47 protein-coding genes and 2 riboswitches are annotated in these 49,509 nt (G+C 70.2%); of the genes, 24 read left to right on the forward strand and 23 right to left on the reverse strand.

What is annotated here, in order from left to right; genetic code table 11:
• Window positions 1-429: PucR family transcriptional regulator ligand-binding domain-containing protein (locus tag Q0D57_RS07040; protein WP_291040352.1), on the reverse strand; the 429-nt coding region annotated here is incomplete at its 3' end.
• A 109-nt stretch (window positions 430-538) separates the two neighbouring features.
• On the opposite strand from Q0D57_RS07040, the gene gabT reads away from it, so the two are divergent.
• The 3 genes from gabT to Q0D57_RS07055 all read left to right on the forward strand — a co-directional run bounded on the left by gabT (window position 539) and on the right by Q0D57_RS07055 (window position 4,822).
• The gene (gene gabT / locus Q0D57_RS07045) at window positions 539-1,885 is read left to right on the forward strand and encodes a 4-aminobutyrate--2-oxoglutarate transaminase (protein WP_291040439.1); all 1,347 of its coding nucleotides are present in this window, start codon (window positions 539-541) and stop codon (window positions 1,883-1,885) included.
• Window positions 1,882-3,273: a Glu/Leu/Phe/Val dehydrogenase gene (locus Q0D57_RS07050; protein WP_291040354.1), complete on the forward strand. Its 1,392-nt coding sequence runs from the start codon at window positions 1,882-1,884 to the stop codon at window positions 3,271-3,273. The genes gabT and Q0D57_RS07050 overlap by 4 nt, the downstream gene beginning before the upstream one ends.
• 82 nt (window positions 3,274-3,355) lie before the next feature.
• Window positions 3,356-4,822: an NAD-dependent succinate-semialdehyde dehydrogenase gene (locus tag Q0D57_RS07055; protein ID WP_291040357.1), complete on the forward strand. Its 1,467-nt coding sequence runs from the start codon at window positions 3,356-3,358 to the stop codon at window positions 4,820-4,822.
• A gap of 71 nt (window positions 4,823-4,893) precedes the next feature.
• Here Q0D57_RS07055 and Q0D57_RS07060 read toward each other — a convergent pair whose 3' ends face one another.
• The 4 genes from Q0D57_RS07060 to Q0D57_RS07075 form a co-directional block, all read right to left on the reverse strand.
• Window positions 4,894-6,321, reverse strand: coding sequence for an ABC transporter permease (locus Q0D57_RS07060; protein ID WP_291040360.1), 1,428 nt, complete (start codon window positions 6,319-6,321; stop codon window positions 4,894-4,896).
• Entirely contained in the window at window positions 6,318-7,079 is a 762-nt protein-coding gene (locus tag Q0D57_RS07065) for an ABC transporter ATP-binding protein (RefSeq protein WP_291040362.1), read from the reverse strand. Before Q0D57_RS07065 ends, Q0D57_RS07060 begins: the two co-directional genes overlap by 4 nt.
• A gap of 88 nt (window positions 7,080-7,167) precedes the next feature.
• Window positions 7,168-7,851 (reverse strand): response regulator transcription factor, encoded by a 684-nt coding sequence (locus tag Q0D57_RS07070; RefSeq protein ID WP_291040364.1) that lies wholly within the window; start codon window positions 7,849-7,851, stop codon window positions 7,168-7,170.
• Window positions 7,848-9,062 (reverse strand): histidine kinase, encoded by a 1,215-nt coding sequence (locus Q0D57_RS07075; protein WP_291040367.1) that lies wholly within the window; start codon window positions 9,060-9,062, stop codon window positions 7,848-7,850. The genes Q0D57_RS07070 and Q0D57_RS07075 overlap by 4 nt, the downstream gene beginning before the upstream one ends.
• A gap of 61 nt (window positions 9,063-9,123) precedes the next feature.
• Between Q0D57_RS07075 and Q0D57_RS07080 the strand changes: the two genes are divergently transcribed.
• Genes Q0D57_RS07080 through Q0D57_RS07090 form a run of 3 tightly spaced genes read left to right on the forward strand, consistent with a single transcriptional unit; the run spans window position 9,124 to window position 11,179 of the window.
• Window positions 9,124-9,507 (forward strand): GntR family transcriptional regulator, encoded by a 384-nt coding sequence (locus Q0D57_RS07080; RefSeq protein ID WP_291040369.1) that lies wholly within the window; start codon window positions 9,124-9,126, stop codon window positions 9,505-9,507.
• Window positions 9,504-10,394, forward strand: a complete 891-nt coding sequence (locus Q0D57_RS07085; RefSeq protein ID WP_291040371.1) for an ABC transporter ATP-binding protein — start codon at window positions 9,504-9,506, stop codon at window positions 10,392-10,394. Before Q0D57_RS07080 ends, Q0D57_RS07085 begins: the two co-directional genes overlap by 4 nt.
• Window positions 10,391-11,179: a hypothetical protein gene (locus tag Q0D57_RS07090; protein ID WP_291040373.1), complete on the forward strand. Its 789-nt coding sequence runs from the start codon at window positions 10,391-10,393 to the stop codon at window positions 11,177-11,179. The genes Q0D57_RS07085 and Q0D57_RS07090 overlap by 4 nt, the downstream gene beginning before the upstream one ends.
• A gap of 17 nt (window positions 11,180-11,196) precedes the next feature.
• Here Q0D57_RS07090 and Q0D57_RS07095 read toward each other — a convergent pair whose 3' ends face one another.
• Together Q0D57_RS07095 and Q0D57_RS07100 are read right to left on the reverse strand one after the other, a co-directional pair.
• Window positions 11,197-13,134 (reverse strand): ABC transporter ATP-binding protein, encoded by a 1,938-nt coding sequence (locus Q0D57_RS07095; protein ID WP_291040375.1) that lies wholly within the window; start codon window positions 13,132-13,134, stop codon window positions 11,197-11,199.
• Between the two features lie 53 nt (window positions 13,135-13,187).
• Window positions 13,188-14,531: an MFS transporter gene (locus Q0D57_RS07100; RefSeq protein WP_291040377.1), complete on the reverse strand. Its 1,344-nt coding sequence runs from the start codon at window positions 14,529-14,531 to the stop codon at window positions 13,188-13,190.
• A 94-nt stretch (window positions 14,532-14,625) separates the two neighbouring features.
• Between Q0D57_RS07100 and Q0D57_RS07105 the strand changes: the two genes are divergently transcribed.
• A complete protein-coding gene (locus tag Q0D57_RS07105) occupies window positions 14,626-15,480 on the forward strand; it encodes a PfkB family carbohydrate kinase (RefSeq protein WP_291040380.1) in 855 nt (284 codons plus the stop codon).
• Between the two features lie 146 nt (window positions 15,481-15,626).
• Here Q0D57_RS07105 and ribH read toward each other — a convergent pair whose 3' ends face one another.
• The 5 genes from ribH to Q0D57_RS07130 all read right to left on the reverse strand — a co-directional run bounded on the left by ribH (window position 15,627) and on the right by Q0D57_RS07130 (window position 20,334).
• Window positions 15,627-16,103, reverse strand: coding sequence for a 6,7-dimethyl-8-ribityllumazine synthase (ribH, locus tag Q0D57_RS07110; RefSeq protein WP_291040382.1), 477 nt, complete (start codon window positions 16,101-16,103; stop codon window positions 15,627-15,629).
• Between the two features lie 42 nt (window positions 16,104-16,145).
• The gene (gene ribA / locus Q0D57_RS07115) at window positions 16,146-17,531 is read right to left on the reverse strand and encodes a GTP cyclohydrolase II (protein WP_291040384.1); all 1,386 of its coding nucleotides are present in this window, start codon (window positions 17,529-17,531) and stop codon (window positions 16,146-16,148) included.
• The gene (locus Q0D57_RS07120) at window positions 17,528-18,199 is read right to left on the reverse strand and encodes a riboflavin synthase (protein ID WP_291040386.1); all 672 of its coding nucleotides are present in this window, start codon (window positions 18,197-18,199) and stop codon (window positions 17,528-17,530) included. Before Q0D57_RS07120 ends, ribA begins: the two co-directional genes overlap by 4 nt.
• 3 nt (window positions 18,200-18,202) lie before the next feature.
• On the reverse strand, window positions 18,203-19,264 hold the full coding sequence (gene ribD / locus Q0D57_RS07125) for a bifunctional diaminohydroxyphosphoribosylaminopyrimidine deaminase/5-amino-6-(5-phosphoribosylamino)uracil reductase RibD (RefSeq protein WP_291040388.1): 1,062 nt from the start codon (window positions 19,262-19,264) through the stop codon (window positions 18,203-18,205).
• Window positions 19,265-19,335: 71 nt separating this feature from the next.
• Window positions 19,336-19,511: riboswitch (FMN riboswitch) on the reverse strand.
• 61 nt (window positions 19,512-19,572) lie between these two features.
• On the reverse strand, window positions 19,573-20,334 hold the full coding sequence (locus tag Q0D57_RS07130; protein WP_291040390.1) for a polyprenol monophosphomannose synthase: 762 nt from the start codon (window positions 20,332-20,334) through the stop codon (window positions 19,573-19,575).
• A 147-nt stretch (window positions 20,335-20,481) separates the two neighbouring features.
• On the opposite strand from Q0D57_RS07130, the gene Q0D57_RS07135 reads away from it, so the two are divergent.
• From Q0D57_RS07135 to Q0D57_RS07145, 3 genes are all read left to right on the forward strand, one after another.
• Window positions 20,482-20,994, forward strand: coding sequence for a GtrA family protein (locus tag Q0D57_RS07135; RefSeq protein ID WP_291040392.1), 513 nt, complete (start codon window positions 20,482-20,484; stop codon window positions 20,992-20,994).
• 32 nt (window positions 20,995-21,026) lie between these two features.
• A riboswitch (glycine riboswitch) is annotated at window positions 21,027-21,124 on the forward strand.
• 146 nt (window positions 21,125-21,270) lie between these two features.
• Window positions 21,271-22,725 carry an L-serine ammonia-lyase gene (locus tag Q0D57_RS07140; protein ID WP_291040394.1) on the forward strand — a complete coding sequence of 485 codons (1,455 nt, stop codon included), beginning with the start codon at window positions 21,271-21,273 and terminating at the stop codon, window positions 22,723-22,725.
• A 64-nt stretch (window positions 22,726-22,789) separates the two neighbouring features.
• The gene (locus tag Q0D57_RS07145) at window positions 22,790-23,914 is read left to right on the forward strand and encodes an FUSC family protein (protein WP_291040401.1); all 1,125 of its coding nucleotides are present in this window, start codon (window positions 22,790-22,792) and stop codon (window positions 23,912-23,914) included.
• A gap of 184 nt (window positions 23,915-24,098) precedes the next feature.
• Here the strand turns inward: Q0D57_RS07145 and trpS are convergent, their stop codons facing one another.
• From trpS to Q0D57_RS07190, 9 genes are all read right to left on the reverse strand, one after another.
• Window positions 24,099-25,112 carry a tryptophan--tRNA ligase gene (gene trpS / locus Q0D57_RS07150; RefSeq protein WP_291040403.1) on the reverse strand — a complete coding sequence of 338 codons (1,014 nt, stop codon included), beginning with the start codon at window positions 25,110-25,112 and terminating at the stop codon, window positions 24,099-24,101.
• Between the two features lie 17 nt (window positions 25,113-25,129).
• The gene (locus Q0D57_RS07155) at window positions 25,130-25,966 is read right to left on the reverse strand and encodes an exodeoxyribonuclease III (protein ID WP_291040406.1); all 837 of its coding nucleotides are present in this window, start codon (window positions 25,964-25,966) and stop codon (window positions 25,130-25,132) included.
• A gap of 100 nt (window positions 25,967-26,066) precedes the next feature.
• Window positions 26,067-27,281 (reverse strand): YihY/virulence factor BrkB family protein, encoded by a 1,215-nt coding sequence (locus tag Q0D57_RS07160; protein WP_291040408.1) that lies wholly within the window; start codon window positions 27,279-27,281, stop codon window positions 26,067-26,069.
• Window positions 27,282-27,329: 48 nt separating this feature from the next.
• Window positions 27,330-28,175, reverse strand: coding sequence for a hypothetical protein (locus Q0D57_RS07165; protein ID WP_291040410.1), 846 nt, complete (start codon window positions 28,173-28,175; stop codon window positions 27,330-27,332).
• A gap of 195 nt (window positions 28,176-28,370) precedes the next feature.
• Window positions 28,371-29,141, reverse strand: a complete 771-nt coding sequence (locus Q0D57_RS07170) for a succinate dehydrogenase iron-sulfur subunit (RefSeq protein WP_259526050.1) — start codon at window positions 29,139-29,141, stop codon at window positions 28,371-28,373.
• Entirely contained in the window at window positions 29,141-30,940 is a 1,800-nt protein-coding gene (gene sdhA / locus Q0D57_RS07175; RefSeq protein WP_259526052.1) for a succinate dehydrogenase flavoprotein subunit, read from the reverse strand. The genes Q0D57_RS07170 and sdhA overlap by 1 nt, the downstream gene beginning before the upstream one ends.
• 21 nt (window positions 30,941-30,961) lie before the next feature.
• Window positions 30,962-31,414 (reverse strand): succinate dehydrogenase hydrophobic membrane anchor subunit, encoded by a 453-nt coding sequence (locus Q0D57_RS07180; RefSeq protein WP_259526053.1) that lies wholly within the window; start codon window positions 31,412-31,414, stop codon window positions 30,962-30,964.
• Window positions 31,414-31,836 (reverse strand): succinate dehydrogenase, cytochrome b556 subunit, encoded by a 423-nt coding sequence (gene sdhC, locus Q0D57_RS07185; RefSeq protein ID WP_291040441.1) that lies wholly within the window; start codon window positions 31,834-31,836, stop codon window positions 31,414-31,416. Before sdhC ends, Q0D57_RS07180 begins: the two co-directional genes overlap by 1 nt.
• 198 nt (window positions 31,837-32,034) lie before the next feature.
• Window positions 32,035-33,186, reverse strand: coding sequence for a glycosyltransferase family 1 protein (locus tag Q0D57_RS07190; RefSeq protein ID WP_291040414.1), 1,152 nt, complete (start codon window positions 33,184-33,186; stop codon window positions 32,035-32,037).
• A gap of 162 nt (window positions 33,187-33,348) precedes the next feature.
• On the opposite strand from Q0D57_RS07190, the gene Q0D57_RS07195 reads away from it, so the two are divergent.
• From Q0D57_RS07195 to Q0D57_RS07235, 9 genes are all read left to right on the forward strand, one after another.
• On the forward strand, window positions 33,349-34,470 hold the full coding sequence (locus Q0D57_RS07195; protein WP_291040417.1) for a mannose-1-phosphate guanylyltransferase: 1,122 nt from the start codon (window positions 33,349-33,351) through the stop codon (window positions 34,468-34,470).
• 9 nt (window positions 34,471-34,479) lie between these two features.
• The gene (locus tag Q0D57_RS07200) at window positions 34,480-35,556 is read left to right on the forward strand and encodes a BMP family ABC transporter substrate-binding protein (protein WP_291040419.1); all 1,077 of its coding nucleotides are present in this window, start codon (window positions 34,480-34,482) and stop codon (window positions 35,554-35,556) included.
• Between the two features lie 168 nt (window positions 35,557-35,724).
• Entirely contained in the window at window positions 35,725-36,807 is a 1,083-nt protein-coding gene (locus tag Q0D57_RS07205; RefSeq protein ID WP_291040421.1) for a BMP family ABC transporter substrate-binding protein, read from the forward strand.
• Window positions 36,808-36,921: 114 nt separating this feature from the next.
• A complete protein-coding gene (locus tag Q0D57_RS07210) occupies window positions 36,922-38,451 on the forward strand; it encodes an ABC transporter ATP-binding protein (RefSeq protein WP_291040423.1) in 1,530 nt (509 codons plus the stop codon).
• A complete protein-coding gene (locus Q0D57_RS07215; protein WP_291040424.1) occupies window positions 38,448-39,713 on the forward strand; it encodes an ABC transporter permease in 1,266 nt (421 codons plus the stop codon). The genes Q0D57_RS07210 and Q0D57_RS07215 overlap by 4 nt, the downstream gene beginning before the upstream one ends.
• 98 nt (window positions 39,714-39,811) lie before the next feature.
• The gene (locus Q0D57_RS07220) at window positions 39,812-41,038 is read left to right on the forward strand and encodes an ABC transporter permease (protein WP_291040444.1); all 1,227 of its coding nucleotides are present in this window, start codon (window positions 39,812-39,814) and stop codon (window positions 41,036-41,038) included.
• A 2-nt stretch (window positions 41,039-41,040) separates the two neighbouring features.
• The gene (locus Q0D57_RS07225) at window positions 41,041-41,472 is read left to right on the forward strand and encodes a cytidine deaminase (RefSeq protein WP_291040446.1); all 432 of its coding nucleotides are present in this window, start codon (window positions 41,041-41,043) and stop codon (window positions 41,470-41,472) included.
• An 80-nt stretch (window positions 41,473-41,552) separates the two neighbouring features.
• Entirely contained in the window at window positions 41,553-42,845 is a 1,293-nt protein-coding gene (locus Q0D57_RS07230) for a thymidine phosphorylase (protein ID WP_291040426.1), read from the forward strand.
• Window positions 42,846-42,933: 88 nt separating this feature from the next.
• A complete protein-coding gene (locus Q0D57_RS07235; RefSeq protein ID WP_291040427.1) occupies window positions 42,934-43,452 on the forward strand; it encodes a DinB family protein in 519 nt (172 codons plus the stop codon).
• Between the two features lie 241 nt (window positions 43,453-43,693).
• On the opposite strand, the gene Q0D57_RS07240 is transcribed toward Q0D57_RS07235, so the two are convergent.
• Window positions 43,694-44,647 carry a nucleoside hydrolase gene (locus Q0D57_RS07240; protein WP_291040429.1) on the reverse strand — a complete coding sequence of 318 codons (954 nt, stop codon included), beginning with the start codon at window positions 44,645-44,647 and terminating at the stop codon, window positions 43,694-43,696.
• 100 nt (window positions 44,648-44,747) lie between these two features.
• On the opposite strand from Q0D57_RS07240, the gene Q0D57_RS07245 reads away from it, so the two are divergent.
• The 3 genes from Q0D57_RS07245 to Q0D57_RS07255 are packed head-to-tail and all read left to right on the forward strand — an operon-like array spanning window position 44,748 to window position 47,916.
• Entirely contained in the window at window positions 44,748-45,962 is a 1,215-nt protein-coding gene (locus Q0D57_RS07245; protein ID WP_291040430.1) for an adenosylhomocysteinase, read from the forward strand.
• A 2-nt stretch (window positions 45,963-45,964) separates the two neighbouring features.
• The gene (locus Q0D57_RS07250) at window positions 45,965-46,798 is read left to right on the forward strand and encodes a helix-turn-helix domain-containing protein (RefSeq protein WP_291040431.1); all 834 of its coding nucleotides are present in this window, start codon (window positions 45,965-45,967) and stop codon (window positions 46,796-46,798) included.
• Complete coding sequence (locus Q0D57_RS07255) at window positions 46,795-47,916, forward strand: adenosine deaminase (protein WP_291040432.1); 1,122 nt, start codon at window positions 46,795-46,797, stop codon at window positions 47,914-47,916. The genes Q0D57_RS07250 and Q0D57_RS07255 overlap by 4 nt, the downstream gene beginning before the upstream one ends.
• Before the next feature lie 50 nt (window positions 47,917-47,966).
• On the opposite strand, the gene Q0D57_RS07260 is transcribed toward Q0D57_RS07255, so the two are convergent.
• A complete protein-coding gene (locus Q0D57_RS07260; protein ID WP_291040435.1) occupies window positions 47,967-48,356 on the reverse strand; it encodes a VOC family protein in 390 nt (129 codons plus the stop codon).
• Between the two features lie 157 nt (window positions 48,357-48,513).
• Here Q0D57_RS07260 and Q0D57_RS07265 point away from each other — a divergent pair, with 157 nt between their 5' ends.
• Window positions 48,514-49,032 (forward strand): PTS sugar transporter subunit IIA, encoded by a 519-nt coding sequence (locus Q0D57_RS07265; RefSeq protein WP_291040436.1) that lies wholly within the window; start codon window positions 48,514-48,516, stop codon window positions 49,030-49,032.
• Window positions 49,033-49,036: 4 nt separating this feature from the next.
• The gene (locus Q0D57_RS07270; protein WP_291040438.1) at window positions 49,037-49,309 is read left to right on the forward strand and encodes a PTS ascorbate transporter subunit IIB; all 273 of its coding nucleotides are present in this window, start codon (window positions 49,037-49,039) and stop codon (window positions 49,307-49,309) included.
• The last annotated feature ends 200 nt before the right edge of the window (window positions 49,310-49,509 follow it).

Consider the following 49,509-nt stretch of genomic DNA (forward strand, 5'->3'; position numbering starts at 1 on the left):
GGCGTTCTGCGCCGCGAGGGCCCAGTCGACGCGCGCCCGCGCCGCCTGCGCCTCGTGCTCCGCGATGAACCGTGAGATCGCGATGAACGGGGTGTCGTAGGGGATCTCGACGAGAGGCAGACCCGCCTCGGCGCACGCCGCCACGAGCTCGGCCGGCGTGCCCTCGCGCACGACCTTGGTGCCGAAGCCGATCGCCACGACCCCCACCTCGGCGAGGCGTCGCACGTAGTCGCGGTAGTCGTCCGCGTCGTAGCCCACGAACTGGCGGCCCGTGGTGAGCAGGAGCTGCCCGGCGCCGAGGAACGGGGTGGGGTCGGGGAGGTCCGAGTTGTGCGCCCAGTCGACCGCGTAGTCGTGCAGGTCCTGCGGGGTCAGGAGGTCCATCGCGAAGTCCCGTTCGGCAAGGACGAGATCGAGGGTGATCGGCATGGGAGGAGCCTACCCGGACCGCCTGCCAGAATGTCAGTGTGCGGCGACCGGACTGCCGTAACGGCATGAGCCATCACGGTGCCGGCGACCTACAGTGGGTGCCATGACCATGACTCTCGACAGCACCCTCGGAGGCCCGACGCTCGAGCAGCGCCGCCACCTCGTCACCTCCATCCCCGGCCCCAAGTCGGCCGAGCTGCACGCCCGCAAGTCGGCTGCCGTGGCGAGCGGCGTGGGCGTCATGCTCCCGGTCTACGTGCAGGCGGCCGGCGGCGGTGTGATCGTCGACGTCGACGGCAACTCGCTCATCGACTTCGGATCCGGGGTCGCCGTGACGGGCGTGGGCAACGCGGCCCCCGCCGTCGTCGAGGCCGTCACCGCCCAGGTGGCGCAGTTCACCCACACCTGCTTCACCATCACGGGCTACGAGGGCTACATCGAGGTCGCCGAGGCCCTGAACGCGCTCACCCCCGGCAGCTTCGACAAGCGCAGCGCGCTGTTCAACTCGGGTGCCGAGGCCGTGGAGAACGCCATCAAGATCGCGCGCCACTTCACGAAGAAGCAGGCCGTCGTGGCCTTCGACCACGGCTACCACGGCCGTACCAACCTCACGATGGCCCTCACCGCCAAGTCGATGCCCTACAAGAGCGGCTTCGGCCCGTTCGCGCCGGAGGTCTACCGCGCGCCGATGTCGTACCCGTTCCGCGACAACGGCCTCACCGGCCCCGAGGCCGCGCGCCGCGCGATCACCCAGATCGAGAAGCAGATCGGCGCCGACAACCTCGCCGCCGTCATCATCGAGCCCATCCAGGGCGAGGGCGGCTTCATCGAGCCCGCTCCCGGATTCCTGCCGGCCATCGCCGCCTGGGCGACGGCCAACGGCGTCGTCTTCATCGCCGACGAGGTGCAGACCGGCTTCGCCCGCACGGGCCAGCTCTTCGCCTCCGAGCACGAGGGCCTCGAGCCCGACCTCATCGTGACCGCCAAGGGCATCGCCGGCGGCCTCCCGCTCTCGGCCGTCACCGGCCGCGCCGAGATCATGGACTCCGCCCACGCGGGCGGCCTCGGCGGCACCTACGGCGGCAACCCCATCGCCTGTGCGGCGGCGGTAGCGACCATCCGGAGCTTCCAGGAGGACGGCCTCATCGAGCGCGCCCGCAGCATCGGCACCCTCTTCCGGGGCCGCCTCAACGCTCTGCGGGCAGCGGATGCGCGCATCGGCGACGTCAGGGGCCGTGGCGCGATGATGGCGATCGAGATCGTCGACCCGGCCACAGGTGATCCGGATGCCGCCCTCACCGCGAAGATCGCCGCCTACGCTCACCAGAACGGCGTGGTGCTGCTCACCTGCGGCACCTACGGCAACGTGATCCGGTTCCTGCCCCCGCTGAGCATCTCGGACGAGCTGATCACCGACGGGCTCGACGTCATCCGCGACGCGTTCATCGCCGCATGAGCGCCGCCCGCACGGCCACCGACAGCGCCGTCGGAGCTATGGGAGCGGACCCCGCCCGTGCTCGGGTCACCACCGAACCGGCTCCCGTGACCGCCCCCATCCCCACGATCGCCCACGCGCACGCCGGCGCCTCGGCGCTCGCAGACGCCCGCGCCCAGCTCGCCGACGCCGTCGGTGAGCTCGGCTACGACGAGGGCACCTACGCCATGCTGGCCGCCGCGCGTCGCGAGCTCGCCGTGAGCATTCCGCTGCGGCGCGACGACGGCAGCACCCAGGTGCTCACGGGCTACCGCGTGCAGCACAACATCTCCCGCGGCCCCGCCAAGGGCGGTCTCCGCTATGCGCCCTCGGTGAACATCGACGAGGTGCGCGCGCTGGCGATGTGGATGACGTGGAAGTGCGCCCTGCTCGACGTGCCCTACGGCGGCGCGAAGGGCGGCATCGCGATCGACCCGCGACGCTACAGCACGCTCGAGCTCGAGCGGGTGACCCGACGGTTCACGAGCGAGATCCTGCCGATCATCGGCCCGCACCAGGACATCCCGGCGCCCGACCTCGGCACCGACGAGCAGACCATGGCGTGGATCCTCGACACCTACTCGGTGACGCAGGGGCACACGGTGCCCGGCGTCGTCACCGGCAAGCCGCTCAGCCTCGGCGGCTCGCTCGGCCGCGCGAGCGCCACGAGCCGCGGTGTGGTGCACGTGGCGAAGGCGGCGCTGGAGTCGGAGGGCATCGATCCGCGGGGCGCCACCGCCGCCGTGCAGGGCTTCGGCAAGGTCGGCCGCGACGCCGCGCGCTTCCTCGAGCAGGAGGGTGCCCGGGTGGTCGCCGTGAGCGACCAGTACGGCGCCGTGCAGGCCGGGCTCGACGGCGCCGGCGGCACGAAGGGCCTCGACATCGAGGCGCTGGCCGCGCACGTCGACGCCACGGGCTCCGTGGTGGGCTTCGCCGGCGGCGACGCCCTCCCGCCCGCCGACCTCCTGACCCTCGAGGTCGACCTGCTGGTGCCGGCCGCCGTGGAGGGAGTGATCCACGAGGACAACGCCCGCGACATCCGTGCGCGTCTCATCGTGGAGGGCGCCAACGGACCGACCACGCGGGAGGCCGACCGCATCCTGCGCGAGCGCGGGGTGGTCGTCGTGCCCGACATCCTCGCCAACGCCGGCGGCGTCATCGTCTCCTACTTCGAGTGGGTGCAGGCCAACCAGTCCTACCGCTGGGACGTGCGCGACGTCGAGCAGCGTCTGGCCGAGCGGATGATCGCGGCGTGGCACGGGGTCTCCCGGTATGCTCGCGACAGCGGGATGACCCTGCGCGCGGCAGCCACCACCCTGGCCGTCCAGCGGGTCACCGAGGCGCATCGCCTGCGCGGTCTGTACCCCTGATCCGCCCCGCCCGTGCGCCGGCCGAGCGCCGGCGCCTCTTCCTCCCCACGACCTCAGCAACCTCCTGACGAGAAGGACAGCAATGACCGCATCGACCGAGACCGACCTCCTCGCCGGAGTGCCCGACCGCCTCTTCATCGGCGGATCGTGGGTGCACGGCTCCACCGGCAAGACCTTCGACGTGATCGACCCCGCCACGGGCACCGTGATCAAGTCGATCGCCGACGCGACGCCGGAGGACGGAATGCGCGCCCTCGACGCCGCCGTGGCCGTGGCCGACGAGTGGGCGGCCACCGCACCACGCCAGCGCGGCGAGATCCTGCGCGGGGCGTTCGACCTGCTGCAGCAGCGCCGCGACGACATGGCTCTGCTCATGACGCTCGAGATGGGGAAGCCCCTCGCCGAGGCGCAGGGCGAGGTGACCTACGGCGGCGAGTTCCTCCGCTGGTTCAGCGAGGAGGCCGTGCGCATCTCGGGCCGTTACGGCTCGAACCCCGAGGGCACCGGCCAGATGGTCGTCTCCCAGCGCCCGGTGGGCCCCTGCTACCTCATCACCCCGTGGAACTTCCCGCTCGCCATGGCGACCCGCAAGATCGCACCCGCGCTCGCCGCCGGCTGCACCGTGGTGGTCAAGCCCGCCGCGCTCACGCCGCTCACCACGCTCTTCGTGACCCGCCTGCTCGAGGAGGCCGGCCTGCCTGCGGGCGTCGTGAACATCGTCACGAGCTCGCAGTCGCGCGCCATCTCCGAGCCGATCATCGCCGACCCGCGGCTGCGCAAACTCAGCTTCACCGGCTCCACCCCCGTGGGCCGCACGCTCATGAAGCAGGCAGCCGACAACGTGCTGCGCACCTCCATGGAGCTCGGCGGCAACGCCCCGTTCGTGGTGTTCGGCGACGCCGACCTCGACAAGGCGGTCGACGGCGCGATGGCGGCCAAGTTCCGCAACATCGGCCAGGCCTGCACGGCGGCCAACCGCTTCATCGTGCACTCGTCGGTGGCGAAGGAGTTCGCCGACCGCCTCGCCGCCAAGGTCGACTCGCTGCGCGTGGGCCGCGGCACCGAGGAGGGCGTGGGGATCGGGCCGCTGATCGACGACAAGGCCGTCGACAAGGCCGACGAGCTCGTGCAGGACGCCGTGAACCGCGGCGCCACGCTCGTCTCGGGCGGCAAGCGGATCGAGGGCCCCGGCAGCTTCTACGAGCCCACCGTGGTCTCGAACGTGCCGTTCGACAGCGAGATCCTCCGCGAGGAGATCTTCGGCCCCGTGGTGAGCATCGTGCAGTTCGACGACGAGGACGAGGGCGTGCGCCTCGCCAACGACACCGAGTACGGGCTCGTCTCCTACGTCTTCACCGAATCGCTCGCCCGCGGTCAGCGCATGATCCAGAAGCTCGACACGGGCATGATGGGCCTGAACGTCGGAGTCATCTCGAACGCCGCCGCACCCTTCGGCGGGGTGAAGCAGTCGGGCCTCGGGCGCGAAGGCGGCGCCGAGGGGATCCACGAGTACCTCTCGACGAAGTACACCCTCATCCCGAACAGCTGACCCACCTGGTCTGAGCCACCCGGCCTGAGCCCCTCGGCCCGAGCCACCCGGCCTGAGTCAGCCCGCCCGGCCTACTCCGAAGCGAGGGCGCGCACCGGCGAGACCCGGGTGGCGCGCCGCGAGGGCACCACGGTGGCGGCGAGCGTGAGCAGCGCCGCCGCCACCGCCGTGCCCAGCACGAGCTGCCACGGCACCACGGGCACGATGAACGCCGGCGCCCCCGGCATCGACGACAGCAGCGATTGGGCCCCCGCCCAGCCGTAGAAGATCCCCACCACGAGCCCCACGAGCACGGCGGCGGCGGTGAGTTGTGCGCTCTCGACCGAGATCATGCGCCGAAGCTGCGCGGCGGTGAAGCCGAGCGCCCTCAGCAGCCCGAGCTCGCGGGTGCGCTGCAGCACGCTGAGCGAGAGGCTGTTGACGAGCCCCACCGCAGCGATCAGCGCACTGAACCCCAGGAGCGCCGAGAAGATCGCCACGGTGGTGGTGATGACCGCGTCGAGCTGGGCCGCCATCTCCGGATCGTCGAAGGCCGAGCCGAGCACCTGGCGGTAGGTCGCGGCGGCGACCGCGAACATGCTCACGAGGCCCACCCCGATGACGAGCCCGATGGTGGTCCGGGTGCTGCGCTCGGGGTACCGAACGGCGTTGAGCGCGGCCAGGCGAGCCGCCGCACCTCCGCCGAGGAGCCGACTGCCGAGGATGCGCCCCACGGCCCGGAGGGCGGGAGGCATCACGCGTCCGGCCCCGAGCACGAGCCCGGAGAACGACAGCATGCCGCCGAGCACCGCGGGCAGGATGCCGATCGGGTTCAGGCTGCCGATGACGATCCCGGCTGCGAGCAGGAGCGCGCCGAGCACGAGCAGCACGAGAGCCGCGGCGTTCCGCCCGCGCCGGCCACGGAGCTCCTCGTGACGGAGCTCCGTCGACCCGCCCAGCGCCTGCAGCGGCGAGACGTCGAGCACCCGGCGCGATCCCACCCACGAGGCGAGCCAGGTGGTCAGGATCACGGCCACGATCGGCAGCGCGATCACCGGAGGAGCGAGGTCGTAGGGGAGCGCCGGTGCGTGACCGCCGGCCACGGCCACGGCCAGGAGCGCCGCGGACACGGCGGTGCCGAGGAGCGCTCCCAGCACACTGCCGACGACGCCCACGGCCAGGCCCTCCCTGGCGATCGCGCGGCGTCGGCTGCGTGCCGAGGCTCCGACGAGCCGCAGCAGCGCGATGGTGCGGGTGCGACCGGCCACGATGGTGGCGAACGTGTTCGAGGTCACGACGGCGCCCACGTAGACCGCGATGGCGATGAAGACGAAGCCGAGCACCGCGAGCACGAGCGCGACCATGCTGCTGGAGCCGGTGAGGTCGTCGGCGGCGATCACGGCGGCCAGCGCCCCCGTGATCTGCAGCAGCGACACACCGAAGGCCGCCGAGAGCGCGGCGACGAGGATGCTCGGGGCATGCTGTCGAGCTGAGGCCGCGACGCCCCTCGACCCGGTCATGCGGCACCCTCCATGCCGAGCATGTAGTCGCTGATCTCGGCGGCGCTCGAGGGTCCCCGGTCTTCCACCACGCGTCCGTCCGCCAGGAACACGATGCGGTCCGCGTAGCTCGCGGCCACGGGATCGTGAGTCACCATCGCGATGCTCTGGCCGTAGTCCCGGCACGCCGACCGCAGAAGGCCGAGAACCTCCCGGCCGCTCCGCGAGTCGAGGTTGCCGGTCGGCTCGTCGGCGAAGACCAGGTCGGGCCGGGTGCCGAGCGCGCGCACGATCGCGACGCGCTGCTGCTGCCCGCCCGAGAGCTCGTGCGGCCGGTGCCGCAGCCGCTCCCTGAGATCGAGGGCGTCGATGAGGCCGTCGATCCGGAGCCGGTCGTCGGGGGAGGGGCGGCGGCCGTCGAGCTCGAACGGCAGCAGGATGTTGCCCTGCACATCGAGCGTCGGCACGAGGTTGAACGACTGGAAGACGAAGCCCACCCGTCGCCGTCGCAGCTCCGTGAGGCGGGCGTCGCCGAGGGTCGTGATCTCGGTGTCGCCGAGCCAGACGCGGCCGCCGGAGGGCGAGTCGAGGCCGGCCATGATGTGCATGAGAGTCGACTTGCCCGATCCGCTCGGCCCCATCACGGCCGTGAACTCGTGGGGGCGGATGCCGATCGAGACGTCGTCGAGCGCCGTCACGGCGGTGTCGCCCCGGCCGTAGGACTTGCTGAGGTTCGCGACCCGGGCGACGAGGCCGAGGTCTGTCGTGGTGATCTCCATGCTCCGACGCTACGGTCGGCCCGCCGGAGGCCGCGTCGGACGACGGGACGACCCTCGTACATCTCGAGGATGACGTCGAGCGCGCTGGTCAGACCAGGCCGTGCTCGTGCGCGAACACCACGAGCTGCACGCGATCGCGCAGCTCGAGCTTTCCGAGCACGCGGCTGACGTGCGTCTTGACCGTGGCCTCGGAGAGGAACTCGGCCGAGGCGATCTCGGCGTTGCTGAGGCCCCGCGCGGCGAGGGCGAAGATCTCCTTCTCGCGCGCCGTGAGGGCGGCGAGGGCCCCGTGCGCCGCGGGTTCGGCCGACGCACGTCCCACGGATGCCGTGCCCACGTGCTCGAAGAGCTCCCGCACGGCGGACGCCGACACCACCGCATCGCCCGCGTGCACGGTGCGGATGGCCGAGAGCAGGAACTCCGGATCGGCGTCCTTGAGCACGAAACCGCTCGCGCCGGCCCGGATCGCCCGCGCGGCGGCCTCGTCGAAGTCGAAGGTGGTGAGCACGATCACGCGGGGCAGTGGCTCTGCCGCAGACGCCGGCCGGGCGAGGATGCGCCTGGTCGCCTCGATGCCGTCGACACCGGGCATGCGCAGGTCCATGAGCACCACGTCGGCGCGGTGCTCGAGCGCGACCGCGGCACCCGCGGCCCCGTCGTCGGCCTCCGCGACCACCTCGAGGTCGGGCTGCGAGTCGACGACCATGCGCACGCCCGCGCGGAAGAGAGGCTGGTCGTCGACGAGGACGACCCGGATCGCGGAGTCGCTCATGAGCCCCTCCTCCCGCCGGATTCCTGGGCGGCTCCGGCCCGATCGATCGGCACGGCGAACCGCACCACGAACCGGCCGCCCTCCCGCCCGGAGGTCAGGGACCCGCCGGCGAGCTGAGCCCGCTCCTGCATGCCGGTGATGCCGTAGCCTGGCGCATCCGGGGCCTGGGCCTGCGCCGGTGCCGGGGCCGGTGCCGGTGACGGCGCGGCGGTCGCGAGCGGGTTCGCGATGCTCACCGACAGCTCGGCCGCATCCCAGTCGATCCGCACCTCGGTCTCGGCCCCGTCGCCGTGCCGCAGCGCGTTGACGAGCGCCTCCTGCACGACGCGGTAGATCGCGAGCTGCTGGCCGGGCGGCAGCGGGGCGGATGCGCCGGACTCCTCGACGTGGACAGGCAGCCCGGCTGCGGTGAGCTGCGAGAACAGTGCGGGCAGTTCGGCGAGGGTGGGCTGCGGTCCGCGCTCGTCGTCGTCCCGCAGCTGGGCGAGCAGCCCTCGCACCTCGGAGAGGGCCTCCCGCGCGGTCGAGGAGATCGTGACGAGCGCGGTCTCGGCGGCAGCCGGATCCGCCCGGCCGGCGTAGCGGGCGCCATCGGCCTGCGCGATCACGACCGCGAGCGAGTGGGCCACCACGTCGTGCATGTCGCGGGCGATGCGGGTGCGCTGCTGCTGCACCCGCGTCTCGCGCTCGGCGATCGCCTGCCGCGCGCGGCTCTCCCGCGCCGTCGCCCAGGTCTTGGCGAGCAGCCCCAGTGTCCAGCTCAGCGCGAGCAGACCGGCGATCGATGCCGTGTAGATGACGAAGATCACCGAGAGCTGCGCACCTTCGGGAGCGGGCGCACCCGGCTGCCGGAGAGCCGGACCGAAGGCGAGGTACGCGCCGGCCACGAGTGCGCCGACGACGGCCGAGGCGAGTCCGGCCCACTTGACGATGCGTCCGCCGTAGCGGGCGGTGGCGTAGAGCATCGGGAGCACGGCGAGGTCGGACACGTCCGGGGGGAGCGACGCCACCATCTGCAGCCCGGTGGCCGCCCAGGCGATGGCGAGGGCGAGGGCCGGGCTGACGCGTCGCAGGGTGAGCACTGTGCCCAGCAGCACGAGGGCCACGAGACCCGCGGGCGGGAGGCCGCCGAGCACGAGCCGCAGCAGCACGCACGCGATCCCGATGCCGAGATCGAGGCCCCACTGCCAGGGCCGCACGGAGCGGAGCATGCCCACACGCTATCGCCTCTTGACATCCGGAACGGAAGCTGGTTGGTTAGTTACATGAGTAATGAACCAACCAGGGGTCGTCGTGGATGAGTCACGGCCGATCTTCGTTCAGATCGCGGAGCTGATCGAGAACGACATCATCTCGGGCGGCCTGCCCGAGGAGACCCAGGTTCCCTCCACCAACGAGTTCGCAGCGTTCCACCGCATCAACCCGGCCACGGCCGGAAAGGGTGTGAACCTGCTCGTCGATGAAGGGATCCTCTACAAGAAGAGGGGAATCGGCATGTTCGTCGCCACCGGGGCACGCGACCGACTGATCGGCCAGCGCCGCCAGAGGTTCGAGAACGACTACGTGGGCCCGCTCGTGGCGGAGGCCGACAAGCTCGGCATCACGCGCGGGCAGCTCGCCGAGATGATCAGATCAGGAGAGGGGAGCGCCGAATGAGCGCCGTCGTGGAGGTCAGGGGCCTCAGCAAGAACTACCGAACCGTCACCGCGGTCGACGAGGTGAGCTTCACCGTGGAGGAGAACACCATCTACGGGCTGCTCGGCCGGAACGGCGCGGGCAAGACCACGCTCATGCAGCTGCTCACCGGGCAGGAGTTCGCGAGCTCGGGCGAGATCCGGGTGTTCGGGGAGTCGCCGGTGGAGAACGCCGGCGTGCTCGAGCGCACGAGCTTCATCAAGGAGAGCCAGAAGTACCCGGACGACTTCCAGCCCAAGCACGTGTTCGCGAGCGCCCCGTGGTTCTTCCCGGACTGGGACGCGGGGTTCGCCGAGCGCCTGATCGCCGACTTCCGGGTGCCGCTGAAGCGGCGCATCAAGAAGCTCTCACGCGGCCAGCTGTCCTCCATCGGCGTGATCGTGGGGCTCGCCTCACGGGCGCCGCTCACGTTCTTCGACGAGCCCTACCTGGGGCTCGACGCCGTGGCGCGGCAGATCTTCTACGACCGCCTGCTCGAGGACTACGCGGAGCATCCGCGCACCGTCATCCTCTCCACGCACCTGATCGACGAGGTCTCGAACCTGCTCGAGCACGTGCTCGTGATCGACGAGGGGCGGATCATCGTCGACCAGGCCGCCGAGGAGCTCCGCGGCTCGGCCACCACGATCGTGGGAACGCGGGCGGGCGTCGACTCGTTCGTCGCCGGACGCGAGGTGCTGCACCGTGACCAGATCGGGGGCCTCGCCTCCGTGACCGTCGGGCGGCTCGACCCGCTCGAACGCCAGGAGGCCGCCGAGCTCGGCCTCGAACTGTCTCCCGTCTCGCTGCAGCAGCTGATCGTGCAGAAGACCAACGTCCCCGCCAAGGAATTCGAGGTGAAGTCATGACCGCCGTCCAGACCTCCACAGCCGCCGCCCGCCCGGCGGCTGGATCCGGGAGCCGTGTGATCCCCGTGGTGCGCCTGCACTTCGTGAACCGGTTCAGCATGCTCGTGCTGCCGTGGATCATCCTCGGCTTCATCTTCCTGGTGAACCTCGCGATCTGGTGGATCGTGATGAGCGCCGTGAGCCCCGACGCCGATCGGGCCGATGTGCAGGAGGGGCTGCAGTGGAGCGGCGCGTCGTTCTACATCTTCGTGTACATGATGGTGCTCGGGGTGCAGGCGATCGCCCTCACGTTCCCGTTCGCCCTCGGCTTCAGCGCCACCCGGCGCGACTTCTGGCTGGGCACCTCGCTCACCTTCGTGCTGCTCTCGGCGATCTACGCGGCGGGGATGACGGTGCTCGCGCTGATCGAGGTGGCGACGGGCGGCTGGGGCCTCGGCGGGCGCATGTTCACCGCGCTGTACTTCGGCGGCGACGCGACGCCGTGGTTCGCGCGGTTCTTCCTGTTCTTCGCCACGTTCCTGTTCTTCTTCTTCGTGGGAGCGCTCGCCGCGGTCATCTACCAGCGCTGGCGCGTGAACGGCATGCTGATCTTCTTCGGCGCCCTCACCGTGGCGCTCGTGGGAGGGGTGGCCCTGATCACCTTCAGTGAGTCGTGGCCCGCCGTCGGAGCCTGGTTCGTCGAGACGGGAGCGTCGGGGGTGGTGGCCTGGAGCCTCGTGCCCACGGGCCTGGCCGCCCTCGTCGGCTACGCCATCCTCCGCCGCACCACCCCGAAGAACACCTAGCCCCAGGGGCTCCTGCGCTAGACGAGGAGCTGGTGCTTGGCGAGGTCGCGGTAGAGCGGCGTCGAGAGCACCAGCTCCGAGTGCGTGCCTACGCCGACCACGCGGCCGTGGTCGACCACGACGATCTGGTCTGAGTCGACGACGGTCGACAGCCGGTGGGCGATCACGATGAGCGAGCGGTTCTCCGCCACCGCGTCGATGGCCTCGCGGAGCATCTGCTCGTTGAGGCCGTCGAGCGAGGAGGTCGACTCGTCGAGGAGCAGCACCGGGGGAGCGGCGAGCAGGGCGCGCGCGATGGCGAGGCGCTGGCGCTCGCCGCCCGAGAGCATCACGCCGTCCTCACCCACGGCGGCGTCGAGGCCCTCCTCCGAGCGCTCGAGCACCTCGCCGAGGTTCACGGCGTGCAGCACGCGCACGCACTCCTCGTCGGTGGCGTCGGGGGTGGCGAGCAGGAGGTTCTGGCGGAGTGTGCCCGCGAGCACCGGGGCGTCCTGCTCCACGTAGCCGATCTGCGAGCGCAGGTCGATGCGGTCGAGCTCCCGCACGTCCACGCCGCCGAAGCGCACCGAGCCCGAGGTGGGGTCGTAGAAGCGCTCGATCAGGGCGAGGATCGTGCTCTTGCCGGCGCCGGAGGGGCCCACGATGGCCGTGCGCTTGCCGCGGGCGGCCGCGAAGCTCACTCCGTGGAGCACGCCCTTGCCTGCTGTGGCCTCGGCGGCCGGAGCCTCTGCGGCGGAAGCCTCTGCGGCGGCAGCCTCTGGGAGGCCGGATGCCTCGGCCGTCACCGCCGCATCCGCCTCGTCCTGCACCTTCGCGGGCGTCTCGTAGGCGAAGTGCACGTCGACGAACTCGATCGCGGGCGCGCCGGCCGCAGCGGCGCCCACGGCTCCCGCAGCCGCAGCCTTCGCCGCGATCTCCCGGTCGTCCTGGCCCTCCACGGGGAGGTCGATCACCTCCTGGATGCGCCCGAGCGCACCGAGCGCCTGGTTCACCGAGTTGATCGCACCGAAGGCCTGGCCGAGCGGCATGATCATCATGAACAGAAACAGGATGAATGACACCAGGCTCGCGATCGTGATCGCACCGGATGCCACGCGGAAGCCGCCGACGCCGAGCACCACGAGGAACGACACCTGCAGGGCGATGCCCGCGATCGGCACGACGAGCGCCGAGATCTTCGCGACCTTGACGCCCATGTCGAAGGCGCCCCGCGCATCCGCTTCGATGGCGGCGGTCTCGCGCTCGGTGGCGTTCGACGCGCGCACGGTGCGGATGGCGCTGATGGAGCGCTCCACGGCGGCGGCGAGATCGCCGACCTTCTCCTGCTGCTTGCGGCTGACGACCCGCACGCGGCCGGAGATGAGCACGACCGTGACGACGGAGACGGCGATGACGAGCACGGTGAGCCCGAGGAGCACCGGATCGATGATGAGCATCGCGATCAGGGCGCCGACGAACACCAGGGAGCCGCCCACGGCATCCACGAGCCCCTGCGTGATGACCGCGTAGAGCATGGTGGTGTCCGAGCCGACGCGGGAGACGAGGTCTCCCGTGCGCCGGCGGTCGAACTGGCTGATGGGCAGGCGCAGGATGCGCTGCACGAGCTGCCGGCGCGCCGAGTAGACCACCGACGTGCCGGTGCGCTGCAGCAGGTAGTGCTGGTAGCCGCTGATGATCCCGGAGACGATGACGAGGCCGACGAGCGCCCAGACGAGCATGTCGAGCGGATCGCCGGCCTGCACGACCGTGATGACCTGGCTCACGAGCAGCGGCTGGGCGAGGCTCGCGGCGGCGCCCACGATGCTGAGGGCGACCACGAGCACGAGCACCTTCTTGTGCTCGAAGAGGAACGGCAGCAGCTGGCCGAACGTCGCGCGGGGGCCGTCGTCGGCGGTCTTGCGACCGCGCCCGAAGGGACTGCGCGAGCGCGGGGGAGTCGACGTGCTGGAGCTCATGGCTCCATTCTCTCAGGCGTCGACGCCCCCACCGCCCGTTCCTCGGAGCCTCGTCAGCTCACGTTGTCGGCGTAGTCGACGTCGCGGTTCTCCTTGCTGATGATGAGCGCGCCGAGGGTGATCAGCGCCATCAGCGAGAGGTAGTTGCCGACGAGGGCGGGGCTGCCGTCGGCCGCGGTCCAGAGCGCCACTGCGATGAAGGGGGCGACGGCGGCACCGAGGATCGACGCGACGTTGTAGCTGATCGCCGAGCCCGTGTAGCGCACGTTCGCCGGGAACAGCTCGGGGAGCTCCGAGCCCATCGGGCCGAAGGTGAGGCCCATCAGGGTGAAGCCGATGATGAGCAGCGACATGACGCCCACGGACCCGCCCGCGAACAGCGGCACGAAGAACAGGCCGAACGCGGTGATGCCGATCGTGGTCCAGATGAGGGTCATCCGGCGGCCGAAGCGCTCGGCGAGGGGGCCCGCCGCAAGCGTGAAGATGCCGAAGAACACGCAGCCGATGACGAGCATGATGAGGAACTCGTTGCGGTCGTAGCCGAGGCCGGCGACCGGCGCATCCGTGGCCGTGGTGCCGAAGGTGAGCGTGAACGTGGTCATCAGGTAGAAGAGCACGTAGGTGGCCAGCATGATGAACGTGCCGAGGATGAGCGGGCGCCAGCTGGTCTTGAACACGCGGGCGAGCGGGAGCTTGGCGACCTCGCCGCGCTCGACGACCTTGGTGAACGCGGGGGTCTCGACGAGCTTCAGGCGCACGTAGAGGCCCACGATCACGAGCACGGCGCTCGCGAGGAACGGCACGCGCCAGCCCCAGGCCAGGAAGTGCTCCGGGTCGAGGGTGGTGCTCAGCACGAGGAAGACGACGTTCGCGATGATGAAGCCGATGGGTGCGCCGAGCTGCGGGAAGGTGCCGTAGATGGAGCGCTTGCCCTTGGGCGCGTTCTCGGTGGCGAGGAGGGCTGCGCCCGACCACTCGCCGCCGAGCCCGAGGCCCTGGCAGAAGCGGAACAGCACGAGCAGACCGGGGGCGATGATCTCCCAGCCGGGGGTGAGGCCCGTGGGCAGGCAGCCGATCAGCACCGTGGCGATGCCCATGGTGAGAAGCGACGCCACGAGGGTCTGCTTGCGGCCGATCCGGTCACCGAAGTGGCCGAACAGGATGGAGCCGATGGGGCGGGCCACGAAGGCCACACCGAACACGGCGAACGACTGCAGCAGCGAGATGGTCGGGTCGCTGTTGGCGAAGAAGAGAGTGGGGAAGACGAGCACCGCGGCCGTGGCGTAGACGTAGAAGTCGTAGAACTCGATCGAGGTGCCGATGAGGCTGGCGAGGATGACGCGGCTGCGGGTGTTGACGGGCGCGTCGGGCTTGGCGTCTAGGACGGTGGAGGACATCTCGGCTTTCGGAGGGAGGTAGGGAGGTGGTGCACGCGGACGCGCTAGTTTACCCGCCGTTTAGGATGCTCTGAGACGTATGGAGGAGAAGCACTTGGGAACTGTCGTCGTGGTGGGCTCGCTGAACATCGATTCGGTGGTGGAGGTCGAGAGGCACCCGGCACCCGGGGAGACGCTGCTCGGCGGCGACCTCGTGAAGCACTTCGGGGGCAAGGGGGCGAACCAGGCCATCGCCGCGGCGCGCGCCGGGGCCCGCGTGGGGTTCGTCGGGCGCGTGGGCGACGACGCCGACGGCGACGCGTACCTGCGGCGGCTCGCGCAGTACGGCATCGACACGACGCACATCGCGCGCACGAAGGGCGTGGCCACGGGGCACGCGGCCATCGCGGTGGCGGCCGACGGGGAGAACACGATCATCGTGTCACCCGGAGCCAACGGCCGGGTGGGTGTCGGCGACCTGGCACCGCTGCAGTCGCTGCAGCCCGGTGACGTGCTGCTCGGCTCGCTCGAGGTCGACCTCGACGTGATCGCCGAGGCCGCGCGCATCGCAGCGGGGCGAGGGGCTCGCGTGGTGCTCAACCTGGCTCCGTACGCGGCGCTGCCGGCCGATGTGCTGGCGCTCGCCGATCCGGTGGTCGTGAACGAGCACGAGGACGAGCTGATGCGGGCGGGCCTCGGCGAGGGCTCCGGCGGCGGCGGTGCTGAAGGCGGGGCTCCGGATGCTCCGGGGTCGGTGCTCGTGACGCTCGGCTCGCGCGGCTCGCGCTGGGGCGGCATCGAGGTGCCCGCGGGAGCGGTGACCACGGTGGTCGACACCACGGGAGCCGGGGACTGCTACTGCGGCACGCTCGCGGCGGCGCTCGCCGCGGGGGCGACGGATGCGGACGCGATGCAGGCGGCCTCGACGGCGGCCGCCCAGTCGGTCTCCTGGGTGGGCGCGCAGCCCTGACCCCGGCGCTGGTCGCCCCTGTCGCCCGCGACTTGACACTAGATGTGCCTAAAGCCGCCGACTTGACACAAGATGTGCCAAGTCGGCGGCTTTAGGCGCGACTTCTGTCAAGTCGCAGCGCAGTCGAGCTGCGCGGAGCCGCGGGCTCAGGCGCGGAGGGCCCGGAGGGTGATCGCGGTGGCGACGGCGGCCTCGGCCGCCTCGCGGCCCTTGTCCTCCTTCGAGCCGGGGAGCCCGGCACGATCGAGCCCCTGCTGCTCCGTGTCGAGCGTCAGCACGCCGAAGCCGACCGGCTTGCCCGTCACGATGCTCACCTGCGTGAGGCCCGAGGTCGCGGCATCCGACACGTACTCGAAGTGCGGGGTGCCGCCCCGGATGATCACGCCCAGCGCGACCACGGCATCCGCCCCGGCCTCGAGTGCCGCCTTCGAGACCACGGGCAGCTCGAAGCTCCCGGCCACGCGCACGAGCGTGCTCGTGACGTGCGCCTCGTCGAGCGCCTTCTGCGCGCCGGCGATCAGCCCGTTCGTGATCACGTCGTGCCAGGTGCCGGCGACGATGGTGATGTTCAGGCCGGTGCCGTCGAGGTCGGCGTCGAGGCTGGGGGCTCCTGCTCCGCTCATAAGAGGGTCCTTTCGGTGAGGGTGGGTGCCGAGAGTGGCGGGTCAGTGGGCCGCAGGGAGCACGTGCCCCATGCGGTCGCGCTTGGTGTCGAGGTAGCGGCGGTTCTGCTCTGTCGCGCCCACCACGAGGCCCACGCGCTCGGCGACCTCGATGCCGCGCGCCTCGAGCTGGCTCACCTTCTCGGGGTTGTTGGTGAGCAGCCGGATGCGCCGGGCGCCGAGATCGTCGAGGATCGCCACGGCGGCGCCGTAGTCGCGGGCGTCGGCGGGGAGACCGAGAGCCACATTGGCGTCGAGGGTGTCGAGCCCGTCCTCTTGCAGCCGGTAGGCGCGCAGCTTGTTGACGAGGCCGATGCCGCGGCCCTCGTGCCCCCGGAGGTAGACCACCACGCCGCCGTTCTCGGCCACGAGGTCGAGCGCCGCGTCGAGCTGCGGGCCGCACTCGCACTTGAGCGAGCCGAATGCCTCGCCCGTCAGGCACTCGGAGTGCACGCGCACGAGCGGGGTCGTCGAGGCGAGGGCGTCCGGATCGCCGGAGACGATCGCCAGGTGGTCGGCGCCGGTCTCGAGGTCGCGGTAGGCGCGCATCCGGAGTGGCCCGTGCACGGTGGGCACGAGTGTCTCGACCTCGAAGTGCACGCGGTCAGCGCCCGAGCCTGGGAGCGATCCGGCGCCGGTTCCGATGCCGAGGCCCGTGCCGGCGTGACGGGTGGGCACCGGTGCGCCGTCGGCTGCGGCCACCGCCGCGTCGACGGTCGAGGGGTCGGCCGTGACGAGCGTCTCGGCGGCGGCCTCGGCCGCGACGTCGGGGGCGAGCCCGTCCTGCTCGTTGAGGTACTCGATCAGCAGCTCGATCGTGGTCACGGGCAGCCCGAAGCGCTCACCGGTGGCGAAGAGCTCGTCCATCTTCATGGCGGAGCCGTCTTCGGCGATCATCTCGCCGATCGCTCCCACGGGCTCGAGACCTGCAGCCTTCAGGAGGTCGACCGCGGCCTCGGTGTGGCCCGCGCGGTCGCGCACGCCGCCCGGCACCGCACGGAGCGGCACGATGTGACCGGGGCGGATGAGGCTCGCCGCGGTCGAGGACGGGTCGCCGAGCACACGCAGGGTCAGCGCCCGGTCGTGGGCGCTGATCCCCGTGGTCACGCCCTCGGCCGCGTCGACCGTGATCGTGTAGGCGGTGTGCCTGGTGTCCTCGCTGTCGACCACCATGGGCGGCAGGGCGAGCTCGTCGGCGCGCTCTCCCGACATCGGTGCGCACAGGTAGCCGGAGGTCCAGCGCACCATCCAGGCCACCCACTCGGTCGAGGCGAGGGCCGCCGAGATGATGGCGTCGCCCTCGTTCTCGCGGTCGGCGGCGTCGGAGACGAGCACGGGCTTGCCGGCACGCAGCGCCTCGAGCACCTCGGACATGGGGGCGAGCGTCATGATCCGCTCCTCGTGGTGAGGCCGAGCGAGACGAGTCGCTCGACGTGGCGGGCCAGGATGTCGGTCTCGATGTTCACGCGGTCGCCGGGGCGCAGGGCGCCGAGCGTGGTGGCGGTGAGGGTCTCGGGGATGAGCGACACCTCGAACCAGTGACCGCTCGCTGTCGCGCCGTCGGCGGCACCGTCACCGCCTGCAGCGCTCCCCGGAGCCTCCTGCCCGACCGACGACACGGTCAGCGAGACCCCCGACACCGAGATCGACCCCTTGTCGACCACGAGCGGCGCGAGCGAGTCGTCGAGCGAGAACCGCAGCACGCTCCAGGCCTCGCCGGGCGTGACCGAGATCACGGTGGAGGTGCCGTCGACGTGCCCCTGCACGATGTGGCCGCCGAGGCGGTCGCCCACCCGCGCGGCGCGCTCGAGGTTGACGCTGTCGCCGACGGAGAGCGATCCGATGGTCGACATCGCGAGGGTCTGCGCCATCACGTCGGCCCGGAAGGTGTCCGGGGTCTGATCGATGACGGTCAGGCAGACGCCCGAGACGGCGATCGAGTCGCCGTGCGCGGCGTCGCTCACCGCGAGGGGGGCGCGCACGGTGATGACGGCCGCGTCGGCGGTGCGCTCGAGGGCGAGGACCTCGCCGAGCTCTTCGATGATTCCGGTGAACACCGTCTACTCCTTCGTGGGCGCCGAGGCGTCCGGTCGCGCGATGAGGAGGACGTCGTCGCCCAGTCGTCGCAGGTCTGTGAAGACGAGCCGCCGCTGCTCGCCGATCGACTCCACACCGAGGTCGCCGACGGCGGTCATGGGCCCGCCGATGAGGGTCGGCGCGAGGTACACGAGCACCTCGTCGGCGAGCCCGGCGGCGAGGAACGCGCTCGCGAGCGTGGGGCCGCCCTCCACGAGCACCGAGCGCACCTCGGCGTCGAAGAGCTCCCGGAGCATCGCGTGCAGGTCGAGGCCGTCGAAGGTGCGAAGGGGCAGCGGATGCGCGTGCACGCGCGCCGTGGCCGGCACTTCGCGGCGGCCCACCACCACGGGTGCGGGCTGGTGCGCCAGGAGGCCGTCGGCGCCGCGGGCGGTGAGCTCGGGGTCGTCGGCGAGCAGGGTGCCGGTTCCCACGAGGATGGCGTCGGCGTCGGCGCGGCGTCGGTGCACGTCGGCGCGGGCGGCCGGGCCCGTGATCCAGCGGCTCGAACCGTCGGCCGCCGCAGCACGGCCGTCGAGGCTCGAGGCCCACTTCACGGTCACGAAGGGTCGGCCGAGCCGCATGGCGGTGAGCCACGGCCGGATGGTCTCGGCGGCCTCGTCGGCGAGGAGGCCCTGCTGCACGTCGAGGCCGGCCTCGCGCATCCGTTCGCCGCCATCGCCCGAGCGGACCCCGGGGTCGGGGATCGCGTAGACCACGCGGGAGACGCCGGCGTCGATGAGGGCCACGCTGCAGGGGCCGGTGCGGCCGTGGTGGTTGCAGGGTTCGAGGCTCACCACGGCGGTGGCACCGCGCGCGAGCTCGGGGCGAGGCAGCGCCTTGAGCGCGGCGACCTCGGCGTGGGGGGTGCCCGCGCCCTCGTGCCAGCCCTCGGCGAGCACGTCGCCCTCGGGGGAGAGCAGCACGCAGCCGACCTGCGGGTTCACGCCGTGACGGGGGCCGCGACCGGCCAGCTCGAGCGCCCGGGCCATGGCGTCACGCACGGGCGCGGTGATCGCGTCGGCCTCGCGTGGTGCTGTCGTCATCGGGTTCCTCGTCGTCGGACGAGCCCCGGGGGTGCGCTGAAGCGCTGACGGCTCCGCCCTCGGCAGAACCGCCCGTGCGCCTCTCATCCGGACTGAGGGAGGCCTGGGCCTCGCCAATACCGTCGGTTCTGGAATTGCACCAGATCAGCCTTCGTCTCGATCCGCACCGCCTGGGCGGTGCTTCTCTCGTCTCTGGCTCGCGGACTTTCACCGCCGGTTCAGAATCTCACTGACCCCGGAGCACGTATCGAATATCGTACACCTCAACATCCGGGCGCTATTTCTATTCCCGGGGCCGGGGGCGCGCGTCAGCGCGGGACGCCGCCCGCGGCCGGCAGCGCCAGCCGGTCGGGCGCGCGGCCGACCATGCTCGACAGTCCCCAGCCGGTGACCTTGGCGAGCGCCTCCACCACGATGCCGGTCGACATCTTCGAGGCGCCCTCGGCGCGCTCGACGAAGGTGATCGGGAACTCGCCGATCTGGGCGCCGCTGCGTTCGAAGAGCCACGCCATCTCGATCTGGAAGCAGTAGCCCTGCGAGTTGACCGTGGTGAGGTCGATGGTGCGGAGCGAGTCGGCCCGGAAGCCGCGGTAGCCGCTCGTGAGGTCGTGCAGCCTCGACTGCAGCAGCACGCGCGCGTACGCCGTTCCGGTGCGCGAGATGAACTTGCGGTAGGCGGGCCAGTTCACGATCACGCCACCCGGGATCCACCTCGTGCCGATCGCGAGGTCGTTGCCGGCCTCGAGCAGGGCGATCAGGCGGGGGAGCTCTTCGGGCTGGTGCGAGCCGTCGGCGTCCATCTCCACCACGAAGTCGTAGTCGCGGGCGAGGGCCCAACGGAAGCCGGCGCCGTAGGCGGCACCAAGGCCGTTCTTCTCCGTGCGGTGCAGCACCTGCACCCGGTCGTCGGCTGCAGCCAGGCGATCGGCGAGATCGCCGGTGCCGTCGGGGGAGCCGTCGTCGACCACGAGCACGTGGGCGGTGGGCTCCGTCGCGAGTACGCGCTCGATGACGCCCGCGATCGAACCGATCTCGTTGTAGGTCGGTATCACGACCACGGTCTTCGCCACGTGCTCCTCGTTCGATCAGGTCTGCTGTCTCCGCTCGAAAGCGTACTGACTACTCCCGTTCATTCTCGCCCGTTACGCTCAGCATTGACCTGGAAGATACGAAATGTTCGCTTCCTCTCTCTCTGTGCAGAAACGGCAGACCCTTACATGAGCAGTGCCCCGGCTCCCCGGTCGCGGTGGCGTGTCCTCTTCTCCGAGTTCATCAGGTTCGGCCTGGTGGGCGGCGTCGGCTTCGTGGTCGACGTGGGAGTGTTCAACCTCCTCCGACTCACGGTGATGAGTCCCGAGAACATGCACGAGGGGCCGGTGGTGGCCAAGCTCATCTCGACGGCGCTCGCCATCGTGGTGAACTGGCTCGGCAACCGGTTCTGGACCTTCCGCGAGCGCCGGCGGCACGACGTGCTCCGCGAGAGCCTCGAGTTCTTCGCGGTGAGCATCGCGGGCATGGGGATCGGGCTCGCCTGCCTGTGGTTCTCGCACTACGTGCTGGGCTTCACGTCCCTGCTCGCCGACAACATCGCCGGCAACGTCATCGGGCTGGCGCTCGGGGCGGCGTTCCGCTTCGTGCTGTACCGCGTGTGGGTGTTCGGCGACAAGCGCAAGCACAGCCGCAGCGCCGTCGAGATCGAGACCATGGGCAAGGCGTCACCGATCTCGTAGACTGACCGGCACGCACATCTGAACACGCCGTGACATCTGCGGCGGGAGAGTCCGGCCGCAGCCAGCGGCCGGCGCCGTAGGAGCAATCCCTCTCCGGGAAACTCTCAGGCCCCCGCACCGCCGCAGCGAGGCGACTCTGGAGAGCGAGGCACCGTCGCCACCCGCGCCGGCCGTCTCCACCGACGGGGCAAGCGGCCGAACGCCGCGGAATCTCTCAGGTACCACGACAGAGCGGAGAGGACTCGAGCGGCGCCTGCGCGCCGGAGACGGAGTCCCATGACGCTCAGCACCTTCGACCTCTTCTCGGTGGGGATCGGGCCGTCGTCGTCGCACACCGTGGGCCCCATGCGGGCGGCGTCCGCCTTCGCGTCCCTCCTCGCCGACGCCGGGCAGCTGCCGTCGGTCGCCTCCGTGCGCGTCGACCTCTACGGATCGCTTGCCGCGACCGGCCGCGGGCACGGCACGTTCGGCGCGGTGCTGCTGGGGCTCGAGGGGCACCGGCCCGAGGAGATCCTGCCCGAGACGGTGGAGGCGAGGCGCTCGGCCATCGCGGCGTCCGGATGCGTGCTGCTGGGCGGAGAGCGCCGGATCCCGCTCCGGGAGGACGACCTCGTGCTGCATCCGCTCACAGTGCTGCCCCGGCACAGCAACGGGCTTCGGTTCTCGGCGGTCGCCGCCGACGGCGGGGTGCTGGCCTCGGAGACGTACTACTCCGTGGGCGGCGGGTTCGTGGAGCGGGAGGGCGACGGGGGCGGTGGGGTGGCGGATTCCGGTGGTGGTGGTGGTGGTGCTGGCGGTTCTGATGGTGCCGGTGGTGGTCGCGTCGGTGCCGTGCCGCTCCCGTTCCGCACCGCCGCGGAGCTGCTGGGGCACTGCGCGGCATCGGGGCTCTCGGTCGCCGACGTGATGCTCCGCAACGAGGTCGTCGTGTCGAGCTGCGACGAGGCCGAGGTGCACCGTCGCCTCCTCGCCATCCGGGATGTGATGGATGAGTGCGTGGCGACGAGCCTCGGCCGCACCGGGCTGCTCCCGGGCGGGCTGTCGGTGCGGCGACGGGCCCCCGAGTGGCGGGCACGGCTCGAGTCGGCCGATCCGCTCGGTGCACCGGAGTACTGGCAGGAGTGGGTGAACCTCGTGGCGCTCGCCGTGAACGAGGAGAACGCCTCGGGCGGGCGGGTGGTGACCGCGCCCACGAACGGGGCCGCGGGCATCGTGCCCGCGGTGCTGCACTACGCGCGGCACTACCTGCGGCCCGGCGAGGGCGGGGTCGCGGGAGCGGCGCTCGGCGAGGACGACGTGTGCGTGCGGTTCCTGCTCGCGGCGGCCGCGGTGGGGGTGCTCTACAAGGAGCAGGCGTCGATCTCGGGGGCCGAGGTGGGGTGCCAGGGCGAGGTGGGCTCGGCGTCGTCGATGGCGGCGGCGGGGCTCGCCGAGGTGATGGGAGGTACACCCGCCCAGGTGGAGAACGCCGCCGAGATCGCGATGGAGCACAACCTCGGCCTGACCTGCGATCCGATCGGCGGTCTCGTGCAGATCCCGTGCATCGAGCGCAACGCGCTCGCCGCCGCGAAGGCCATCAACGCCGCGCGGATGGCGCTGTGGGGCGACGGCAGCCACCACGTGAGCCTCGACCAGGTGATCGCGACGATGCGCGAGACCGGGCGGGACATGAACTCGAAGTACAAGGAGACCTCACTCGGCGGGCTCGCCGTCAACGTGGTGGAGTGCTGAGGGGTGGAGTGCTGAGGGGTGGAGTGCTGAGTGGTGGCGTGCTGAGCGGGGATACGGTGGACGGGTGACCAGCCACGCCGCGAGCTCCGAGGGTAAGCCGGGTGCCGGCGCGCGCCTCGCCGCGGCGCTCCGCCGCACGCTCGCACCGGCCCGGGCGTTCCAGACCGCTCGCACGCCCCTGCTGCAGGTGCTGAAGACCGCGGCGGCCGCCGTGCTCGCCTGGATCGTGTGCTCGTTCGTGGCGCCGGGACAGGTGCCGGTCTTCGGTGCGATCGCCGCGATCATCGTGGTGCAGCCGAGCGTCAACCAGTCGCTGAGCCGCGGCATCGAGCGCTCCATCGGCGTGATCGTGGGCGTGGTGGTGGCGTATCTCTCGGCGCTCGTGCTCGGATCCGCCGGCTGGGTCATCCTCGTCGCCATCGCCGTGTCACTGCTCGTGGGCTGGGCGCTGCGGTTCCCGCAGTCCTCCACGGTGCAGATCCCGATCAGCGCCATGCTCGTGCTGGCGCTCGGGGCGCAGACCCCCGACTACGCGGTCGCCCGGATCATCGAGACCGTGCTGGGGGCGCTGATCGGCATCTTCATCAACTGGCTGATCGTGCCGCCCATCGCCCTGCAGCCCGCGCAGGAGGCGATCGCGGCGCTCGGGCGCGAGGTCGCGGCCACCATGGACGGCCTCGCCGCCGTGCTGAGCCGGCCCACGGATGAGGCCTACCGCTCGGGGCTGCTCGTGGAGGCACGGCTGCTCCGGCCCATGCAGGCGAAGGCCGACGCGGCCATCACCGCGGCGGTCGAGAGTCTCCGCTTCAATCCGCGGCGCTCGAACCACCGCGAGCAGATCAACTCCGACCGGGAGCTGCTCGCGATGCTCGTGATCGTGGTGACCCGCGTGCTCGGCATGGCCCGGGCGCTCAACGACCGCTTCGACGACACGCTGCACCGCGAGCCGACGGCGCGGGCCATCGGCGAGGAGCTCCGGCGGGCCGCCCATGACCTGCGGCTCGTGATGCAGCACTCGAACCTGCCGGTCGACGAGGAGGAGTCGCTCGGCGAGGACGAGCTCACCCTCACCGCGCCGCTGCAGACGATCGCCCCCGACCCGACCCACTGGATCCTGATCGGCTCGCTCCTGGAGGACCTCCGCCGAGTCCGCGAGGAGATCGTAGGAGCCTCGACCGACCTCCGCTGACCCCCCACCCGCCGCGTCCCCGCCCCTCCCACCCGCCGCGACTTGACACAAGATGTGCCAAGTCGGCGCTTTTAGGCGCAACTACTGTCAAGTCGGGGAACTCGGGGTGGGGCGCACCTGGGGTCGCGTGAGTGCCTGCGGTGCACCTGGGGCCGAGCGAACGTGGCGGGGCGGGCGGGCGGCGTCAGCGGTGGCGGGGGAGGAGGCCGACGCGGTCGTAGACCGTGGCGAGGGTCTTCTCCGCCACCTCGTTCGCACGATCGGCGTTCACCGCGAGCAGCCGGTCGAGCTCGGCCGGGTCATCCAGCAGTTCGAGGGTGCGGGCACGGATCGGGCCGAGCGTCTCGGCGATCACCTCGGCCAGCGCCTTCTTGAGCGTGCCGTAGCCGCCGCCCGCGAACTCGGCCACGACGTCGTCGACGCTCCGCCCCGAGAGCATGGAGAAGACCGTGAGCAGGTTGGCCAGCCCCGGCTTGGCCTCGCGGTCGAAGCGCACCTCGCCGTCGGCATCCGTGACCGCGCGCGTGATCTTCTTCGCGCTCACCGCGGGCTCGTCGAGCAGCCACACGATGCCGGCCGCCGACTCCGACGACTTCGACATCTTCGCCGTCGGGTTCTGCAGGTCGAAGATCTTGGCCGTCTCCTTGAGGATGTACGGCCGCGGGATGCGGAACGTCTCGCCGAAGCGGGAGTTGAAACGGTTCGCGAGGTCGCGGGTGAGCTCGATGTGCTGGCGCTGATCCTCACCCACCGGCACCTCGTGCGGCTGGTAGAGCAGGATGTCGGCGGCCTGCAGGATGGGGTAGGTGAACAGCCCCACCGAGGCGGCCTCCTGGCCCTGCTTCGCCGACTTGTCCTTGAACTGCGTCATGCGCGCGGCTTCACCGAATCCGGTGAGGGTGTTGAGCACCCAGGCCAGCTCGGCGTGGGCGGGCACGTGCGACTGCACGAACAGCGTGGAGGCCGACGGGTCGATGCCGGCAGCGATGTACTGCGCAGCGGTGCGGCGGGTGTTGGCGCGAAGGGCCTCCGGATCCTGCGGAACCGTGATGGCGTGCAGGTCGGCCAGGAAGAAGAAGGCGTCGTGGCTCTGCTGCAGCTCCTTCCAGCTGAGCAGGGCGCCGATGTAGTTGCCGAGGTGCAGGGAGTCGGCGGAGGGCTGCATGCCCGACAGCAGGCGGGGCTTCGGTTCGTTCATGGGGTGCGGTTCCTGGTTCAGAGTGCGTAGTCGACGACGACGGGGGCGTGATCGCTCCACCTGGTGTCCCACGCATCGGCCTTGTCGATGGTGTACGAGGTGGCGGTGGCGGCGAGTTCGGAGGTGGCGAGCTGGTAGTCGATGCGCCAGCCCGTGTCGGTGTCGAAGGCCTTGCCTCGCTGCGACCACCACGTGTACGGGCCCTCCACCTCGCCGGCGAAGCGGCGGCCGAGGTCGACCCAGCCGAGTCCGGCGCCGGCGTTGTAACCCTCGTCGCCTTCAGCACCCACGATCCTGTCGAAGTAGGCGCGCTCCTCGGGGAGGAAGCCGGCCTTCTTCTGGTTGCCCTTCCAGTTCTTGATGTCGAGGGTGCGGTGGCCGACGTTGAGGTCGCCCACCACGAGCGCGAGCGGGCTGTGGGCGTGCATGGCGGGAAGGCGCTCGAGCATCGCGTCGAGGAACTTCATCTTCTCGACCTGCTTGGGCGTGCCGACCTCACCCGAGTGCACGTAGGCCGACACCACGGTGACCACCTGACCCTCCCACTCGTAGTCGGCCTCGAGCCAGCGGCCGGCGCTGTCGAACTCGTCAGGGCCGAGCACCACTCGGTGGATCGATGCGGCGTCGCGGCTCGCGATGGCCACACCGGCGCGGCCCTTGGCGGTGGCGGGGTCGTGCAGGATGTTCCACTCGGGGCCGAGCAGGTTCTCCAGATCCTCCGTGGCGGCGCGCACCTCCTGCATCGCCAGGATGTCGACGTCGCGCTTCTCCAGCCACTCGCCCATGCCCTTCCGGAAGGCGGCACGGACGCCGTTGACGTTGACGGATGCGACTCTGAGGGGCTTGCGGGGCATACGCCAAGCTTACCGGCGGCCACCGACGCCCATCCGTCGCGAGGGCCGCTGCCCACTGCCCCGGCCGCTGCCCGTCGCGACTGTCGGTAGCGACGACCCCTCAGCGCTTCTTGGAGAGCTCCACCTTCTCGGCCCGGTCGAGGTCGTCGAGCTTCTCGAGCTTCTTGCGGAGCCGCCGGCGCTGCAGGCCGCTCGTCTTCGCCATCTGCTCCTGCAGGCGCTCCCGCTCGGCCGAGACCAGCACGTCCCTCGCCTCCGCCACCCGGCGCTCCCGCTCGTTCTCGATCTCCTCGGGGCTGAGCGAGCGCGGGTCGATCCCGGCGTCGTCCATGCCCACCGCGATCCAGGTCGCCGAGATCAGGATCACCCGGCAGACGAGGTTGAGGAAGATCATGATTCCGATGATCACCGCGAACGACGCGAGCAGCGGGTTCGAGGTCGCTCCGCCGAGAAGCTGCGTGCCGAGGATCTTCAGCACGCCGAGCGCGGCACCGCCGATGGCGGCACCGGCGAACAGGCGCTTCCTCGGGATCTTGACGCCCGAGAGCACCCGGAAGGCGCCCGCCAGCACGAGCGAGTCGAACACGAACACCACGAGCACACCCACGAGCCAGGCCACGAACAGGGCGAAGGTCGAGCGGGTGTCGATCCCGAGCAGCCCGAAGGCGAAGGAGAGCCCCTGGTTGCTCACGAGGCTCACGACCGCCGACAGCACGATGGCCACGCCGAACGCGAGGGCGAGACCGAAGTCCTTCAGCTTGAGCAGGATGAACAGGGTCTTCGGCGGTTCGAGCACGAACAGGCGCCGGATGCTGTCGCGCGTCGACGCGAGCCAGCCGATCGCGGTCATGATCAACCCGACGAGCGCGATGGCGCCGGTCCAGCCGAAGATCCTGGCCTCCATCAGGGCATCCGGATCGATCGCACCGCCCTCCCCGATGAGGCCCGGGATGGCGTTGCCGAGCTGCGCCACGATCGAGTCGAGCAGCGCCGGGTTGCCGGCGAGCACGATCCCGAAGATGGAGAAGCCCACCCAGATGCCCGCGAAGATGGCGAAGACGGCCTGGAACGACATCCCGGAGGCCATGATCTCGCCGCCGCTCGCGCCGAACCGCAGGAACACCCGCACAGGCTTGAGCTCCATGACCCAGGCGATCAGCTTCGCGATGCCGGTGGGCGGCTTCTCGGGCCCGTCGTCCTTCTTCTCCACCTCGATCGCCGGCGGCGCGCCGGCCGCGACCTTCGTGGTGGCCCTGTCGTCGTCGACCGCCGTGTTCCCGCTGCCGGAGCCCGACTTGCCACGCACCTCGCTCATGCTCCCACCCTGTCACGGACGCCCCCATCCCGCCCGCCCGGATGGACCTCACGACGCGGCCAGCGACGCTCGCACAGCGGCGAGGCACTCCGGCCACCTGAACAGCGTCTGCGCGTAGCTGAAGTGGAGCACACGCAGCCGGTGGGTGGCGAGCTCCGCAGCCCGCCGTCGATCCCGCTCGAACGCTGCAGCGTCGTCGTGGTGGGCCCGGCCGTCGATCTCGATCGCGACCCCGGGCAGCATGAGGTCGACCCGCCAGCGACCGACCGCGACTTGAGGGAGCGGCCTCAGCCCCGCATCCTCCAGCCGGATCCGCGCCACTGATTCCGCCCCTGACTCGGCTCGCGGATCCGCCCTCGAGAGCCAGGCCGCGAGCCTGCGACTGCGCCTGAAGGCATGCTCGAGCTCCCAGACGGTGGCCTTGCCGAGCCGCAGCACCGAGTCGATCGTGGCGATGCCGAACGCCGGGTCGAGGTCGGAGGGAAGGTGTCGAAGCGCCTCGCCCGGCGAGACCAGGTGGCCCGCGGTGCTCCCGCGTCGCGGTGCCGCGTCGAGCCAATGCAGCGCCACATCGGGTCGCGGACGGAAGGGCTCGCCGGTGTCGGGATCGCGAAGATCGTGGGCGTTGCGGGCGACGACTACGTGCAGCCTCGTGTCACAGGGAGGCTGCCACACCATGTGCACGCGCAGGGCCGAGAACGAGGTCAGCCTGCCGCCCAGGCGCACGGCGCGGACGACGTCGCGCGGCGCATCCGGTGTCGCGAAGTGGCCGCGGCGTACGCGCAGCAGCTGCCGCTCGGCGACGAGCCGCCGCACGAGACCCTCGGTGAGCCCGACGCGGCGCAGAGTGGCGCTCGAGCTGACGGCAGGGAGGGCGGCGAGCAGGGAGTCCATGCATCAGAGACTGCTGCCTGCAGACGGCAGCGGGGCCCCGGGACGCAGATCTGGGGACGAGCACGCCTTTGCAGACGTAGGTGCAGGAGTCGACAGCGGAGGAAGAAGCGCCCCGCACGCAGAAACGGAGGAACCTCAGGCCCGAACAGCCTGAGGTTCCTCCGTTGTCGACCCCGCAGAGCAAGCCCGCAGTGGCTACGGCTTGCCGCGCATGATCGCCTGCTTGACCTCGGCGATGGCCTGGGTCACCTGGATGCCGCGGGGGCAGGCATCCGTGCAGTTGAAGGTCGTGCGGCAGCGCCAGACGCCCTCCTTGTCGTTCAGGATGTCGAGGCGGGTCGAGGCCGCCTCGTCACGGGAGTCGAAGATGAAGCGGTGCGCGTTCACGATCGCGGCGGGCCCGAAGTACTGCCCGTCGGTCCAGAACACGGGGCACGACGAGGTGCACGCGGCGCAGAGGATGCACTTGGTGGTGTCGTCGAAGCGGGCGCGGTCGGCGACCGACTGGATGCGCTCCTTGTCCTTCGGCGGCGCCGTGTTGGACTGGAGGAACGGCTGCACCTCGCGGAACGACTCGAAGAACGGGTCCATGTCGACGATGAGGTCCTTCTCCAGCGGCAGGCCCTTGATGGCCTCCACGTAGATGGGCTTCGTGATGTCGAGGTCCTTGATGAGCGTCTTGCAGGCCAGGCGGTTGCGGCCGTTGATGCGCATCGCATCCGAGCCGCAGATGCCGTGGGCGCACGAGCGGCGGAAGGTCAGCGACCCGTCCTGCTCCCACTTGATCTTGTGCAGCGCGTCGAGGATGCGGTCGGTCGCGAACATCTGCACGTCGAAGTCCTGCCATCTCGGCTCGGAGTCCACGTCCGGGTCGAATCGGCGGATGATCAGCGTCACGGTGAACGCCTCGATGGGGGCTTCGGGAGCCGGGCCGCCCGCGGGGGCCTCGTCAACGACCAGGGTCATCAGTACTTCCTCTCCATCGGCTGGTAGCGCGTGATCACGACGGGCTTCCAGTCGAGCCGGATGTGATCGGCGGCGTCGCTCGAGTGAGGGTCACCCGAGAGGTACGCCATGGTGTGCTTCATGTACTTGTCGTCGTCGCGCTTCGGGAAGTCGTCGCGCATGTGACCGCCGCGCGACTCCTGACGGTTGCGCGCCGAGAAGACGACGACCTCGGCGAGGTCGAGCAGGAAGCCGAGCTCGATCGCCTCGAGCAGGTCGGTGTTGAACCGCTTGCCCTTGTCCTGCACCTGGATGTTGCGGTAGCGGTTGCGGAGGCCGTGGATGGTCTCGGTGACCCGGGCCAGCGACTCGTCGGTGCGGAACACCTGGGCGTTCTTGTCCATCTCGTCCTGCAGCTCCTTGCGGATCGCGGAGATGCGCTCGGTGCCGGTGCCTGCCCGCAGCGACGCCACGAGCGACACGATGGCGCCCGCGGGGTCGGGAGGCAGCGGCGTGAAGTCGACGGTCTGCACGTACTCGGCGGCGTTGTTGCCGCTGCGCTTGCCGAACACGTTGATGTCGAGCAGCGAGTTGGTGCCGAGACGGTTGGAGCCGTGCACCGACACGCAGGCGCACTCGCCGGCGGCGTAGAGGCCGGGGACCACGGTGTCGTTGTCCGAGAGGACCTCGGCCTTGATGTTCGTGGGGATGCCGCCCATGGCGTAGTGCGCGGTGGGCATCACGGGAACGGGCTCGACCACCGGGTCGACGCCCAGGTAGGTGCGGGCGAATTCGGTGATGTCGGGGAGCTTGGTCTCGAGAACCTCGGCACCGAGGTGCGTGCAGTCCAGCAGCACGTAGTCCTTGTGCGGGCCGGCGCCCCGGCCCTCCGCGACCTCCTGCACCATGCACCTGGCTACGATGTCGCGGGGCGCGAGGTCTTTGATGGTGGGGGCGTAGCGCTCCATGAAGCGCTCACCGGACGCGTTCCGGAGGATGGCGCCCTCGCCTCGCGCTCCCTCGGTGAGGAGGATGCCGAGGCCGGCGAGCCCGGTGGGGTGGAACTGGAAGAACTCCATGTCCTCGAGCGGCAGGCCCTTCCGCCAGATGATGCCGACGCCGTCGCCCGTGAGGGTGTGGGCGTTCGAGGTGGTCTTGTAGATCTTGCCGAAGCCGCCGGTCGCGAAGATCACGGCCTTGGCCTGGAAGACGTGGATCTCACCGGTCTTGAGCTCGAACGCGACGACACCGGAGGGCTTGTCGACCCCGTCGACCTTCGTCATCACGAGGTCGAGCACGTAGAACTCGTTGAAGAAGTTGATGCCGAGCTTGACGCAGTTCTGGAACAGCGTCTGCAGGATCATGTGGCCGGTGCGGTCGGCCGCGTAGCAGGCGCGGCGCACGGGCGCCTTGCCGTGGTCGCGGGTGTGGCCGCCGAAGCGCCGCTGGTCGATCTTGCCCTCGGGGGTGCGGTTGAACGGCAGGCCCATGTTCTCGAGGTCGATGACCGCGTCGATGGCCTCCTTGGCGAGGATCTCCGCCGCGTCCTGGTCGACGAGGTAGTCGCCGCCCTTGACCGTGTCGAAGGTGTGCCACTCCCAGTTGTCCTCCTCGACGTTGGCGAGGGCGGCTGCCATGCCGCCCTGCGCCGCGCCGGTGTGCGACCGGGTGGGGTAGAGCTTCGAGATGACGGCGGTCTTGGCCTTGGGGCCCGCCTCGATCGCCGCGCGCATGCCGGCGCCGCCGGCGCCGACGATCACGATGTCGAACTGGTGGTAGTGGACGCCGTCGACGACGGCACCATCTTCGTATTGGGTCACGGATTCACTCACGCTCGGGTACTACTGGTTGACGGGGCAGAACGACGGCAGAAGATCGGCCGGCGAGCCCGCGGGGCACGGGTCGAAGGTGAAGACCACGAGGGTTCCCAGGGTGATCAGGGTCACGGCCGAGACCGCGATGGCGCCGAGCAGGATCTTCCGCACGAGAGGACGTGTCGAGTAGTCGTTCACGATCGTGCGCATGCCGTTGGAGCCGTGGATGAGGGCGAGCCAAAGCATCAGCGTGTCCCACACCTGCCAGAACGGGTCGCTCCACTTGCCGCCCACGAAGGCGAAGTCGATGGCCTTGATGCCGTCGCCCACCATGAGGTTCACGAAGAGGTGCCCGAAGATCAGGATGAGGAGCACGACGCCAGAGGCGCGCATGTAGATCCAGCCCCACTTCTCCCAGTTCACACCGCGGTTGCGGCGAACGGAGTGAGGGGCGCGGGGGGTCTCGATCGTCGTCGCCATCACTGACCTGCTCCCGGGAGGTGGCTGAACACATTGATGAGGTGGCGCGGGGTGAACGCCAGCATCGTGACGACCCAGACGCCGATGACGATCCAGAACATCTGGCGCTGGTACTTCGCGCCCTTCGACCACAGGTCGATCAGGATGATCCGGATGCCGTTGAACGCGTGGAACGCGATCGCACCGACCAGGGCGACTTCGCCGAGGCCCATGATCGGGTTCTGATAGGTCGAGATGACCGCGTTGTAGGCCTCCGGCGCCACCCGCACCATCGCGGTGTCGAGGATGTGGACGAGTAGGAAGAAGAAGATCGCTACGCCGGTGATGCGGTGCAGGACCCAGGACCACATGCCTTCACGGCCGCGGTACAGAGTTCCGGCGGGCCGCCTCGGCGTCATCGTTCCTGCCGAATTCTCAGGCATGAACAACCCTCCTTGGCTTAGATAGAGCTCGCCATCGCCCCCACTGCGGATGGTGAGAACCCGATGCGCGACCATGGGCAGTCTATGTCGAGTTCGGCGAACCCGCTTGTAAGGCACGCCTAACTTGTATACAGCACCGCTGGGGCACCCCTCCCGCAGAAACACAAGCCGGGAAGGCTACCGCATACGGTCTTGTATTCAGACGTGTGAGCCGACCGGAGTGCGACGGCAGGCGGCCCGGGCCGCGATCACGGCGCGGTAGTGGCCGAGCAGTTCGTCGCACACCGACGACCACGACGTGCCGATGACGGTGCGCCGCCCCGCCTCGCCCATCCGCATCCGGAGCTCGGGATCGGCGACGAGCGTGCCCACGCGCGAGGCGAAGTCGCGGTCGTCGTCCGGATCGAAGAGGTAGCCGTTCTCGCCGTGCCGCACGAGGTCGATCGGGCCTCCCGCGGCGGGGGCGATCACCGGGAGGCCGGCGGCGTGCGCTTCCTGCAGCGTCTGGCCGAAGGTCTCCTCCGTGCCGGTGTGGGCGAACACGTCGAAGCTCGCGTAGGCATCCGCCAGCTGCTCGCCCGAGAGCCTGCCGAGGTAGGTCACGGGCATGCCGCGGAGGAGCTTCCGCACCGACGCGTCGGAGGGGCCGTCGCCCACGATGGCGAGGTGGATGCCGGGGATGCCGCGGAGGGCCGCGAACCGCTCGAGGCCCTTCTCGGGCGCGATGCGGCCGACGTAGCCGACCACGACGTCGCGGCCGTTCGAGGAGAGCAGGGAGCGCAGCGCCGCCGCCGCCGGGCGGGTGCGGTGGTTCGGGTGGTAGCGGTCGAGATCGACGCCGCGGCCCCACAGCTCGATCCGCTGCACGCCGGCGCCCTCGAGGTCGTTCCGCGAGGAGGTCGAGGGGGCGAGGGTGCGGTCCGCGCCGTCGTGGATCCAGCGCACGAAGCGCCAGGCGAGCTTCGAGGCCGAGCCGAGGCGGTTGCGGCGGGCGTAGCCCGCGACATCCGTCTGGAAGATCGCGACCGACGGGATGTCCAGACGGTTGGCGGCCGCGATGGCCTGCGCGCCGAGGAGGAAGGGGGAGGCCGCGTGCACGACATCGGGGCGGAAGCGCCCGATCAGTCGCGCCAGCTGCGCGTTCGGGATGCCCACCGGGAACTGGCGGTAGGCCACCGCGGGAACCTGGTGCACCGGGAAGCCCCGGTAGTGCGAGGGCGAGCCCGCGGCCGGGCAGATCACCATCGCCTCGTGGCCGTTGTCGGCGAGGTGGTCGAGCACCTTGCAGACACTGCCGGTGACTCCGTTGACGGTCGGTAGGAAACTCTCACTGACGATGGCAACACGCATGAAGCGCCTCCGGTGTGGGTGCGACCCTGTCGGCTCGGGCTGAGCCCGGTCACGGCTCCACCGTAGGAAGCACGGGTGCCCGGAGGGTGCACGGCGGGTGACGGGAGGGTTCTCGGCGGGCGAACGTCAGGGGGTTCAGACCCTCTGTATAGGCTGTGCCCCATGAAGACCACCCCCTCCGCGCTCGGCCGTCTCTACAGCGTCATCCCGGCGGGTGGGGTCGGATCGCGACTGTGGCCGCTCTCCCGGGCCGATGCCCCGAAGTTCCTGCACGACCTGAGCGGCTCGGGCCAGAGCCTGCTGCGCGACACCTGGGAGCGCCTCGCCCCGCTCTCCGGCGAGCAGCGGATCATGGTGGTCACCGGCCGCGCGCACCGCGCCGCCGTGGAGGAGCAGCTGCCGCACCTCGCCGACCTCAACGTCGTGCTGGAGTCGGAACCGCGCGACTCGACCGCCGCCATCGCGCTCGCCGCCGCCATCCTCGAACGCCGCGAGCCCGGGGTCATCATCGGCTCGTTCGCCGCCGACCACGTCATCGCCAACCCCGAGCGCTTCCGCTCCGCCGTGATGCAGGCCGTCGCCGTGGCCGACGAGGGCTACATCGCCACGATCGGCATCACGCCCACCGACCCCGCCGTGGGCTTCGGCTACATCCGCTGCGCCGAGCCGCTCACGATCGAGGGTGCGGCCGACGCGCTGCGCGTCGACAACTTCGTGGAGAAGCCGGACCTGGCGACGGCGCGCGACTACCTCACGGCCGGCAACTACCTCTGGAACGCGGGCATGTTCATCTCCCGCGCCGACCGCCTGCTCGAGCAGCTCGGCGCCTCAGAGCCCGAGCTGCTGGCCGGCGTGCTCGAGCTCGCCGAGGCCTGGGACACCCCGAAGCGCGGCGAGGTCGTCGACAAGGTGTGGCCCACGCTCAAGAAGATCGCCATCGACTACTCCGTCGCCGAGCCGGCCGCGGCCGCCGGCATCCTCGCCGTCATCCCGGGTGACTTCGACTGGGACGACGTGGGCGACTTCGCCTCCATCGCCAAGCTGCACAGCTCCGGCCGCGGCACCGATCTCGCCATCCTGGGCAAGAACGCGCGGGTTCTGGCCGACTCCTCCACCGGGATCGTCGTGTCGCACTCCAAGCGCGTGATCAGCCTCATCGGGGTCACCGACATCGTCGTGGTCGACACCCCGGATGCGCTCCTGGTCACGACCAGCGAGCACGCTCAGCGGGTCAAGTCGGTCGTCGACGCACTGCGTGCAGGCGGATCCGGAGATGTTCTCTAGAATTCGAGGATGAGAAGACGCATCCTCACTGCCGGGATCCTGTCCGGGGCCGTGGCCCTCGTGCTGGCGGGATGCGCTCCCGCTCCGTCGTCCGGGGGTGGCGGGTCGACCGCCGGGCCCGAGGCGGGCGGCGACTACTGCGCGCGGATGGTGACGAACTCAGGTGGGCTCGAGGACCGATCCTTCAACCAGTCCAGCTGGGCGGGGCTGCAGGAGGCCCAGGAGGAGTTCGGGATCGACGCGCAGGTGCTCGTCTCGACCGGCGAGACGGATCTCGCCCCCAACGTCACGCAGGCCGTCGACAGCGGGTGCACGTTCGTGCTCACCGTCGGCTACGAGCTCGCCGACGCCACCCTCGAGGAGGCCGGCAACTTCCCGGACACCCACTTCGCGATCGTCGACGAGACGGTCGACGCCCCCAACGTCAAGCCGATCGTCTTCGACACCGCGCAGGCCTCGTACCTCGCGGGCTACCTCGCCGCCGGCGTCTCCAAGACCGGCGTCGTGGCGACCTTCGGCGGCGGCAACCAGCCTCCCGTCACCCTGTTCATGGACGGCTTCGTCGACGGCGTCGCGAAGTACAACGAGGTGCACGGCACCCAGGTGCGCGCCCTCGGCTGGGACAAGGCGGCCCAGGACGGCGTGTTCACGGGCGACTTCGAGGACATCAACAAGGGCAAGACCGTCACCCAGGGCTTCCTCGACCAGGGCGCCGACGTCATCCTGCCCGTCGCCGGCCAGGTGGGGGAGGGCGCGGCCTCCGCGGTGCTCGAATCCGGATCGGCGTCGCTCATCTGGGTCGACAACGACGGCTACGAGACGCTGCCGGCCGAGTACCGCCCCATCGTGCTCACGAGCGTGCTGAAGAACACCGGCGACGCCGTGGTGCAGATCGTCGGCGACGACATCGACGGCGAGTTCTCGGCCGACCCCTTCATCGGCACCCTCGAGAACGAGGGCGTGGCGCTCGCACCCTTCCACGACCTCGAGGCCTCGGTGCCCGAGGAGCTCCGCGCCGAGATCGACGCCCTCCAGGCCGAGATCGTGGCGGGAACCGTCGTCGTGGACTCGCCGAGCGCTCCCTGACGTTTCATGTTCATGCGGTGGACATTTCGCGCAGATTACGACGTGATCGCTTCTTTGTAACGCTTGTGCGCCTGAGACCGATCACCCCTGTCCTGGGGCGTCACATTTAGTAACGTTGCTCCCACACAGCCCCTGCGCACCTTGCAGGGCAGCATCTTGGAGGACATCTTGAGCATCAACCTTCGCCGGGCCAGCGTGGCCGGCTTCGCCACCCTGGGTGTGGCAGCTCTTCTGGCCGGATGCGCGTCCGCGCCGTCGGACACCGCATCCACGAGCGGCGGAGAGGCCGCGAGCGACTTCATCCCCTGCATGGTCTCCGACTCGGGCGGATTCGACGACAAGTCGTTCAACCAGGCCGGCTTCGAGGGCCTCACCGAGGCCGCGGACGCGCTCGGCGTCGAGCCCGTCACGGTCGAGTCGGCTGCTGAGACCGACTTCGAGCCCAACATCGACAACCTGGTCTCGCAGAACTGCAACCTGATCATCTCGGTCGGCTTCCTCCTCGCCGACGCCACCAAGTCCGCCGCCGAGGCGAACCCCGACGTGAACTTCTCGATCATCGACGACTCGTCGATCGAGGCCGACAACGTCAAGCCGATCGTCTTCGACACCGCTCAGGCCGCGTTCCTGGCCGGCTACGCCGCGGCGAGCTACAGCAAGACGGGCACCGTGGGCACCTACGGCGGCATCCAGATCCCGTCGGTCACCATCTTCATGGACGGCTTCGTCGACGGCGTGAGCTACTACAACGAGCAGAAGGGCACCGACGTCAAGGCCATCGGCTGGGACGTCGCCGCTCAGACGGGTCAGTTCACGGGTGGCTTCGCCGCCGGTGTCGAGGCCAAGACCGTCGCGCAGGGCCTCATCGACCAGGGTGCCGACGTCATCCTCCCCGTCGGTGGACCGATCTTCCTCTCCGCCGGCGAGGCGATCCGCGACTCCGGCAAGGAGATCGCCCTCGTGGGCGTCGACTCCGACAACTACGAGACCGCTCCCGACCTCGCCGACCTCTTCCTCACCTCGGTGATGAAGGGCGTGGCCGCCGGTGTGGTCGACGTGGTCGACACCTCCGCCGCCGGTGACTTCGACGCCACCCCGTTCGTGGGCACGCTCGAGAACGACGGCGTGGGCATCGCCCCGTTCCACGACTTCGAGGACAAGGTCTCGCCCGACCTGCAGGCGGAGCTCGACACGATCAGCGAGGGCATCATCTCCGGTGACATCACGGTCGAGTCGCCCTCGACCCCGTAAGGAATCCGCGTCCTGAACGCGACATCGGTCGGGGGGACCAGCGCTGCTGGTTCCCCCGACCTCTTCTTTGGCGGACACCACGGCCCCCCTCCGGGGAGTAGGTAGATTGACTCCATGAAACTCGAACTGCGGGGCATCACGAAGCGATTCGGTGCCCTCACCGCGAACGACCACATCGACCTCACGGTCGAGCCGGGCGAGATCCACTGCCTTCTCGGTGAGAACGGCGCGGGTAAGTCCACCCTCATGAACGTGCTCTACGGCCTCTACCAGGCCGACGAAGGCGAGATCGTGCTCGACGACGTCGTCCAGCACTTCGCTGGCCCCGGTGACGCCATGAACGCCGGCATCGGCATGGTGCACCAGCACTTCATGCTCATCCCCGTCTTCACCGTCGCCGAGAACGTGATGCTCGGTCACGAGCAGACGAAGTTCGGCGGCCGCCTCGACCTCAACGCCGCTCGCGCGAAGGTGCGCGAGATCAGCGACAGGTTCGGCTTCGACGTCGATCCGGATGCGCTGGTCGACGATCTCCCCGTGGGCGTGCAGCAGCGGGTCGAGATCATCAAGGCCCTCTCGCGCGACGCGAAGGTGCTCGTGTTCGACGAGCCCACCGCCGTGCTCACGCCGCAGGAGACCGACGAGCTGATGGCGATCATGCGCCTGCTCAAGGAAGCCGGAACCTCCATCGTCTTCATCACCCACAAGCTGCGCGAGGTGCGCGAGGTCGCCGACCGCATCACGGTCATCCGCCTCGGCAAGGTCGTGGGCGAGGCCTCGCCCACCGCGACCAACGCGGAGCTCGCCTCGCTGATGGTTGGCCGCGCGGTCGAGCTGACCGTGCAGAAGGCGCCCGCCCAGCCCGGCAAGGCCGCCCTCCAGGTCTCGAACCTCTCGGTCATCGACCCGCGCGGCCAGGTCGTGGTCAACGATGTGTCGTTCGAGGTGCGGGCGGGCGAGATCCTCGCCATCGCCGGCGTGCAGGGCAACGGCCAGACCGAGCTCACCGAGGCGCTCATGGGCCTGCAGGCGCGCGTCTCCGGCACCGTCTCGCTCGACGGCCGCTCGCTCGTGGGCATGTCGGTGCGCAAGGTGCTCGACTCCGGTGTCGGGTTCGTGCCCGAGGACCGCAAGGAGGACGGCCTGGTCGGCGAGTTCACGATCGCCGAGAACCTCATGCTCGACCGCTCGGAGGGCAAGCCCTTCGTCAAGGGCGGCAACCTGCAGCTGTCGTTCCTCAACGGCTTCGCCGAGGACAAGTCGAAGGAGTTCGACGTGCGCTCCCAGGGCATCCAGACCGCTGTCGGCCGTCTCTCCGGCGGAAACCAGCAGAAGGTCGTGCTCGCGCGCGAGCTGTCGCGGGAGCTCCGGCTGTTCGTGGCGGCGCAGCCCACCCGCGGCATCGACGTGGGATCGATCGAGTTCGTGCACAAGCGCATCGTGGCCACGCGCGACGAGGGCATCCCCGTGGTGGTCGTCTCCACCGAGCTCGACGAGGTCGTCGCGCTCGCCGATCGCATCGCCGTGATGTACCGCGGATCCATCGTGGGCATCGTTCCGGGCACCACCTCGCGCGACGTGCTGGGCCTCATGATGGCGGGCGAAGTCCCCGCCGGTATCGACGTGGAAGGAACCGCCGCGTGAGCGACACCACCCTGACCAAGCCCGCTCCGGTGGCCGAGCCGCCGTCGCGGTGGCGCAAGGCGCTGACCGAGATCACCGGCGGCAGCGTCATGATCTCGATCCTCGCCGTCGTGCTCGCGATGATCGCGGGCGGCATCCTGATCGCCCTCACCGACGAGAACGTGCAGGCGGCGGCGGGCTACTTCTTCGCCCGCCCGGCTGACACGCTCGCCGAGATCTGGAAGGCCGTCTCCGGCGCCTACGTCGCCCTCTTCCAGGGCTCGGTGTTCAACCCCAACCGGCCCGAGTTCGCGTCGCAGATCAAGCCGTTCACCGAGACCCTCGCCTTCGCCACCCCGCTCATCGCGGCCGGCCTCGGCGTGGGCCTCGCGTTCCGCGTCGGCATGTTCAACATCGGCGGCCGCGGTCAGATGCTCATCGCCGCCGCGTGCGCCGGCTGGGTGGGCTTCACGCTCGACCTGCCGTGGGGCCTGCACATGGTGCTCGCCGTGCTCGCCGGTCTCATCGGCGGCGGCATCTGGGGTGGCCTCGCCGGTCTCCTGAAAGCTCGCACGGGAGCCCACGAGGTGATCGTCACGATCATGCTCAACTACGTGGCGTTCTACCTGGTCTCCTACCTCCTGCGCACACCCGTCCTCCAGGCGCCCGGATCGAACAACCCGAAGTCGCCCCCGATCATGGACACGGCGGTGTTCCCCGATCTCCTCGGGCCGCAGTTCAACCTCAACTTCGGCTTCATCCTCGTGATCGCGGCCACGGTGTTCGTGTGGTGGCTGCTCAGCCGCTCCTCGCTCGGCTTCAAGTTCCGTGCCGTGGGCCTGAACCCGAACGCCGCCCGGGTGGCCGGCATCGACGTCAAGAACATGTACGTCTACGCCATGCTCATCTCGGGTGCGCTCGTGGGTCTCGCGGGCATCTCGCAGGTGCTCGGCCCGCTGTCGTCCGGCTTCAGCTCGGGGCTCGACGCGGGCATCGGCTTCGACGCCATCACCGTGGCGCTCCTCGGCCGCTCCAAGCCGTGGGGCATCTTCGTGGCCGGCATCCTGTTCGGAGCGTTCAAGGCCGGCGGCTTCGCGATGCAGGCCTCGCAGGGCATCCCGATTGACATCGTGCTCGTCGTGCAGTCGCTCATCGTGCTGTTCATCGCCGCCCCGCCGCTCATCCGCACCGTGTTCCGGCTGCCGGATCCGTCGAAACCCAAGAAGCCCAAGGCGCCCAAGGCGTCGGCCGCACCGACCCAGAAGGCGGTGATCGCCAAGTGAGCGAGAACGTCTCGACCAACAATCTGGCCTCCAACGCGGGGGTGCCGCCCACCGAGCACAACCACCCGGACTCGACGTCCGGCCTCACGACGGTCGTCATCAAGAGCTGGAAGGCGCCGATCGTCTTCGCCGTCTTCACCGTCATCGCGATCCTGCTGTTCGTGGTGTTCGGACGCGACGGATCGTCGACGTTCCGGCTCTCGACCGACTCCGACCTGATCCAGCTGCCCGAGGTCGTGCTGCCCACGCGCGGCACGGGCATCGTGCTCGCGATCCTGCTCGTGGCGCTCACCGTCTTCTCGGCGTGGCTCGTCTCGAAGGACCGCAAGGTGCGGCTGTGGGTCATCGCCGTCTTCGCCGTGCTGTTCCTCGTGGGATTCCTCACCTGGGCTGCGGCCGGACAGACGATCCCGGTGCCCGGGCTCCTGATCGGCACGGTCTCGCTCAGCGTTCCGCTGATCTTCGGAGCTCTCGGCGGTGTCATCTCGGAGCGCGTGGGCGTCGTGAACGTCGCGATCGAGGGGCAGCTGCTGGCCGGCGCCTTCGTGTCGGCGGTCGTGGCCTCGGTGACGGGCAACCCGTTCGTCGGCCTGATCGGCGCCGTCGTCGCCGGAGCGATCGTGTCGTTCGTGCTCGCCGCGTTCTCCATCAAGTACCTCGTCGACCAGGTCATCGTCGGCGTCGTGCTCAACGTGCTCGTCACCGGACTCACGTCGTTCCTCTACTCGCAGGTGCTCACCGAAGACCCGGGGCTGCTCAACTCGCCGCCGCGCTTCGACCGCATCCCCATCCCGCTGCTGTCCGAGATCCCGGTCATCGGGCCCACGCTGTTCCGCCAGACCATCGTGGTGTACCTCATGTACATCGCCGTGGCGCTGGTCTTCTGGGGCCTGTTCCGCACCAAGTGGGGCCTGCGCGTGCGGGCCGTGGGCGAGCATCCGCAGGCTGCGGACACCGTGGGCATCAAGGTCAACTCCACCCGGTTCTGGAACGTGTCGCTCGCCGGTGCGATCGCCGGCCTCGGTGGCGCGTACTTCACCCTCGGCTCGGTGGGAGCGTTCAACAAGGAGATGACGGCGGGCGCGGGCTTCATCGCCCTCGCGGCGGTGATCTTCGGGCGCTGGGATCCGATCAGGGCCACGCTCGCCGCTCTGCTGTTCGGCTTCGCGTCGAACCTGCAGAACGTGCTCGGCATCATCGGGTCGCCCGTGCCGTCGGAATTCATGCTCATGCTGCCGTACGTGGTCACGATCTTCGCCGTGGCGGGGCTCGTGGGGCGCGTGCGGGGCCCGGCCGCGGCCGGCAAGCCTTACGTGGGGTCGTGATCGTGACTGCTTCTGCTTCTGTCTCTTCTTCCGACTACGACTGGGATGCGCTGCGTGCCGTCGCCCTGTCGGCCATGGAGAAGGCCTACGTGCCGTACTCGAAGTTCCCGGTGGGGGTCGCCGCCATCGTCGACGACGGGCGCGTCATCTCGGGCTGCAACGTGGAGAACGCCTCCTACGGGCTCACCCTGTGCGCCGAGTGCACGCTCGTCTCGACGCTGCACATGACCGGTGGCGGCAAGCTCGTGGCCTTCACGTGCGTCGACGGCAACGGCGGCGCCCTCATGCCCTGCGGCCGCTGCCGGCAGCTGCTCTTCGAGCACTCGGCCGAAGGCATGCTGCTCGAGACGGTGTCGGGCATCAAGACGATCGACGAGGTCATCCCGGACGCCTTCGGGCCCCGCACCCTCGCCGCCTACCACAACGCCGAATAGCGCCGATCCGTCACTTTCCACGCCTCCCTGCGCGAGGTCGTGTGAGAAGTGACGTCTCGGCAGAGACCTGGAGGACTGCCATGGCTGCAGAGAAGTTCGATGTCGTGGATCTGATCCGCACGAAGCGCGACAAGGGGACGCTGTCGACCCCGGAGATCGACTGGCTGATCGATGCGTACACCCGCGGGTTCGTGGGCGACGAGCAGATGGCCGCGCTCGCGATGGCCATCCTGCTCAACGGGATGTCGCGCGACGAGATCCGCGATCTGACGCTCGCGATGATCGCCTCGGGCGAGCGGATGGACTTCTCCTCGCTCGGCAAGCCGACGGTCGACAAGCACTCGACAGGTGGGGTGGGCGACAAGATCACCCTTCCGCTCATGCCGCTCGTCGCGTCGTGCGGGGTGGCCGTGCCGCAGCTCTCGGGTCGCTGGCTCGGGCACACCGGCGGCACGCTCGACAAGCTCGAGTCGATCCCCGGCTGGCGCGCCTCGCTCTCGAACGAGGAGATGCTCGCGCAGCTCGACTCGGTCGGTGGGGTCATCTGTGCGGCAGGATCCGGCCTCGCGCCAGCCGACAAGAAGCTCTACGCGCTCCGTGACATCACGGGGACCGTCGAGGCCATCCCGCTCATCGCGTCGTCGATCATGTCGAAGAAGATCGCCGAGGGCACCGACTCCCTCGTGCTCGACGTGAAGTTCGGCTCGGGCGCGTTCATGCAGGACATCGCGCTCTCGCGCGAGCTCGCGAAGACCATGGTCGACCTCGGCAACGACGCCGGCGTCCGCACCACGGCGCTTCTGACGAACATGAACGTGCCGCTGGGCCTTGCCATCGGTAACGCCAACGAGGTGCGCGAGTCGGTCGAGGTGCTCGCCGGCGGCGGGCCCGCCGACGTGGTAGAGCTGACGCTCGCGCTCGCCTCGGAGATGCTCCGGCTCGCCGGCCAGCCCGACGCCGACGTGGTGGCCGCTCTCGCCGACGGGCGCGCCATGGACTCCTGGAACGCGGTCATCCGCGCCCAGGGCGGCGACCCGACGGCGCCGCTGCCGGTCGCTCGCGAGACCACGACCGTGTACGCGCCGCGCTCCGGAGTGCTGCTGCGCCAGGAGGCGCTGCCGTTCGGGATCGCCGCGTGGCGGTTGGGCGCCGGGCGTGCCCGTGCCCAGGATGCCGTTCAGCACGCCGCGGGCATCGACCTGCACGCGAAGCCGGGCGACACGGTGACCGAGGGGCAGGCGCTGTTCACCCTGTCGGCCGACGAGCCGTCGCGGTTCGAGCGGGCGCTCGCGTCGCTCGAGGGCGCGTGGGAGATCGGCGACGCCGGGGAGTACGAGGGCTTCGGGCCGCTGGTGGCGGAGCGCATCTCGTAGCTGCTGGCATTCTTGGCTGGCAGGAAGTGCGTGGGCTCTGGCCGTCCTCGTGTGGAGGGGTGGGCATCCGGATGCCTACGCTCGGAGCATGACGATCGTTCCCGACACCAAGAACTGGACCTGGGTGCTCGAGCGCGAGTGCCCCGAATGCGGCTTCGACTCCTCTGCCACGGCGGCGGCGTCGGTGCCCGGGCTGCTGCGCTCCAACGCGGAGGGGTGGCCCGCGGTGCTGGCGCGGCCCGACGTGGCCGTGCGTCCGGACCCGTCGACGTGGTCGGCGCTCGAGTACGGCGCGCACGTGCGCGACGTGTTCCGCATCGCGAGCGTGCGGTTCGCCCTGCTGCTCGACGAGGAGGACCCGGAGTTCGCCGACTGGGATCAGGATGCGACGGCGGAGCAGGAGCGCTACGGGTCGCAGGATCCGGCGGAGGTGACCCGCGACCTGGTGGCTGCCGCCGAGGTGCTCGCGCTGCAGCTCGAGGCGGTGCCGGCGGATGCCTGGGGCCGGCCCGGGCGCCGCAGTGACGGCTCGGTCTTCACGGTGGACACGCTTGCGCGGTACATCATCCACGACCCGGTGCACCACCTCCACGACGTGCGCGGCTGACGCCTGCGGGCACTCGCGCCCGTCCTGAGCCGGCCGTGCGCGGCTGACGGGTGCCGGCACCCACCCGAGCCCGTCGTGGGCAGGCCGTGCGTCGGGCCACCCCCTCGCCCGGTCCCCGGTGCTTCTTCGCGGGCTGGGGTAGCGCTACCTGCTCGAAACGCGCGGTTTTCGAGCGGTCGTCGCTACCCCGGTACCCCGTGCGGCGGTTGTCGCTGCCGGGGGGTGTCACGCCGGGTCGGCGCTACGCGGTGCGCTGCGGGTCGCCGATGCGGGTGACGGCGTCGGCCACCAGGGCCCAGAACTTGGCGTGGTCGAGGTCGACCGCCACCTGCGTGGTGCAGTCGGCGGGTGCGGGGGAGCGGAAGTCGGCCACCGTCATGCCGAGCGTGAGCGTGCCGGTGAGCTCGATGTCGAGCGGGGTCCTTCGCACCGTCATGACGCTCGGGTCGATCACGAAGGCCACGGCGCACGGGTCGTGCACGGGCGGGTGCTCGAAGCCCTGGGCCTCGAGATAGGTGGTGCCGAAGAACTCGAGCAGGTCGACCACGAAGCGGCCGGGCGCCGTGTCCATCGACCGGAAGGTCTCGACGACCTCGGGGGTCGCGAGGGCCTGGTGGGTGAGGTCGATCCCGACCATCGTCAGCGGCCAGCTCTCGTTGAATACGATGTGCGCGGCCTCGGGGTCGATGATGATGTTGAACTCGCTTGTGGCGCTCCAGTTGCCCCCGTGGTAGCCGCCGCCCATGAGCACGACCTCCTTGATGCGCGGCACGATCCGGGGCTCCTTGCGGGCCGCGATCGCGATGTTCGTGAGTGCGCCGGTGGGAACGAGCGTGACGGTGCCCGGCTCGTGCGCCATGACGGTCTCGATGATGAGGTCGACGGCGTGGCGGGAGTCGAGCTCGAGGGTGGGCTCGGGCAGCACCGGGCCGTCCATCCCCGACTCACCGTGGATGTCGGGCGCCACCTCCACGGGCCGCACGAGCGGACGCGCGCAGCCGGCCGCGAACGGCACGCCCGTGATGCCGGCGATCTCCGCCACGGCGAGGGCGTTCCGGGTGACCTTCTCGAGCGTCTGGTTGCCCGCGACGGTCGTCACGGCGAGCAGGTCGATCTCGGGGCTGCCGTGCGCCAGCAGGATGGCGATCGCGTCGTCGTGCCCGGGATCGCAATCGAGGATGATCTTCTGGGCCACGGGGCCTCCTTATGCCTGGTGCACTGTCCTGCACGTCGATTCCTCGAGCATATATGAAAACGACCTTCATATGTGTTCGGATCTGTGCAATACTCCCTGCATGACCGACACCAGCCTCGAAGCCAGCCTCGAAGCCACCGGCGCCGCGCGCGTCGAGTGGATCCGCTCCCGCATGCCCCTGCTCGCCGCCGCGCGGGAGGAGCTGTCGCGCACCCGCCCGTTCGACGGCCACCGCATCGGCATGTCGCTGCACATCGAGCCGAAGACCGCGGTGCTCCTCGAGACCCTGTCGGCCGGGGGCGCGGAGATCGTCGGCACCGGCAACCACGGCTCCACGCAGGACGACGTGGTCGCCTACCTCAACGCCTACGCCTCAGCGAACGGCGCCCCTCCGCTCACGCTCTTCGGCCGCCGGGACGACACGCTCGAGCAGCACCACGCCAACGTCGCGCGCGTGCTCGACGCGGAGCCCGACATGCTGCTCGACAACGGGGGAGACCTCGCGGCCGGAGTCGTGAGCCGGGGTGTCACGGCCTCGGTGATCGGCGGCACGGAGGAGACCACCTCCGGCGGCGACCGCCTGCGGAGCGAGCTCGCGGGTGCGGTCCCCTTCCCGATGATCGTCATCAACGACAGCCTGCTCAAGGCGATCGGTGAGAACAAGCACGCGGTGGGGCAGTCGGTCGTCGAGAGCTTCATGCGCATCACGAATCTCATGGTGCCCGGGCGCAGGTTCGTCGTGTTCGGCTACGGCTGGTGCGGTCGTGGAGTGGCGCACTACCTGCGGGCGCTCGGCGGCAAGGTCGCCGTGGTCGAGATCGACGAGCTGAAGGCCTTCGAGGCCGCTCTCGACGGCTTCCGGGTGTCGACCGCCACCGACCTCGCGCCGTGGGGAGACGTGTTCATCACGGCCACCGGTCACCCCGGGGTGCTCGGTCTCGAGGCCATCGAGCTCATGCACGACGGTGCGGTGCTCGCGAACTGCGGCCACTTCCCGTGGGAGATCGACGTCGAGGGCCTCCGGGCGGCGGCCACCGCCTCGCGCGAGATCATCGAGGCCGTCGAGCGGATCGACCTTCCGAGCGGTCGTCACGTCGTGCTGCTGGCGGGTGGGCGGATGTTCAATCTCGCGGGCAAGGAGCCCAAGGGCAACTCGCTCGAGTCGATGGATCTGGGATTCCTGCTGCAGACCCTCTCGCTCGAGCGCGTCGCCCTCGACGCCGCGGCGCTCACGCCGGGTGCGCAGCCCGTGCCCGACGACATCGATCGCACGATCGCGCGGCGCATGCTCGCGGCGATGCACGCTTCGGAATGACCATGTCGGAGGAGCCGGCGGGACCGTCGGAGGCGAAGGCGACGCCGGAGTACTCGGCGCCGGCCCTCGACAAGGGGCTCGACATCCTCGAGCTGCTGGCCGAGACCGAGGGCGGCCTCGGCCAGCTCGAGATCGCGCAGGCGATCGGGCGGTCGCCCGGGCAGATCTTCCGGATGCTGGCCACCCTCGAACGGCGCGGGTACGTCTTCCGCGAGCGTCAGTCGGGTCTCTACACGCTCTCGATGCGCATGTTCGAGCTCGCCCACCGGCACGAGCCCGTGCGTGCGCTGAGCGCCGCCGGGCTGCCGGTCATGCGCCGGCTCGCCGACGAGCTGCAGCAGTCGTGCAACCTCGCCGTGATCGACGCCGAGATGGTGCGGGTGATCGCGCAGGTCGAGAGCCCGAGCGACTTCGGCTTCCGCGTGCGGGTGGGGGCGCTGTTCCCCCTCGCCACCGCCACGGGGCTCGTGCTCGGGGCGTTCCGGGCGAGTGGTGCGGCCGACACGACCGGTGCGACCGACACGACCGGTGCAGCGGACACGACCTGTGCGGCAGAGGCATCCGCCGGCGTCCTCGATCAGTGGGTGTTCGAGAGGATGCTCGTCGAGGCGTTCCTGGAGCTGCCCGACTCGCGTCAGCCCTCCATCACCGACGTCGTCGTGCCCATCCTCCGGCCCGACCGCACCGCGGTGGCCGCACTCACGGTGCCCTACGTCGCCACGAGCCTCAGCGCGAAGGCTCCTTCGACGGTCATCGAGAGGGCCCGACGAGCGGCCGAGGAGATCGCCGAATCGCTCGCGCTCGCCGGCTCCCCACACCCTAGGCTGGTGCCATGACTGCAGCACCTGAGGAATACCTCGTCCCCGGCACCGACATCAGCTTCAACTCGCTCCCCAAGATCTCGCTGCACGACCACCTCGACGGTGGCCTGCGTCCGGCGACCATCATCGAGCTCGCCGACGAGATCGGTCTCGAGATCCCGTCGACCGACGACATCGAGCTCGGCGAGTGGTTCGAGGACAGCGCCGACTCGGGCTCGCTGCCCACCTACCTCGCCACCTTCGATGTCACGATCGGCGTCATGCAGACCCGCGAGGGGCTCATCCGCGTGGCTCGGGAGTTCGTGAACGACCTCGTGGCCGACGGAGTCATCTACGGCGAGGTGCGCTGGGCCCCCGAGCAGCACCTCACCAAGGGCCTCACCCTCGACGAGGTCGTCGAGGCCGTGCAGGAGGGGATCGAGCTCGGCAGCGACGACGCCCGAGGCGCCGGCCGCAACATCCGCGTCGGCCAGCTCATCACCGCCATGCGTCACGCCGACCGCGGTCTCGAGATCGCCGAGCTCGCCGTGCGCCACCGCGACCGCGGCGTCGTGGGCTTCGACATCGCGGGTGCCGAGGCCGGGTTCCCCGCCGCCAACCAGCGCGCGGCGTTCGACTACCTCGCCCAGAACTTCTTCCCCACCACCGTGCACGCCGGCGAGGCCGATGGCCTCGACAGCATCCGAGGTGCGCTCTTCGACGGCCGGGCGCTGCGCCTCGGCCACGGCGTGCGCCTCGCGGAGGACATCGAAATCGAGCGCCAGGACGACGACAACACCTATGTCTCGCTCGGCCGCCTCGCCCAGTGGGTCAAGGACCGCGAGATCGCCCTCGAGCTCTCGCCCTCGTCGAACCTGCAGACCGGCGCCATCGCGGCGTGGGGCGACGAGCTCGTCGACCACCCCTTCGACCTGCTCTACCAGCTCGGCTTCCAGGTCACCGTCAACCCCGACAACCGCCTGATGAGCAACACCACCATCAGCCGGGAGCTGGCGCTCCTCACCGACGCGTTCGGCTACGACCTCGCCGACATCGAGGTGTTCCAGCTCAATGCCGCGGCTGCCACGTTCCTGCCGCTCGAAGATCGCGAAGACCTCGCCGACGCCATCTCGGACGGCTTCGACGAGGCCTGAGCCGCGCGGGTCGGGCTGAGCTGCGCGGGTCAGGGCCTGACCCGGGCTGTTCATCCCTGAGCGCCCGCGGCGTAGTCCGGCAGTTCCTGCAGCGCCCACTCGTTGCCGTCGGGGTCGCTGAAGTACACGAAGCGGCCCCACTGCTGCTCGTCGACCTCCCCGGTCGCCACGCCCTGCGCGAGCAGATGCTCACGAGCCTCGTCGGCATCCGGAACCACGATCTGCACGCCCTTCTGCGATCCGGGCGCCATCTCGGTGATGCCGGTGCCGAGCACGATGGAGCACGCGGAGCCGGGCGGCGTGAGCTGCACGAAGCGGAGGTCGTCCGACACCACGTGGTCGTGGTCGGCGTGGAAGCCGATGCGCGTGTAGAAGTCCTTCGCGCGATCGACGTCGGTCACCGGGATGGCGACGAGTTCGATCTTCCAGTCGAGCGTCATGGAATCTCCTTCCGGGAGGCCGCACCGGCGCGACCGGGCACCGGTGGCCGGCATCTTCGATGCGTCCACCGTACGGTGCGGCCTGGGAGTGACGGAAGGGGCACGTGCGGCGAACTCACCGGTTGCCGGCCGAGCGGACTGGCATACTGCTCAGACGATGACGTACACGTTCTCCGAGCCGCTCCCCGACACCGCGATCGCCCTCGGCATCGAGGCCGATGACTGGCGAGACGCCGTGCGCTCGGTGGGCGCTGCGCTCGAGGCATCCGGATGCACCGACGCCTCCTACTCCGAGCGGATGATCGCGCTGGTCGAGGAGTACGGCCCGTACATCGTGATCGCCCCCGGACTCGCCATGGCCCACGCGCGCCCGGGGCCCGACGTGCACGCCTCGGGGCTCGCCGTCGTGACTCTGGCCACTCCGGTGCACTTCGGGCACGCGCACAACGACCCGGTGTCGGTCGTGATCGGGCTCGCGGCCACGGAAGCCGACTCCCACGTCGCCGCGGTCGCCGCACTCGCCAACGTCTTCAACGACGAGTCCGTGGTGCCGGCGCTCGCCTCCGCTCGTGATGCCGACGACGTGCGGCGGCTGCTCGCAGGCGAGGCGGAGGCGCACGATGGCGGGACGGGTGCCGACGGCTCCGACGCCGCCGCGCGTTCTGACCTATCCTGAACTCGTGAAGATCGTTGCCATCTGCGGTGCCGGCATCGGCACCTCCGAGATCCTCCGGGTGAACGCCCTGCGCGCGCTCGGCCGGCTCGACATCGACGCCGAGGTCAGCGCCTCCGACGTGGCGAGCGTGGCGGCTGCGGCGGCCGACGCCCAGGTCATCCTCACTTCGCCCGAGCTCGTCTCGCGCATCGGGGCCACGAACGCCGACGTCGTGGTGATCGAGAACTACTTCGACCTCGACGAGATCACCGCCAAGCTCGAGATCGCCGTCGGCTGAGCGGGCCCGCCGCGCGGCCCGCGGCGTCGCCCCGAGGCCCCGCGACTTGACAGTAGGTGCGCGAATAGCCGCCGACTTGGCACATCTTGTGTCAAGTCGGCGCTCTTACGCGCACCTACTGTCAAGTCGCGGCGGCGGCACGGCGCGAGCGCGCGCGGCGGGACAGTGGCGGCGCGGCGGGGGCCGCCGCCCCGGCCCTC

This window comes from Herbiconiux sp. (assembly GCF_023264895.1).
GTDB lineage: Bacteria > Actinomycetota > Actinomycetes > Actinomycetales > Microbacteriaceae > Herbiconiux.

What these genes read in the sequence shown, in the direction of transcription:
- gabT (WP_291040439.1), top strand. Translation starts at nt 539, where the DNA reads ATGACTCTCGACAGCACCCTCGGAGGCCCGACGCTCGAGCAGCGCCGC.
- Q0D57_RS07050 (WP_291040354.1), top strand. Translation starts at nt 1,882, where the DNA reads ATGAGCGCCGCCCGCACGGCCACCGACAGCGCCGTCGGAGCTATGGGA.
- Q0D57_RS07055 (WP_291040357.1), top strand. Translation starts at nt 3,356, where the DNA reads ATGACCGCATCGACCGAGACCGACCTCCTCGCCGGAGTGCCCGACCGC.
- Q0D57_RS07060 (WP_291040360.1), bottom strand. Translation starts at nt 6,321, where the DNA reads ATGACCGGGTCGAGGGGCGTCGCGGCCTCAGCTCGACAGCATGCCCCG.
- Q0D57_RS07065 (WP_291040362.1), bottom strand. Translation starts at nt 7,079, where the DNA reads ATGGAGATCACCACGACAGACCTCGGCCTCGTCGCCCGGGTCGCGAAC.
- Q0D57_RS07070 (WP_291040364.1), bottom strand. Translation starts at nt 7,851, where the DNA reads ATGAGCGACTCCGCGATCCGGGTCGTCCTCGTCGACGACCAGCCTCTC.
- Q0D57_RS07075 (WP_291040367.1), bottom strand. Translation starts at nt 9,062, where the DNA reads ATGCTCCGCTCCGTGCGGCCCTGGCAGTGGGGCCTCGATCTCGGCATC.
- Q0D57_RS07080 (WP_291040369.1), top strand. Translation starts at nt 9,124, where the DNA reads ATGAACCAACCAGGGGTCGTCGTGGATGAGTCACGGCCGATCTTCGTT.
- Q0D57_RS07085 (WP_291040371.1), top strand. Translation starts at nt 9,504, where the DNA reads ATGAGCGCCGTCGTGGAGGTCAGGGGCCTCAGCAAGAACTACCGAACC.
- Q0D57_RS07090 (WP_291040373.1), top strand. Translation starts at nt 10,391, where the DNA reads ATGACCGCCGTCCAGACCTCCACAGCCGCCGCCCGCCCGGCGGCTGGA.
- Q0D57_RS07095 (WP_291040375.1), bottom strand. Translation starts at nt 13,134, where the DNA reads ATGAGCTCCAGCACGTCGACTCCCCCGCGCTCGCGCAGTCCCTTCGGG.
- Q0D57_RS07100 (WP_291040377.1), bottom strand. Translation starts at nt 14,531, where the DNA reads ATGTCCTCCACCGTCCTAGACGCCAAGCCCGACGCGCCCGTCAACACC.
- ribH (WP_291040382.1), bottom strand. Translation starts at nt 16,103, where the DNA reads ATGAGCGGAGCAGGAGCCCCCAGCCTCGACGCCGACCTCGACGGCACC.
- ribA (WP_291040384.1), bottom strand. Translation starts at nt 17,531, where the DNA reads ATGACGCTCGCCCCCATGTCCGAGGTGCTCGAGGCGCTGCGTGCCGGC.
- ribD (WP_291040388.1), bottom strand. Translation starts at nt 19,264, where the DNA reads ATGACGACAGCACCACGCGAGGCCGACGCGATCACCGCGCCCGTGCGT.
- Q0D57_RS07135 (WP_291040392.1), top strand. Translation starts at nt 20,482, where the DNA reads ATGAGCAGTGCCCCGGCTCCCCGGTCGCGGTGGCGTGTCCTCTTCTCC.
- Q0D57_RS07140 (WP_291040394.1), top strand. Translation starts at nt 21,271, where the DNA reads ATGACGCTCAGCACCTTCGACCTCTTCTCGGTGGGGATCGGGCCGTCG.
- trpS (WP_291040403.1), bottom strand. Translation starts at nt 25,112, where the DNA reads ATGAACGAACCGAAGCCCCGCCTGCTGTCGGGCATGCAGCCCTCCGCC.
- Q0D57_RS07155 (WP_291040406.1), bottom strand. Translation starts at nt 25,966, where the DNA reads ATGCCCCGCAAGCCCCTCAGAGTCGCATCCGTCAACGTCAACGGCGTC.
- Q0D57_RS07160 (WP_291040408.1), bottom strand. Translation starts at nt 27,281, where the DNA reads ATGAGCGAGGTGCGTGGCAAGTCGGGCTCCGGCAGCGGGAACACGGCG.
- Q0D57_RS07165 (WP_291040410.1), bottom strand. Translation starts at nt 28,175, where the DNA reads ATGGACTCCCTGCTCGCCGCCCTCCCTGCCGTCAGCTCGAGCGCCACT.
- Q0D57_RS07170 (WP_259526050.1), bottom strand. Translation starts at nt 29,141, where the DNA reads ATGACCCTGGTCGTTGACGAGGCCCCCGCGGGCGGCCCGGCTCCCGAA.
- Q0D57_RS07180 (WP_259526053.1), bottom strand. Translation starts at nt 31,414, where the DNA reads ATGGCGACGACGATCGAGACCCCCCGCGCCCCTCACTCCGTTCGCCGC.
- sdhC (WP_291040441.1), bottom strand. Translation starts at nt 31,836, where the DNA reads ATGCCTGAGAATTCGGCAGGAACGATGACGCCGAGGCGGCCCGCCGGA.
- Q0D57_RS07190 (WP_291040414.1), bottom strand. Translation starts at nt 33,186, where the DNA reads ATGCGTGTTGCCATCGTCAGTGAGAGTTTCCTACCGACCGTCAACGGA.
- Q0D57_RS07195 (WP_291040417.1), top strand. Translation starts at nt 33,349, where the DNA reads ATGAAGACCACCCCCTCCGCGCTCGGCCGTCTCTACAGCGTCATCCCG.
- Q0D57_RS07200 (WP_291040419.1), top strand. Translation starts at nt 34,480, where the DNA reads ATGAGAAGACGCATCCTCACTGCCGGGATCCTGTCCGGGGCCGTGGCC.
- Q0D57_RS07210 (WP_291040423.1), top strand. Translation starts at nt 36,922, where the DNA reads ATGAAACTCGAACTGCGGGGCATCACGAAGCGATTCGGTGCCCTCACC.
- Q0D57_RS07230 (WP_291040426.1), top strand. Translation starts at nt 41,553, where the DNA reads ATGGCTGCAGAGAAGTTCGATGTCGTGGATCTGATCCGCACGAAGCGC.
- Q0D57_RS07235 (WP_291040427.1), top strand. Translation starts at nt 42,934, where the DNA reads ATGACGATCGTTCCCGACACCAAGAACTGGACCTGGGTGCTCGAGCGC.
- Q0D57_RS07245 (WP_291040430.1), top strand. Translation starts at nt 44,748, where the DNA reads ATGACCGACACCAGCCTCGAAGCCAGCCTCGAAGCCACCGGCGCCGCG.
- Q0D57_RS07250 (WP_291040431.1), top strand. Translation starts at nt 45,965, where the DNA reads ATGTCGGAGGAGCCGGCGGGACCGTCGGAGGCGAAGGCGACGCCGGAG.
- Q0D57_RS07255 (WP_291040432.1), top strand. Translation starts at nt 46,795, where the DNA reads ATGACTGCAGCACCTGAGGAATACCTCGTCCCCGGCACCGACATCAGC.
- Q0D57_RS07260 (WP_291040435.1), bottom strand. Translation starts at nt 48,356, where the DNA reads ATGACGCTCGACTGGAAGATCGAACTCGTCGCCATCCCGGTGACCGAC.
- Q0D57_RS07265 (WP_291040436.1), top strand. Translation starts at nt 48,514, where the DNA reads ATGACGTACACGTTCTCCGAGCCGCTCCCCGACACCGCGATCGCCCTC.